This is a genomic window from Rouxiella silvae (assembly GCF_002093625.1).
In the GTDB taxonomy this organism is placed as follows: Bacteria; Pseudomonadota; Gammaproteobacteria; order Enterobacterales; family Enterobacteriaceae; genus Rouxiella; species Rouxiella silvae.
Window position 1 is genome coordinate 1 of the sequence record NZ_MRWD01000052.1, and the last position, 41,642, is coordinate 41,642.

Annotated in this window: 37 protein-coding genes; 21 read left to right on the forward strand and 16 right to left on the reverse strand. The window is 48.5% G+C overall.

Features of this window, described 5'->3' with window-relative positions; genetic code table 11:
- Window positions 1–968 precede the first annotated feature (968 nt).
- A complete protein-coding gene (locus BS639_RS18835; RefSeq protein ID WP_084984033.1) occupies window positions 969–1,907 on the reverse strand; it encodes a LysR family transcriptional regulator in 939 nt (312 codons plus the stop codon).
- Window positions 1,908–2,015: 108 nt separating this feature from the next.
- Between BS639_RS18835 and BS639_RS18840 the strand changes: the two genes are divergently transcribed.
- Together BS639_RS18840 and msrA are read left to right on the forward strand one after the other, a co-directional pair.
- A complete protein-coding gene (locus BS639_RS18840; protein ID WP_055780392.1) occupies window positions 2,016–3,227 on the forward strand; it encodes an MFS transporter in 1,212 nt (403 codons plus the stop codon).
- 166 nt (window positions 3,228–3,393) lie between these two features.
- The gene (gene msrA, locus BS639_RS18845) at window positions 3,394–3,939 is read left to right on the forward strand and encodes a peptide-methionine (S)-S-oxide reductase MsrA (protein ID WP_055780389.1); all 546 of its coding nucleotides are present in this window, start codon (window positions 3,394–3,396) and stop codon (window positions 3,937–3,939) included.
- A gap of 10 nt (window positions 3,940–3,949) precedes the next feature.
- Here msrA and BS639_RS18850 read toward each other — a convergent pair whose 3' ends face one another.
- Complete coding sequence (locus BS639_RS18850; RefSeq protein ID WP_082457419.1) at window positions 3,950–4,399, reverse strand: winged helix-turn-helix transcriptional regulator; 450 nt, start codon at window positions 4,397–4,399, stop codon at window positions 3,950–3,952.
- Window positions 4,400–4,562: 163 nt separating this feature from the next.
- Between BS639_RS18850 and BS639_RS18855 the strand changes: the two genes are divergently transcribed.
- On the forward strand, window positions 4,563–5,420 hold the full coding sequence (locus tag BS639_RS18855) for an SDR family oxidoreductase (protein ID WP_055780385.1): 858 nt from the start codon (window positions 4,563–4,565) through the stop codon (window positions 5,418–5,420).
- A gap of 370 nt (window positions 5,421–5,790) precedes the next feature.
- Window positions 5,791–7,260, forward strand: coding sequence for an L-asparagine permease (gene ansP, locus BS639_RS18860; RefSeq protein WP_055780381.1), 1,470 nt, complete (start codon window positions 5,791–5,793; stop codon window positions 7,258–7,260).
- 93 nt (window positions 7,261–7,353) lie between these two features.
- Here ansP and BS639_RS18865 read toward each other — a convergent pair whose 3' ends face one another.
- Both BS639_RS18865 and BS639_RS18870 read right to left on the reverse strand, forming a co-directional pair.
- Window positions 7,354–8,052, reverse strand: coding sequence for a fumarylacetoacetate hydrolase family protein (locus BS639_RS18865; RefSeq protein ID WP_055780377.1), 699 nt, complete (start codon window positions 8,050–8,052; stop codon window positions 7,354–7,356).
- A gap of 168 nt (window positions 8,053–8,220) precedes the next feature.
- Window positions 8,221–9,012, reverse strand: coding sequence for an SDR family NAD(P)-dependent oxidoreductase (locus tag BS639_RS18870; RefSeq protein WP_055780373.1), 792 nt, complete (start codon window positions 9,010–9,012; stop codon window positions 8,221–8,223).
- Between the two features lie 129 nt (window positions 9,013–9,141).
- On the opposite strand from BS639_RS18870, the gene BS639_RS18875 reads away from it, so the two are divergent.
- On the forward strand, window positions 9,142–9,600 hold the full coding sequence (locus BS639_RS18875) for a winged helix-turn-helix transcriptional regulator (protein ID WP_084984034.1): 459 nt from the start codon (window positions 9,142–9,144) through the stop codon (window positions 9,598–9,600).
- A gap of 68 nt (window positions 9,601–9,668) precedes the next feature.
- On the opposite strand, the gene BS639_RS18880 is transcribed toward BS639_RS18875, so the two are convergent.
- The gene (locus tag BS639_RS18880) at window positions 9,669–11,087 is read right to left on the reverse strand and encodes an aminotransferase-like domain-containing protein (protein WP_055780367.1); all 1,419 of its coding nucleotides are present in this window, start codon (window positions 11,085–11,087) and stop codon (window positions 9,669–9,671) included.
- 152 nt (window positions 11,088–11,239) lie between these two features.
- Here BS639_RS18880 and BS639_RS18885 point away from each other — a divergent pair, with 152 nt between their 5' ends.
- Window positions 11,240–11,557 carry a DUF1127 domain-containing protein gene (locus tag BS639_RS18885; protein ID WP_055780364.1) on the forward strand — a complete coding sequence of 106 codons (318 nt, stop codon included), beginning with the start codon at window positions 11,240–11,242 and terminating at the stop codon, window positions 11,555–11,557.
- A gap of 95 nt (window positions 11,558–11,652) precedes the next feature.
- On the opposite strand, the gene BS639_RS18890 is transcribed toward BS639_RS18885, so the two are convergent.
- The 6 genes from BS639_RS18890 to BS639_RS18915 form a co-directional block, all read right to left on the reverse strand.
- Entirely contained in the window at window positions 11,653–12,891 is a 1,239-nt protein-coding gene (locus BS639_RS18890) for an amino acid deaminase (protein ID WP_084984035.1), read from the reverse strand.
- Between the two features lie 42 nt (window positions 12,892–12,933).
- Complete coding sequence (locus tag BS639_RS18895; RefSeq protein ID WP_084984036.1) at window positions 12,934–13,674, reverse strand: amino acid ABC transporter ATP-binding protein; 741 nt, start codon at window positions 13,672–13,674, stop codon at window positions 12,934–12,936.
- Window positions 13,671–14,318, reverse strand: a complete 648-nt coding sequence (locus tag BS639_RS18900; protein WP_055780354.1) for an amino acid ABC transporter permease — start codon at window positions 14,316–14,318, stop codon at window positions 13,671–13,673. The genes BS639_RS18895 and BS639_RS18900 overlap by 4 nt, the downstream gene beginning before the upstream one ends.
- Window positions 14,315–15,079 carry an amino acid ABC transporter permease gene (locus BS639_RS18905; RefSeq protein WP_055780352.1) on the reverse strand — a complete coding sequence of 255 codons (765 nt, stop codon included), beginning with the start codon at window positions 15,077–15,079 and terminating at the stop codon, window positions 14,315–14,317. The genes BS639_RS18900 and BS639_RS18905 overlap by 4 nt, the downstream gene beginning before the upstream one ends.
- Before the next feature lie 24 nt (window positions 15,080–15,103).
- Window positions 15,104–15,943 (reverse strand): ABC transporter substrate-binding protein, encoded by an 840-nt coding sequence (locus tag BS639_RS18910; RefSeq protein ID WP_055780349.1) that lies wholly within the window; start codon window positions 15,941–15,943, stop codon window positions 15,104–15,106.
- A 116-nt stretch (window positions 15,944–16,059) separates the two neighbouring features.
- Window positions 16,060–16,452: a RidA family protein gene (locus BS639_RS18915; RefSeq protein WP_055780346.1), complete on the reverse strand. Its 393-nt coding sequence runs from the start codon at window positions 16,450–16,452 to the stop codon at window positions 16,060–16,062.
- 448 nt (window positions 16,453–16,900) lie between these two features.
- Between BS639_RS18915 and BS639_RS18920 the strand changes: the two genes are divergently transcribed.
- The gene (locus tag BS639_RS18920) at window positions 16,901–17,653 is read left to right on the forward strand and encodes an IclR family transcriptional regulator (RefSeq protein ID WP_055780343.1); all 753 of its coding nucleotides are present in this window, start codon (window positions 16,901–16,903) and stop codon (window positions 17,651–17,653) included.
- A gap of 54 nt (window positions 17,654–17,707) precedes the next feature.
- On the opposite strand, the gene BS639_RS18925 is transcribed toward BS639_RS18920, so the two are convergent.
- The 3 genes from BS639_RS18925 to metG form a co-directional block, all read right to left on the reverse strand.
- Window positions 17,708–18,862, reverse strand: a complete 1,155-nt coding sequence (locus BS639_RS18925; RefSeq protein WP_084984037.1) for an iron-containing alcohol dehydrogenase — start codon at window positions 18,860–18,862, stop codon at window positions 17,708–17,710.
- 1,165 nt (window positions 18,863–20,027) lie between these two features.
- The gene (locus BS639_RS18930) at window positions 20,028–20,372 is read right to left on the reverse strand and encodes an endonuclease domain-containing protein (protein ID WP_072156495.1); all 345 of its coding nucleotides are present in this window, start codon (window positions 20,370–20,372) and stop codon (window positions 20,028–20,030) included.
- Window positions 20,373–20,554: 182 nt separating this feature from the next.
- Complete coding sequence (gene metG / locus BS639_RS18935; RefSeq protein WP_084984038.1) at window positions 20,555–22,585, reverse strand: methionine--tRNA ligase; 2,031 nt, start codon at window positions 22,583–22,585, stop codon at window positions 20,555–20,557.
- Between the two features lie 177 nt (window positions 22,586–22,762).
- Here metG and apbC point away from each other — a divergent pair, with 177 nt between their 5' ends.
- The 4 genes from apbC to asmA all read left to right on the forward strand — a co-directional run bounded on the left by apbC (window position 22,763) and on the right by asmA (window position 27,198).
- Window positions 22,763–23,875, forward strand: coding sequence for an iron-sulfur cluster carrier protein ApbC (apbC, locus tag BS639_RS18940; protein WP_055780334.1), 1,113 nt, complete (start codon window positions 22,763–22,765; stop codon window positions 23,873–23,875).
- Window positions 23,876–24,043: 168 nt separating this feature from the next.
- A complete protein-coding gene (udk, locus tag BS639_RS18945) occupies window positions 24,044–24,685 on the forward strand; it encodes a uridine kinase (RefSeq protein WP_055780331.1) in 642 nt (213 codons plus the stop codon).
- Between the two features lie 37 nt (window positions 24,686–24,722).
- On the forward strand, window positions 24,723–25,304 hold the full coding sequence (dcd, locus tag BS639_RS18950) for a dCTP deaminase (protein ID WP_055780328.1): 582 nt from the start codon (window positions 24,723–24,725) through the stop codon (window positions 25,302–25,304).
- Between the two features lie 46 nt (window positions 25,305–25,350).
- Window positions 25,351–27,198: an outer membrane assembly protein AsmA gene (asmA, locus tag BS639_RS18955; protein ID WP_084984039.1), complete on the forward strand. Its 1,848-nt coding sequence runs from the start codon at window positions 25,351–25,353 to the stop codon at window positions 27,196–27,198.
- 78 nt (window positions 27,199–27,276) lie between these two features.
- Here the strand turns inward: asmA and BS639_RS18960 are convergent, their stop codons facing one another.
- Complete coding sequence (locus tag BS639_RS18960) at window positions 27,277–28,863, reverse strand: TerC family protein (protein ID WP_084984040.1); 1,587 nt, start codon at window positions 28,861–28,863, stop codon at window positions 27,277–27,279.
- 521 nt (window positions 28,864–29,384) lie between these two features.
- Here BS639_RS18960 and galU point away from each other — a divergent pair.
- The 8 genes from galU to BS639_RS18995 all read left to right on the forward strand — a co-directional run bounded on the left by galU (window position 29,385) and on the right by BS639_RS18995 (window position 37,508).
- Complete coding sequence (gene galU / locus BS639_RS18965; RefSeq protein WP_084984041.1) at window positions 29,385–30,272, forward strand: UTP--glucose-1-phosphate uridylyltransferase GalU; 888 nt, start codon at window positions 29,385–29,387, stop codon at window positions 30,270–30,272.
- A gap of 421 nt (window positions 30,273–30,693) precedes the next feature.
- Window positions 30,694–30,816 (forward strand): hypothetical protein, encoded by a 123-nt coding sequence (locus BS639_RS25200; RefSeq protein ID WP_267893484.1) that lies wholly within the window; start codon window positions 30,694–30,696, stop codon window positions 30,814–30,816.
- Window positions 30,817–30,863: 47 nt separating this feature from the next.
- Complete coding sequence (locus BS639_RS18970; protein ID WP_084984042.1) at window positions 30,864–31,631, forward strand: ABC transporter permease; 768 nt, start codon at window positions 30,864–30,866, stop codon at window positions 31,629–31,631.
- The gene (locus BS639_RS18975; RefSeq protein ID WP_084984043.1) at window positions 31,631–32,371 is read left to right on the forward strand and encodes an ABC transporter ATP-binding protein; all 741 of its coding nucleotides are present in this window, start codon (window positions 31,631–31,633) and stop codon (window positions 32,369–32,371) included. Before BS639_RS18970 ends, BS639_RS18975 begins: the two co-directional genes overlap by 1 nt.
- A gap of 40 nt (window positions 32,372–32,411) precedes the next feature.
- On the forward strand, window positions 32,412–34,304 hold the full coding sequence (locus tag BS639_RS18980) for a DUF4422 domain-containing protein (RefSeq protein ID WP_084984044.1): 1,893 nt from the start codon (window positions 32,412–32,414) through the stop codon (window positions 34,302–34,304).
- Window positions 34,305–34,319: 15 nt separating this feature from the next.
- On the forward strand, window positions 34,320–35,474 hold the full coding sequence (glf, locus tag BS639_RS18985) for a UDP-galactopyranose mutase (protein WP_084984045.1): 1,155 nt from the start codon (window positions 34,320–34,322) through the stop codon (window positions 35,472–35,474).
- The gene (locus tag BS639_RS18990) at window positions 35,471–36,364 is read left to right on the forward strand and encodes a glycosyltransferase (protein WP_084984046.1); all 894 of its coding nucleotides are present in this window, start codon (window positions 35,471–35,473) and stop codon (window positions 36,362–36,364) included. Before glf ends, BS639_RS18990 begins: the two co-directional genes overlap by 4 nt.
- A 13-nt stretch (window positions 36,365–36,377) precedes the next feature.
- The gene (locus BS639_RS18995) at window positions 36,378–37,508 is read left to right on the forward strand and encodes a glycosyltransferase family 4 protein (RefSeq protein ID WP_084984047.1); all 1,131 of its coding nucleotides are present in this window, start codon (window positions 36,378–36,380) and stop codon (window positions 37,506–37,508) included.
- 83 nt (window positions 37,509–37,591) lie between these two features.
- On the opposite strand, the gene BS639_RS19000 is transcribed toward BS639_RS18995, so the two are convergent.
- The gene (locus BS639_RS19000; RefSeq protein WP_084984048.1) at window positions 37,592–38,680 is read right to left on the reverse strand and encodes an acyltransferase family protein; all 1,089 of its coding nucleotides are present in this window, start codon (window positions 38,678–38,680) and stop codon (window positions 37,592–37,594) included.
- Between the two features lie 464 nt (window positions 38,681–39,144).
- On the opposite strand from BS639_RS19000, the gene gndA reads away from it, so the two are divergent.
- Both gndA and BS639_RS19010 read left to right on the forward strand, forming a co-directional pair.
- Window positions 39,145–40,554: an NADP-dependent phosphogluconate dehydrogenase gene (gene gndA / locus BS639_RS19005; RefSeq protein WP_055780298.1), complete on the forward strand. Its 1,410-nt coding sequence runs from the start codon at window positions 39,145–39,147 to the stop codon at window positions 40,552–40,554.
- Window positions 40,555–40,732: 178 nt separating this feature from the next.
- A partial coding sequence (locus tag BS639_RS19010) for a glycosyltransferase (RefSeq protein WP_084984049.1) occupies window positions 40,733–41,642 on the forward strand: 910 nt, incomplete at its 3' end.

A 41,642-nucleotide genomic window follows, 5' to 3' on the forward strand; every position in this document is an offset into this window, starting at 1 on the left:
CCTGAAATCTACATTTTCATATTTATATAAGGAGCATTATATAAATGATAGGTACTTCAAAATATCTTGCTTGCGTGAGTCGTTATTTTTTTTCGACGCAAAGAAAGAATATTGATTATGTGCTTATGAAGGTTCTTTTCAGTATTTTCACGCATGGAGAGGGCCGTTTCTGAGGGTTTTCAACTTAAGAGTCCCTTAACAACAGCTTTCAGCGCTAAACGACTCCTCACATTGTCGGCTAAATGTACAACTAGGAAGAATCCTAATTCGCGCATCATATCAATTTGAGAGTGACTCAGCTAGCGTATTTTTTAACTAAAACGCTATGTTTTTCAAGGTTTTTTAATCGCATCTTTTTGAGACCTGTCCATGGCACAAAGTTTAGGTATATATATAACGATTGTTGTGAATTCGCAACACCTTAATGAGTTTTAAACTAAGGTTTTTCTCTAAGATAACCATGCATTTGCCGTAAAAAAGGCATTTTATGGCTAAAATTAATGGCCCGCAATCAGCGTTTCTTATGGATAAATTGGCTAAGCAGCCTTGGCAGATGGGGCGGTAAGGGAAGTTGAGAGATTTCTTAGATAATCACACCCGTCATTTTATTACGCGTTAGGTAATTCAGAACGCAGCAGCGGAAGTTTTTTGTACTTTATCCCGCTCTTATCGCTTTTCGCAGTATAAATTAATTTCTTCTCTAAACTAATAGTCACGTATGTCGCAATTAAATTTCTACGTAGTCAAAAATAATAAGAGTATTAATGATTCATTAAGATTACGTTTAATTTTCGTCTAGGTGGCATGGTGACACTATTTACGTGTTTACGTTTCGAACAAAAATAGCGGGGGGATGGAGTGCGCTGCGCGTGGGAGAACGGCAAATGAATAAGCAAAGCAGAATAAGCAATAATGCGGATCCCAACTATTTCGCTATCGTGCGTTATAATATAACATTTCAATGGTTTTCATTTACCTGCGGGTTGAGTTCCACTGAGTACCGGCATGACTTTACGAATTAGCGCCAAAAACGTTAACAGCCGTGCAGGATAGTAACTGGCATAGGGGTAAACCAGATAAACTGGCAACGGCTTGGCCCGCCACTGCGGCAATATATTCACCAGACTGCCATCAGCAATATTTTCCTTAACAATCCACGCCGAGATAATGGCTGCGCCTAATCCTGCTTCTGCCGCTTTGCGTGCGGCATAAAGACTGTCGGTGCTCATTTTGGGTACGATATTAAAGTGGACGTTTTCATTAGTGGCTTCATGGCGCAGGGTGACCTCATTGCGGTAATAGGTGCTGAGCGCAATCCAAGGTAGCCCGGTAAGATCGCTGATTTTTTCAATCTCAGGAAAGCGAGTCAGCAGGGCGGGTGAGGCAATGACAATACGCGGCACTTCGGCAAGCAGCACGGCCACCATTGACGGGTCAGTGATTTCACCTACCTGAATTGCACAGTCAATGTGCTCGGCGATAAAATCTGGTGAGCGGTCGTTCAGCATCCAGTCAACCGACATGTTGGGGTAGCGCTGTAGGTACTCGGTCAACGGCGTAATGAGCTGGTCCTGACCAAACGCATGTGGTGCACGCACGCGCAGCACACCCTCAGGCTCGTCACTTGCACCTCGCAGTTCATCTTCAAGCGCATTCCAGCGTTCAATCAGCAGTTTTGCATGACGAAAACAGCGTTGGCCGTCGTCGGTGAGCTTCATGGCGTGGGTGGTACGCAGGATAAGTTTTGCGCCCAGCATTCGCTCCAACGCCTGCAATCTTCGACTGACGGTAGGTTGGCTGGTCTGCATTTGCTGTGCGGCGGCCGAAAGACTGCCGCTTTCCACGATGCGTATAAAGGTGTGCATCAGGTCTATGCGGTCAATGCCGCTTTGGAATGTTTTATTCATACGTCATACGTATAACAGTTTTACCTTTCCGGTGGCTACCACAGAATGTCGTCCCGGCTACTATAGCCGCAGTTTCCAGACCTATAAATATGACCTCAAGGATCCAGCATGTCTGAATTGCAAAACACCCAAAATTTGGATTTAGCGGACACAGCCGCACTTCCCGGAAAAATGGTTTTTACCCTGGCGGTGGGAGCTGGCCTGAGTGTGGCTTCTCTCTATTACAGCCAGCCGATGCTGGGCATTATGGGACCGAGTCTTAATGCCACCGTCAGTGAAACCGGTATGGTGCCGACGCTCACCCAAATAGGCTACGCGCTGGGTATTTTGTTTCTTATCCCGCTCGGTGACCGTTTTGACCGACGTAGCATCATTTTATTGAAAAGCTTTCTGTTGACCGTAGCGCTATTAATGTGCGGATTTGCGCCGGGGATCCACAGTCTACTGTTGACCAGCCTGCTGATTGGCGTGGCGGCAACCCTGGCGCAGGACATTGTGCCTGCCTCGGCCGCACTCGCGCCTGCCGCTCAGAGGGGCAAAACCGTCGGTACGGTCATGACCGGTTTACTGGTGGGAATATTGCTCTCACGCGTGGTCAGCGGCGTGGTGGCAGAATGTTTTGGCTGGCGGGCGATGTACCAATTGGCGGCGGTTAGCGTTGCGCTGGTAGGATTCGCGCTGTGGCGGGTGTTGCCGCGCTTTACGCCTGGCACCGACATGAGCTATACGGCGCTGCTGCTGTCGATGCGTCATTTATGGTTACGTTATAAAACACTGCGTCGGGCAGCGCTGTCGCAGGGGCTGCTTTCCGTAGGATTTAGCGCATTTTGGTCAACATTGGCAATCATGCTTAATGAAACCTACCACTTGGGCAGTGGCGTGGCGGGGGCGTTCGGACTGGCGGGTGCCGCCGGTGCGCTGGCCGCGCCGCTGGCAGGCAAGTTGGCCGACCGACAGGGGCCAGCGAAGGTCACGCAGTTAGGCTCTGCGTTGGTTATGGTATCGTTTGCCGCGATGTTTTTACTGCCGTTGCTTTCACCCCATGCTCAACTGGTTTTGATCGTGCTTAGCGCCGTGGGTTTCGACCTTGGCGTACAGGCTACGCTGGTTTCTCATCAGACGCTGGTTTATGGGTTAGAACCTGCCGCGCGCGGCCGTCTTAACGCGCTGCTGTTTACCGTGGTGTTTATCGGTATGGCCGTCGGATCTGCCTTGGGCAGTAAAGCGCTAGAGTTAGCAGGATGGCAGGGCGTCGTGGCATTGGCCACGCTGGCAGGCGCGGGCAGTCTGCTGGTGAGGGTGATGAGTCGAAGAGTCTAAGCTTGATTTCTTCCAACGGGCCAAAATCTTCTTAGGCTTAAGGTTAATGAAGCTCGATTTTAATAAAGCACACACTGCTCACCGAGCTACTGGTTCAAATTACTTTAAAAGTGTAGCCTGTGGGCAAGGTGGCATCACCACAGTGCTTTAGAAGAGGAAGAAAACAATGACTATCGAATACGCAATCGTGGCAGGCGGCTGTTTCTGGTGTACGGAAGCAGTCTTTAAAGACGTTATCGGCGTTGAAACGGTTGAGAGCGGCTACATCGGCGGTTTAACCGAGAACCCGACCTATGAGCAAGTGTGTTCAGGAGAAACCGGTCATGCAGAAGCTATCCGTATCGGCTTTGACGCCGATAAACTCAACTATGGCGATCTGCTGGACATCAGCTTTGCCACTCATGATCCTACGCAGTTAAACCGCCAGGGTAATGACATCGGCACCCAGTATCGTTCAGCTATTTTTCCGCTAAACGAACAGCAGAAAGTGCAAGCCGAAGCTGCCATTGTGCGCGCGCAGGAAGACAACGTCCAACCGGTGGTCACCACCATCGAGCCGCTGGCAACCTGGTATCCTGCCGAGAACTATCATCAGGATTATTGGGACGGAGCAGGGCAGCGCAACGGTTACTGCATGGCAGTGATCCCGCCGAAATTGCAGAAATTGCGTAAAAGCTTTGCCAACCGCACTAAATCTTTGCAGGCGCAGTAAGCCTAAGCCATTATTCTTGCAGCGCGGCCTCACGGGGTTTGCGCTGCTTCAGAATACGATGCAGGTTGCTCTCAAGCCACTCGGCTAAGCCAGTAACCTGCTCTTTCACTTCAATGCCTAACGGCGTCAGGCTGTACTCCACGTGTGGCGGAACTACCGGATAAGACACGCGGTCGATAAAGCCGTCATCCTCCAGCGACTGTAGCGTTTGAGCCAGCATTTTTTCGCTCACGCCGCCAATTCTCCTACGCAACTCACTGAATCGCAAAGTTTCTTCGCTTAATGAAATAAGTACCAACAGCCCCCAACGACTGGTGATATGGCGCAAAACTTCGCGCGAAGGGCAGTTTGCACTCATCAACTCACCGCGTCGTACCTGCTCTACAAAAGAGAGTTCTGACGTAGGTTGCTCAATTGGCGCATTATTTCCGTTGGTTATATCGATAGACGTTTTATTCATCATTTTTTTCCATACTAACTAAAGGGTGCGTACTTACATAAAGTTAGTATAACGCATAGCATGGGGTCAAGCGAAGCCGAGTGAGCACCATTATCGGCTGTTCCTTAACTACTTATTAACTCACTGCTGTTCATTCGCTACAACCACACATTGGAGAATAACTATGTACGCAATTACCGGTGCTACCGGCCAACTTGGCCGTTTGGTGATTAACGCTCTGCTGAGAACCGTGCCTGCCGACCAAATTATTGCAGCCGTTCGCAGTCCAGAAAAAGCCCAAGACTTGGCTGACCTCGGCGTAGTGGTGCGTAAAGCGGACTATGCCCAGCCAGATACGCTTGATGCCGCGTTTAATGGCGTGGATAAGGTCCTGCTTATTTCCTCAAACGAGATGGGCCAGCGTCAGGTACAACATCAGGTCGTCATTGATGCGGCCCAAAGAGCGGGCGTTAAACTGCTGGCTTACACTAGCCTGCTGCACGCCGACAGCAGCCCGCTTGGCCTTGGCGCGGATCATCGGGCGACCGAAGCGGCGCTCGCGGGATCTGGCCTGCCGGTAGTGGTACTGCGCAACGGCTGGTATACCGAGAACTATGCTGCCAGCATTGCTCCGGCGCTGGCGCATAACGCGTTTATTGGCTCAGCCGGCGAGGGCCGCATTGCCTCGGCGGCGCGTATTGACTACGCCGAGGCCGCCGCCGCCGCGCTGGTGCTCGACGAGCAGGCCGGTAAAATTTACGAGTTGGCGGGGGACACCTCCTACTCCTTGGCCGAGTTTGTCGCGGAAATTGCACGCCAGTCGGGTAAAAGCGTGGACTATGTCAATCTCCCGGAAAGTGATTTTGCTCAGGCGCTGATAGCTGCCGGTCTGCCTGAGGTGCTGTCGCTGATGTTGGCTGATTCCGACGTGGGTGTCAGCAAAGGTGGGCTGTTTGACGACAGTCATACCCTCAGCAAACTGATTGGTCGCCCGACAACTGACTATAAAGTGGTGATTGCCGACACTTTGGCTTCACTCTGATTCAAGAATGAGAGATAGATAACGCCTTGGTGAAAATTACAGCGTATTTTTAGTCGCTTATTTTTGGAAATTTGAAACAGATCACAAGCATCCTCAGGATGTTTGTGGTCGTTTTGTTTAATAAATGCGCGAGAAGGCAAAATATTGTACTGATTACGCGAATTATAACGATTTAAAATGAGGTTTTTTTTGCCACGCTCCAAGAGAATAGGGTAGCATCTTCCGCCGTTGCCGGTTTTAACTCCTCGTTAACCTCGGCAGGTCAAGAATAATACAGTGGCGAAAAGCCACGAAAGGCGTCAGCAATTGCAATCGTTTGCTCATGTTGAAGGCTGGGCGTGGAAGAATTCTTTTGGAGAACAGGTAAGAAATGAAACGACATAAAAAAACTGCGGAAGAAAAACACGCAGCCAAAAGGCGTTGGCTGGATTCTCACGAGGAAGGTTATCACAAGAGTATGGGCAATCGTCAGGTTCAGATGATTGCTATCGGGGGCTCTATTGGTACCGGTCTGTTTTTGGGCGCCGGTGCGCGTCTGCAAATGGCCGGTCCTGCGCTGGCGCTGGTTTATCTGGTCTGCGGTATATTCTCATTCTTTATTCTGCGCGCGCTGGGCGAACTGGTTTTACACCGCCCAACCAGCGGCAGCTTCGTTTCCTACGCCCGTGAGTTTTTGGGTGAAAAGGCTTCTTATGTCGCCGGTTGGATGTATTTCCTTAACTGGGCAATGACGGGCATTGTCGATATCACCGCCGTGGCGCTGTATATGCACTATTGGGGCACTTTTGGCGACGTACCACAGTGGATGTTTGCACTTGCAGCGTTGGCGATAGTGGCGACCATGAACATGATTGGCGTGAAGTGGTTCGCCGAAATGGAGTTCTGGTTTGCGCTTATTAAAGTGGCGGCGATTGCTATCTTCCTGATTGTCGGCGTGGTGTTCCTCGGCACCGGTAAAGAGCTGGCAGGTCAGCCGACCGGTCTGCATCTGATAACCGACAACGGCGGGATTTTCCCACACGGTCTGCTGCCTGCGCTGGTGTTGGTGCAGGGTGTGGTCTTCGCCTTTGCAGCCATCGAGCTGGTGGGGACCGCCGCCGGTGAAACCAAAGAGCCTGAAAAGATCCTGCCGAAGGCGATTAACAGCGTTATTTGGCGTATCGCCCTGTTCTACGTTGGCTCAGTGGTGCTGTTGGTGCTGCTGCTGCCGTGGAATGCTTATCAGGCAGGTCAGAGTCCGTTTGTGACCTTCTTTAGCAAGTTGGGTGTGCCTTACATCGGCACCATCATGAATATCGTGGTGCTGTCCGCGGCGCTGTCAAGCCTGAACTCGGGTCTGTATTCCACCGGCCGCATTCTGCGCTCGCTGTCGATGGGCGGTTCTGCTCCTAAGTTCATGTCAAAAATGAGCAAGCAGCAGGTGCCGTACGCCGGTATTTTGGTGACCGTGGCGATTTACATCATTGGCGTGGTGCTGAACTACTACGTGCCGTCACAGGTGTTTGAAATCGTTCTGAATATCGCATCTTTGGGTATTCTGAGCTCGTGGGGCTTTATCGTGGTTTGCCAGATGAAACTGCGCAAGGCAATAAAAGAAGGCAAGGCGAAAGAGGTCTCCTTCAAGATGCCGGGCGCACCGTTCACCTCGTGGCTGACACTGTTGTTCTTGGGCAGCGTACTGGTGCTGATGGCGTTTGACTATCCAAACGGCACCTACACCGTGGCGACGATCCCCCTGCTGGTTATTCTGCTGGTGTTTGGTTGGTTTGGCCTGCGCAACCGCGCTAAAGAAGTTAAAGCGCTGGAGCAGGAACACGCCGAGAGTTTTGATACCAAATAAGTACGGTCGGTGTTTTCAAAAACGGCCGCCTTTTGAGGTGGCCGTTTTTGTCTCTCACAATATTATGTCTAATCTTATGTCTACCCAGTAAAACTAAGGTTTAGCGCCCAGCGTAAAGCTAAACTCACCGACGCCTTCGATGCCGCCGGTCACCGTGTCGCCTGGGTTGATCGCGCCCACTCCTGCTGGCGTGCCGGTATAAATCAAGTCACCCGCTTTGAGCTCGACGGCCTGCGAAAGAGAGCTAATGACGTCGGCTACCGGCCAAATCTGATCGTTCAGATCGCCAGCTTGACGGGGCTCACCGTTAACGTTGAGCCAAATTTTACCCTGTGCGGGATGACCCACCTTACTGACCGGCAGTAGCGCAATCGTCGGCGCAGAGGCATCAAAGCCTTTGGCAAAGTCCCACGGGCGACCCATCTTTTTGGCGACGGCCTGTAGGTCACGGCGTGTTAAATCCACACCCACCGCATAACCCCAAACGTGATCAAGCGCCTGCTCGGCGGCAATGTTTTTGCCGCCTTTGCCAATGGCAACCACCAGCTCAACTTCATGGTGCAGGTCAGAGGTCAGGGTGGGATAAGGCACTTCGCCCTGTGCAGGAATTACCGCGTCGGCCGGTTTAGCGAAAAAGAACGGCGGCTCGCGGTCGGGGTCGTGGCCCATTTCACGGGCGTGTTCGGAATAATTGCGGCCAACGCAGTATACGCGGCGAAGGGGGAATCGGGCATCTTGACCACTAACAGCCAATGAAGCGGGTTGTGGTGCGGGGATAACGAATTCAGTCATTTTCACTCTGCCATTTGTTGATTGATAATAAACGGACGGTCAAAAAGTGCTGCGAATAAGTTTATCCAATGTACTCAGAGTGCTAATCACATGCAACGGGACCCGATGCATGCATCGAGCCCCGTGATTGATTATTCAGGGATACGCCCACACTTCATCCGCTATTTGTTAACGGTAGCGCGGTGCTGCGTGGCTTTGTAAAAACTCAGGCAACAGCGCTTTACGGGCGTTATCCAGCGCCAGCCATTTGTTTTCATCCTGTAGCGGCGGAATAGTGACCCGTTCTTTTTTATCGAAGCCTGCCAGCGCGGCGTCAACAAGCTCGCCGACTTCCATCACGCCTTGAATATCATCAACATTTTTGCCGCCCTTTTCCCAGATGTCCGTGCGCGTTGCCGCGGGTAAGACTGCCTGGAAATAAACGCCGCTGTCGGCCAACTCCACCTGTAGCGACTGGGTAAACGCTAACACAAAGGCTTTGCTGGCGGCATAAACCGGACCGCTGATTTCAGGGGCCAAGGCCAGCACTGAGGCAATGTTGATGATTGCGCCTTGTGGGTGTTTTTGCAGGCCATCAAGCGCCACACGTGACAGTCGGGCCAGTGAATTAACGTTCAGGCGGATTAACCCGTCGATGGCATCGGCGTCTGAGTCATTAAATTTACCCGGCAGCGTGGAGCCTGCGTTGTTGACGAGCAGCGAAATCGCTGGGGTATCACGGATCAGCTGTTCAAGGCTTTTCAAGCTGGCGGAATCGGTCAGGTCGGCAGGGAACACGCGAACGTCAACCCCGGTTTTGACACTGAGTTCGGCAGCAAGTTTTTCCATTTTAGCGCCGTCGCGAGCGACTAAAATGAGGTCATAACCGCGATCGGCGAGTCTTGCTGCGTAGGTGGCCCCTATTCCAGTTGATGCGCCGGTGACTAATGCTAAGGGTTTGGCTGCGGTTGTCTGGCTCATGTTGCAATCCTCTTTAAAATGTAGACAGGGAATGTGGTTTCATTATTAAACTGAATGATTTTTATCATTAGAGGTTTTATAATGCAACCAGATTGCACTTTTAGCCCTTTTAGCAGCACGGAGTGATAAATGAAACGCACCAGTTTTAACGACAACGTTTGTCCGGTAGCGCGTTCACTTGATTTGATTGGCGATTGGTGGACGTTGCTTATCGTGCGCGACGCGCTCGGCGGTATCAGGCGCTTCAGCGAATTTCAGCGCAGTTTGGGTGCGGCTAAAAATATACTGAGTACGCGGCTAAAAGCGCTGGTGGCTGAGGGGATTTTGGATATAGGACCGGCTTCCGACGGTTCGGCGTATCAGGAATATAGGCTTACCCAAAAGGGCAAAGACCTCTACCCGATACTGATTGCGCTGGGGCAGTGGGGCAATCACTATCTTTTTGCTGAAAATGAGGCCTGCAGCCGCGCAGTGGACACACTGCATCAGCAGCCTATCGCGACCATAAAACTGCATGCGCAGGACGGCCGCACGCTGACTGCCGAAGATATTCAGGTCATTCCTGGAAAATCTGTGAGTAAAAACTGAATCCGTCTTAAAATCCTGATATCAGTTTTTACTCAGCTTTTATTGTTTCCCTAGAGCGGGGGAAATGGCTAACCGTTTTCCATGAGTTGGTGAACCCTCTCTCCGACGCGTTTAATGGCCTGTTGGTCAATGTTTTCATCGAGTCGCGCATAGTTGATGCGCATACAGTTGCGGTACTTGCCCGAGGCTGAAAAAATTGATCCGACGGCAATTTGAATCTTTTCGGGTTCAAGTATCCGATTGAGTCTTTGGGTATCAATTTTCTCGTCAAGCTCTATCCACAGTAAAAAACCGCCCTGCGGTCGGCTGACCCGCACGCCCTGTGGAAAATACTGCATGACCCAGTTGGTCATCACGCACAGATTTTGCTGATACTGATTACGGACCCGGCGCAGATGTGCCTGATAATGTCCTTCCTCGATAAAGTCGACCATCGCTAGCTGCGGCTGCGTGGCAGTATTGCCGGTGCTGATATATTTCATGTGAATAGCGCGGTCGCGATACCGGCCCGGCGCTATCCAACCGACCCGCAGACCAGGAGCCACCGTTTTCGAAAACGAGCTACACAGCAGCACGCGGCCGTCGTCATCGAAGGAGTAGATGGTAGCGGGGCGTGGGTATTGGTAGGCCAAATCACCGTAAACGTCGTCTTCAATGATAGCGATGTCGTAGCACTGTGCCAGACGCAGCAGCGCTTTTTTACGATCGTCGGGCATGTTGTAACCCAAGGGATTATTACAGGTCGGCGTGAGCTGTATTGCCTTAATCGGCCACTGTTCGAGTGCCAGCTCCAGCGCTTCAATGCTAATGCCGGTAATCGGATCGGTTGGTATCTCCAGCGCTTTCATGCCGAAACCTTTTAAGGTTTGCATCGCGCCGTGAAAACTCGGCGAGTCCACCGCCACAATGTCTCCGACTTCACAGACAGAACGAATGGCAATAGAGAGCGCTTCGTGACAGCCGGTGGTAATGACCAGGTTTTCGGCGTCGATATGGCTACCGCTGTCAATCATCAGGCGCGCAATTTGGTCACGCAGCTCTTTCGAACCCTCAATAATGTCGTAATACAGCATGCTGTTGTCGGTGCGCTGCGCCACGCGTGCCATCGCCCGGTTTAGCGGCCTTAGGCTGGTGAGTGTGAGGTCTGGCGTTCCACCGCCCAATGCCACCATGCCGGGGATCACACGGCTGGTAATTTGACCCATCACTAAGTCCCACTGCGAGATATCCACCGGACGCTGCGGCGTGCGGCACACGGCGGGCAGGGCAGCGAGATGCTTGCGGGTAGAAACGAAATAGCCGGATTTGGGACGAGCCTCGACCAGATAACGGTCCTCCAGCGATCGGTAGGCCTGCTGCACGGTGCTGACACTCACGCCGTGCTCTGTGCTTAAGGTTCTTACCGAAGGCAGGCGCTGCCCGGCAGGATATAAACCTTGCTCAATTCGTTCACCTAATACCTGGGCTAAATGTTCGTAGCGATTCATGGTTACACCTAATTGCAGTACAGATGACGTTAATCTACGCCTAAATCTGTGTCTATGGCTAGAACTGTACGGTTAAATTAATTAAAAACTGAGTCTGTATTGTTTGTTGGCGTTGTTAGATCCTATGTTCAGGGTTAACAGGAGGCGTCAAAATGAAAAGAATCTATGAGAGTGACCAATTTACGGGCCAACGTGTAGCGCCCGCAGCGGTAGAAGTTAATATTCATTCGGGTGGTGAAGACGGCGCGGATAACACGGGCAATACGATTGATATAAAAGAGAAGCAAGGCGTTTGGACAATGTTTTTCAGAGCGTTGAATAACTGGCATGAACGTCGCCAGACAGTGAAGATCCTGCGCGGGCTAAACAGCAGTCAGTTGAAAGACATTGGCCTGTCGTGCGTCGACGTCGATAAACTGTACGGTAATCGGGATGATAACCGTAAAGTATGGCCCAACTGGCCGAAGTGACAGTGTGCTCTCGCATTTTAGCCCTTCCCGCGCAGAAAAAAGCGGGGAAGGGATTAAAACTGAAGCCGGAGGAATAGGCGTTTCAAATCTTTCATCTAAAAGAAAGTCGTCACCTCTCCTACACAGCGATAATCATCGTCAATCAGCGGCAGATAACGCCACTTGTCAAAAGCCGTGCACGGATGCGAAATTCCACAGCCGACCCAGTCTCCCACCGCTAAAGGCAGCGCCGCAGGAATACGCAGATAGGCGTGTTGATCGTTAACCGCAGTAATCACACCTTCAGAGGCCGAGCGCGGATTTGACCCATCGCGGTCGCGGAAAAAATGCGGCAGCGGCAGGTCCTGATCGAACGGCACATCGCGGCGGCCGAAGTCTAAAATCGCTAACTCCGGCTCAGGACGAGACAGTACGCGGCCCCAAATTTCCAGCGTCGATTGAAAGCTGTAGTCGGCGTTAGGCTGGGCAAAGGGGGCAATGCGCGCATAAAGGCCGTCGTCGTGGGCCATATACGCACCTGAGCGGATCAGTGTCACGCTCGGCTGACTAAGTTGTACACCCGAAAATGATTCAACCACGATATCAAAGAAAGTACCGCCGCCGGCGCTTAATAATACTTCTCCGGCGGGAAAAAGCTGTTCGGCGTCAATCGCTTCCGCCGCGGCAATCATTGTGGCACAGTAATGCCTTACCGCCGCAAGTGACGCCTCGCTGCGATCGCCTGCAATCGCGCCCTCATAGCCCGCAACGCCCGTAAGGTGCAAATACGGGCTGTCATTGACTGCTTTGGCAATAGCCACCGCCTCACTCAGGCTGCGGCAACCGGTGCGACCACCAGGCACAGAAATCTCGACCAGTACGCAAAGACGGCTCCCCACCTCAGCAATCACTTCATCAAGCAGTGCCACCCCAGCCAGTGAATCGACGTAGCAAATAAACTCGCTTCCGGGATTATCGCGTTGGTATTCTGCTATCCAGCGAATACCGGCAGTATCGACCAACTCGTTGGCCAAAAAAACCTTTTCAATACCAAATGTGCGCAACGCGCGTACCTGCGCTGGCGTGGCCGCACAAATACCCCAAGCTCCGGCTGCTACGGCGGCGCGTAAGATTTGTGGTGACATCGACGTTTTGCCGTGCGCGGCATGACGAACGCCGTGTTGTCGACAATATGCGGTCATGCTGGCTAGGTTATGTCGCATGGCGCTTTGTTTCATCACCATCAGCGGCGAAAAAACCTCGTGGGAGGCCAGTACTGACGTCCCCATCGGCAGCGGGGCAGTGCCGTCACCGGCAACGGACTTATAGAGCATCGGCAAAATGTCTTTGTGCATAGTTATTTCCAAATAGCGAGGATGCAATGAGTCTGGAGTGAATCAGTGTTCCAGCACGCGTGATAAAAACTGCTGCGTGCGTGGGTTCTGCGGATCCACAAAGATTTGCTCCGGCGCACCCTGTTCAGCAATCACGCCTTTGTCCATAAACACCACGCGGTCGGCGGTTTTGCGAGCAAAGCCCATTTCATGGGTAACCACCACCATAGTCATGCCGTCGCGCGCCAATCCGCGCATAACTTCAGTCACTTCACCCACTAGCTCAGGGTCGAGGGCCGAGGTCGCTTCGTCAAAGAACATGATTTTGGGTTCCACCGCGAGCGCACGTGCAATCGCCACGCGCTGCTGCTGTCCGCCCGAAAGCTGTGAGGGATAGTGGTTGGCGCGCTCTGCCAGACCTACGCGTTCTAATGCCTCCATACCGCGCCTGTTGGCTTCTGAAACAGACATTTTGCGTGCCTTAATCAGGGCCAGAGTGACATTTCCCAGCGCAGTTTTATGTGGGAACAGGTTGAACTGCTGAAACACCATGCCGACGTGGCCGCGTATCTCTTTGGCGCGTTTGGCGTCGTGCAGCGGGACTTGATTGACCCAGACTTCACCGCCGTCGGCAATTTCCAGACCGCTCATGATGCGCAGCACAGTACTTTTACCTGAGCCGGATGCACCGATCAGCACCAACACTTCGCCCGCTTTTACGTCGAGGCTAATCTCTTTCAAAACCTGGGTACTGCCGAATGATTTAGTGATCCCGTTTAGGCTAATGACAGCGTTGTTGTTCATGACAGCTGACTCCTGGTGTGATTATGGTGTTGAACCCAGCGCGAAAGCGGGTAGCAAATAGCGAAATAAAGTGCGGCAACCAGCAGGTAAATCACCACCGGCTGGCCAATGCGGTCAACGATCGCCTGCCCTTGGTGCATAAGTTCCGACATGCCAATCATGCTGACAATCGAGGTGTCTTTAATCAGTGAAAGGTATTGTCCAGCTAGCGGAGGCAGTACGATTTTGCGCGTTTGTGGCAATATCACCGAAAAGAACGCCTGTCGTTTATCCAGTCCAAGAATTTGAGAGACTTCCCACTGGCCCTTCGGCACGGCTTCTATTCCTGCGCGAAATACCTCGGAGATATAGGCGCCCTGATAAATACTCAGGCCCAAAATACCCGCCGCAAACAGGTTTATTTCATAGCCGAAATAGGCCACGCCGAAGTAGATAAACATCAGGGTGATCAGCACCGGTGTGCCGCGAAACAGTTCGGTATAGACGCGGGCAATCTGTGCCCCCACAGGAACATTGCTGGTACGCAATACCGCAGCCAGCAGGCCGAGCAGCGTACTGCCGATAATCGATGCCACCGAAAGCAGCAGGGTGACCAGCAATCCTTTAAACAGCAGCGGCAGGCTGGAAAGAATTAAATCGCTCATAGCAGGTCTCCAGATTTGAGATTATTTGCGGGTAAAGATTTTCCACGACCGCCTGCCCGCCAAGTTTTTATCGCCGACCCTGAAGACTTTTTTACCGGCGTCACCAGCGGAGGATTAAACATGCGGCGTCCCAACAGATTGCCTATTAATGAGAACGCATTGCTGAGCAACAAATAAATGACCAGCGTCACGCTGAAGGTCTGTATATAGAGCAACGTGCGGGAGTTAATCACCGTCGCCACGCCGGTCAACTCGGGAAGTGCAATGGCCGAAAGCAGCGAAGTGCCCAGCAAAAGCTGAATCAGATTATTAATAATCGCCGGATACACGGCGCGCGCAGCCTGCGGCATAATAACGTTGATAAAAACCTGTCGACGGCTAATGCCCAATATCGTTGCAGCCTCAATTTGTCCTTTGGGAACCGACTGTATACCGGCGCGAAATACCTCTGCCAGATAGGCGCCGACGTTCACGCCAAGCGCTATCACACCGGCGGTATAGGCGTTTAATACAATGCCCAATGACGGCAAACCGAAAAAAACGATAAATATTTGTAGCAAAACCGGGGTGTTTCTTATCACTTCGATGTAGCAGTGACTGACCAGACGAAGGACAGACCAGCCGGATTCTTTAGCCAACGCCGCCAGCAGGCCCAATATCATCGCCAGCAAAAATGCCAGCAGGGTAACTTGCAGCGTTACCCATGCCGCCTCAATAAAGGTATTGAAATAGCCCGCGAGGGTTAACCATTGGTAGCTCATTGTCTGTCTCCGTCTTTAGGAACTTTAGTACTGAGGGTTCAGCGGATAATGCGGCGTCGTACCAAACCATTTTTGATACAGCTCGGCATTTTTCTTCGACGCATTAATTTCAAACAGGAATTCATTGAGATAGTTAAGCCATACCTGGTCGCCGGCTTTAACACCAAAGGCGTTATATTCCAGAGGTACCAGCGCTTCATCGGTAACCATTAAGGTAGGGTCGAGCTTGGCCTGATATGCCAGGAAGTTATTATCTTCGATCATTGCATCGGCCTGACCCTGTTTCACCGCCAGAATTGCCGCCTGTGAGGAGTCATATTCCTGAATATTGACCTTAATGTTCATTGAACGGACTTCATCGCCGTTGGTGGAACCTTTCACCGTGGCAATGGTTTTACCGTTCATGTCATGCGCAGACTTGATACCGCTGGATTTTTTGACCAACAGGGCCTCACTGGCCACCACGTAAGGTTGGGTGAAGCCAATTTCTTTGGCACGGTCCAGATTGCGGGTGAAGTTACAGAACACCACATCAACCTTGTCGGTTTGCAAGTTCGGAATACGGTTGGCGCTGGTGGTGTTGACCATTTCGAGCTTAACGCCCATATCTTTAGCCAGCTCTTTGGCTAAATCGACATCGTAACCGTCTGGGTTACCGGCTTTATCGTAGAAGCCAAAGGGGGCAAAACTCAGGCAATCGCCAACGCGCAAGGTGCCACGCTGTAAAACGGTTTGCAGTGTGGAGGTTGGCGCGGCACCGGCTTTTCCCTCTTTAGAATCTGTCGGTGTGCAACCTATTAAAGCAAATAAACTTACCGCGCTAAAAATACAGGCGGTTTGCGCTTTATATTTAATATGATTCATTTCAATACCCTCGTTGTAATAATAATTTGTCTGCGGCTGGTGAATTTAAATATCAATAGACCAAAGATAAATCGTGTTGCTAATCAAGAGAAAAGAAAGCGGGTGTTGCGATGTTATTATTTTCTGTCGGCTCTAAAACATTTCATGTCGACTTCAACTTTACAGTCCACCACCAAGTCTTGAACGCTGCAAATTCTCGCTGGAGGATGTCCGTCAAAAACTTCACTAAAAACTTTGTTAAAAGAACTGAAGTAGCGTGCGTCGGTCAAAACCGCCGTAACGTGAACAACGTCTTTAACCTCGTAGCCGGCTTCACGCATAATCTGTAGACAGTTATCAAAGGCCAATCTGGTTTGATCGACAATGCCACCCTCCACCACTTCACCCGCTGTCATAGGCGTCTGACCGGAAATATACAACCAGCCGTCGGCTTCAACCGCGCGTGCAAAGGGCAAGCGCTGCCCGCCGGTGCCTACGCCACCTTCGGTGCCATAGCGTTTAATTGACATGTGTTTCTCCTGAGTTACGTTTTTCTCTTAGCCTGAGCTACGGTTATTTTTAGTCTTATAATTTTTATTTAATCAAAAAAACAGTTTTCCCTGGTGTTGCTGTTGTCCGGTATATCAGATGACTGTCTGCGATACTGGATGTTTTTAGATTTGCATAAAGAAATTTATTTTGCAATATAGGTCATGCGCTTTATTTATTAATGAAGCTGGGATGTGGATAAGTTTTTGTTGTGGGGATGGATTAAAATAACGCTTCTGTGATCTTTATCTATATTTTACTTTTAGTAATACTTATCCTTACGCCCTAAATAAGGGCTTTATTATGGTGCAAATTTGTATGTGCTAATTATGTAGGCTGTCAAAGGTATTCGCTTTCCGACGGCATTAAACAATGTGTATGATGTGGTTCATTACGAAAGAGACAGGCTTTATAAATAAGGGAGTAAGTATGCCGGTAGAAAACGCACCCCGCGCGAGGGGAGTGGACCGCGTGATTGATATCTTTCGTCAGTTGCATCAGGCGCGTCAGCCGATGAGCATGCGTGAACTCATTGACGCCACGGGCGCGCCGCGTTCGAGCATTTACGAACTGGTGAGTATTTTGTCAGAAGCTGGATGGCTTGAGTCGAATGCGGAAGGTAACGTATTTTTCGGCCGCGAGATGCACTATTACGGTGCGGACTATATGACCCATAACGATTTGATCCGCCGTTCACATCAACTGATGGTTGAGCTGGTGGCGAAACACGGCGAAACGGTGCAGCTTTGCATGCTTGAAGGTAACAAATACACGGTAGTGCTCTCTGAAAGCAACGCCCAGCCTTTCAAGATAACGTCGGATATCGGTGTTAAAGTTCCCATTCCGTGGACTGCGTCGGGCAGGCTTCTGCTCGGCGATTGGTCGGCAGAAGATATTCTAGCCCTAATCCCGGATGAAGATTTTGTGCTCGCCAACGGGCGCCATATCGATAAGCAGGAGTTTCTTGACGATATTCATCGCGCGGGGGCGCAGGGGTATTATTTGACCGAAGGGCTTTCCGACAGCTTTACCTGCTGCATGGCGGCGCCAATCCGCACCCGTGCGGGACAGGCGGTGGCGGCATTTTGCTTTATGGTGAGTCGTGATACGCCCATGGAAAGAAGGCAGATGTTGTTACAGGAGTTGATTGTATCCGCGCAGCGCCTTTCCGAGTTGTCATAAATAACAGCAATAATTAGGGCGGGGCCGAAACTGTGGCCCCGCCCGGTTAATCAGTTAGTAGCTAAGCGTAAGGATCTCTTTTGCACGTGCCAAGTCGATATCCTGCTGCTCACCCATCGGCAACATGTTGAAACGCTTCAGGTTTTCGAGGATTTCATCAATTGCAGTTTTAGGGTGTCCATGCGCGCTGAGCTGCGTTTTCAATCCCATTAACTCAAAGAATTCACGCGTTTTTGCAATGGCGGCGTCAATGCGGGTATCGTCGTCTCCAGCAGTAATATTCCACACACGCTCCGCATACTGCAGCAGTTTCTGCTTTTTGCTGTCACGCTGCACTTGCAGCAGGGCGGGCAGCAAAATAGTCAGCGTTTGAGCGTGGTCGATACCGTAGAGTGCCGTTAATTGGTGACCAATGCGGTGGGTGGCCCAGTCCTGCGGCACGCCCACGCCGATCAGGCCATTTAGCGCCAGCGTTGCCGACCAAGTGATGGCGGACCGCACGTCATAGTTCTGCGGGTCACTTAACGCTTTCGGACCTTCCTCTATTAAGGTGAGCAGCAGACCCTCGGCAAAACGGTCCTGCACTTTTCCGTAGACTGGATAAGTCAAATACTGTTCAACAACGTGAATGAAAGCATCAACCACGCCGTTGGCAACCTGAGTTATCGGCAGGGTGTAAGTTTTAGTCGGGTCCAATACGGCAAATTTAGGGAACAGCAGCGGGTGGCTATAGCCGGATTTCTGCCCCAGTGCGGTGTTGGTGACCACCGCAACGTCATTCGTTTCAGAGCCAGTGGCTGGCAAAGTCATCACGCAGCCCAATGGCAGCGCATCGGTCAGCGGCTGACGCGCGGCCCACAGTGGCCAAATGTCACCCTCATAGCACGCCGCAGCAGCAATAAACTTGGTGCCGTCGACCACTGAACCGCCGCCCACGGCCAGCAGAAAATCAATGTTGTTTTCTTTAATAATATCGACCGCTTTCATCAGCGTATCTAAATGCGGGTTAACTTCGATACCGCCAAATTCAAACGTGACGCGGTCACCTAATGCAGCCTGTACTTCATCCAGTGTGCCATATTTTTTAGCACTGCCGCCGCCGTAGGTGATCAGCACGCGGGCATTTTCAGGGATATTTTTACCGATATCCGCGATTCGGTCGACGCCGAACAGCACGCGCGTAGGGTTGTAAAAATCGAAATTAAACATGGTTTGCCCTTATGGAAGAGTACACAGCAGTTGAATGCAATAATGACGTAATGATTACCATGATACGACAATCAAGGGTATGAATTGTCACCGTTTGACGGTGGGTGCCGCACAATCTGCTTATCTGAAAGAGTAATGTTAGGGTCTATACCGGACGTCGCGATATCCCCATCCTAGCCTTCCCCAAATATGGGGAAGGGATAACACCGAGAGATTGGGCGGATGGAAGGGTGTGAGTGAAAACATCGCGATATCCCCATCCTAGCCTTCCCCAAAAATGGGGAAGGGATAAAACCGAGAGGTTGAGTGGGTGGAAGAGGTGAGTGAAAACATTGCGGTATCCCCATCCTAGCCTTCCCCAAAAATGGGGAAGGGATAACACCGAGAGATTGGGTGGATGGAAGGGTGTGAGTGAAAACGCTGCGGTATCCCCATCCTAGCCTTCCCCAGAAATGGGGAAGGGATAAAACCGATAGATTTAGTGGGTGGAAGAGGTGAGTGAAAACATCGCGGTATCCCCATCCTAGCCTTCCCCAAAAATGGGGAAGGGATAACACCGAGAGATTGGGTGGATGGAAGGGTGTGAGTGAAAACGCTGCGGTATCCCCATCCTAGCCTTCCCCAGAAATGGGGAAGGGATAAAACCGATAGATTTAGTGGGTGGAAGAGGTGAGTGAAAACATCGCGGTATCCCCATCCTAGCCTTCCCCAAAAATGGGGAAGGGATAACACCGATAGATTGGGTGGATGGAAGGGTGTGAGTGAAAACGCTGCGGTATCCCCATCCTAGCCTTCCCCAAAAATGGGGAAGGGATAAAACCGATAGATTTAGTGGGTGGAAGAGGTGAGTGAAAATGCCGCGGCATCCCCATCCTAGCCTTCCCCAAATATGGGGAAGGGATAAAACCGAGACCCAGCCTTCCCTAAATATGGGGAAGGGGTAAAACCTAGAGGTTGAGTGGATGGAAGGGTGTGAGTGAAACGCTGCGGTATCCCCATCCTAGCCTTCCCTAAATATGGGGAAGGGATAGAACCGAGACCCAGCGTTCCCCAAAAATGGGGAAGGGATAAAACCGAGAGATTGAGTGGATGGAAGAGGGTAAGTGAAAACATCGCTGTTTTCCCATCTTGGCGAATTATAATCCCTTCCCCCTTTGGGGGAAGGTTAGGATGGGGGTGCCAGCAACGAAGAAATAGCATCAAGAACGCCCGACATATTTTCAAAAACCTCGAAATTCCAAAAACGAACTACTCGCCAGCCCAGATTGGATAAATACTTTGTCCTCAAAGCATCACGATAAGACCTTTCATCATGCTGCCCGCCGTCCAATTCAATAATGAGGCTATGTTCTATGCAGGCAAAATCCACAATGTAGGGCGCAATAATGTGCTGCCTTCTGAATTTGGCACGCATTATCTGACGTTTTCGTACCCTATTCCAAAGCTTACGTTCGGCATCACTCATTGAGGTGCGTAGCTGACGACTTCGGTAAAGAGTTGCAGTGGGCATGAGCAGGTCCAAAAGTCTAAGCCTGCCGGGTATTTGTGAAGATGAGAAGAGAAGTGAGGTGCTTGTGGAATGTGTCGCCCACAATGATTTGCTTATGTAATAAATTTAAACGGGTTATGCAGCACATAAAAAAGCCCGCCCTCAACCGGGGCAGGCTTAAACATGATTTGTTGTATAAGCCTTTACTTCACCTGCATACCAGGCTGAGCACCGCTGTCAGGACTGAGCAGGAAAATCTCTTTCCCGCCAGGACCGGCAGCCATCACCATACCTTCAGAAATGCCGAAACGCATTTTACGCGGTGCCAGGTTGGCAACCATGATAGTTAAACGGCCTTCAAGCAGTTTTGGATCTGGATAGGCCGAGCGAATGCCGGAGAAAATCTGACGTTTCTCGCCGCCTAAATCCAGCTGTAGGCGCAGCAGTTTGTCGGAGCCTTCCACAAAGTCAGCGCTTTCAATCAGCGCAATGCGCATATCAACTTTGGCAAATTCGTCAAAGTTGATGGTTTCCTGAATCGGCGCATCGGCCAATGGGCCGGTCACTGGGGCCTTGGCCGCGGCGATGTCTTCTTTAGAGGCATCAACCATTGCGGTAACCTTATCCAGCTCGATGCGGTTGAACAGCGCCTTGAACGGGTTAACTTTATGGCTCAGCAGCGGCTGGGCGATAGCATCCCAAGTCAGTTCAGTATTGAGAAATGCCTCGGTACGCTCGGTCAAAGAAGGCAGAACCGGCTTGAGGTAAGTCATCAGAACACGGAACAGGTTAATGCCCATTGAACAGATTGCCTGCAGGTCAGCATCGCGGCCTTCCTGTTTTGCCACCACCCACGGAGCCTGCTCGTCAACATAGCGGTTGGCAAGGTCTGCCAGTGCCATGATTTCACGAATGGCACGACCTGATTCACGGCTGCTGTAGGCCTCGGCGATGCTGGTTGCGGCATCGGTAAAGGTTTTGTACAACGCTTCGTCAGCCAATTTGTCGGCCAAAACGCCGTCAAAACGCTTGTTGATGAAACCGGCATTACGCGAGGCCAGGTTGACCACTTTGTTAACGATGTCGGCGTTTACGCGCTGCACGAAGTCTTCAAGATTTAGGTCGATGTCGTCGATGCGTGAAGACAGCTTAGCGGCGTAGTAGTAACGCAGACAGTCGGCATCAAGGTGCTGCAAATACGTGCTGGCCTTGATAAAGGTGCCGCGCGATTTAGACATCTTCGCGCCGTTGACCGTCACGTAGCCGTGTACGAACAGGTTGGTAGGCTTGCGGAAGTTGCTGCCTTCGAGCATTGCTGGCCAGAACAGGCTGTGGAAATAGACGATGTCCTTGCCAATAAAGTGATACAGCTCGGTGGTGGAGTCTTTTTTCCAGAACTCGTCGAAGTTCAAATCAGGGCGACGGTCGCACAGGTTTTTAAAGGAACCCATGTAGCCGATCGGCGCGTCGAGCCAGACGTAGAAATATTTACCCGGCGCATCAGGAATTTCGAAGCCGAAGTATGGCGCATCGCGGCTGATGTCCCACTGCTGCAGGCCTGATTCAAACCACTCCTGCATTTTATTGGCAACCTGCTCCTGCAACGCGCCCGAGCGGGTCCACGCCTGAAGCATGGCGCTGAATTCCGGCAGATCGAAGAAGTAGTGTTCTGAATCACGCATGATCGGCGTAGCGCCGGAAACGGCAGATTTAGGGTCAATAAGCTCGGTTGGGCTGTAGGTTGCGCCACACACTTCACAGTTATCGCCGTATTGGTCCGGTGATTTACATTTCGGACAGGTGCCTTTCACAAAGCGATCGGGCAGGAACATGCCTTTCTCAGGATCGTAAAGTTGAGAAATAGTACGATTCTTGATGAAGCCATTTTCTTTCAGACGGCTATAAATCAGCGTAGACAGTTCGCGGTTCTCGTCGCTGTGCGTTGAGTGATAGTTATCGTAGCTGATACCAAAACCGGCAAAGTCTTTCTGATGTTCCTGGCTCATCTCCTCAATCATTTGCTCCGGCGCAATGCCCATCTGCTGCGCTTTAAGCATGATCGGGGTGCCGTGCGCGTCGTCGGCGCAGATGAAGTGAGTTTGGTGGCCGCGCATTCGCTGATAACGGACCCAGATATCTGCCTGGATGTGCTCGAGCATGTGTCCGAGATGAATTGAACCGTTAGCATAAGGAAGTGCACAGGTTACCAAAATTTTTTTCGCGACTTGAGCCATAGTAAGAGCTTGCTTTCTTTTTTGAGAATGGGGTATCGATGTTAACTCACAGAACGACCCTACGTAAACAAACGGGGATTCTGTTATGCTATTTTTATAACAGTAAGATAGCGGAGCATTTTCAGAAACTGCTTCGTTACTGAATTCCATAATAAATCCGTATTTCAAGGAGCCGGGATGAAATCACAATCCCCTGAGAACGCTACTCCCGCTGAGCTTCATGCCGCCGTTAATGTGGTATTAGCCACTTTTACCCATCCTACGCTACAAAAAAGTCTCACCGCCATTAAAGCCCTCCATCAGTGTGTGCTGCTCGACAATGTGCTACACATCGAGCTGGTGCTGCCGTTTGCCTGGAAGTCAGGTTTTGAGCAGCTCAAACTGTTGACTACCTCCGAACTGCTGCGAGCAACCGGTGCGAGGAGCGTTGACTGGCGTCTTTCACACGATATTGCCACGCTGCGCCGTGCTAACGATAAACCCGGTATTAAGGGAGTGCGCAATATTTTAGCCATCAGTTCGGGCAAGGGCGGGGTTGGCAAGTCGACGACGGCAGTTAATCTGGCTCTGGCGCTCGCCGCAGAAGGGGCAAAGGTGGGTCTGCTGGACGCCGATATTTATGGTCCGTCGATTCCCAATATGCTGGGTACGGAAGATGAGCGCCCGACCTCACCGGACGGTCAGCACATGTCGCCAATATTAGCACACGGGCTGGCGACCAACTCCATCGGTTACCTTGTCACCGATGAAAACGCCATGGTATGGCGCGGACCGATGGCCAGCAAGGCGCTGTTGCAGATGCTTCAGGATACGCTTTGGCCCGATTTAGATTACCTGATCCTCGATATGCCGCCGGGAACCGGTGACATTCAGCTTACGCTGGCGCAAAGCGTGCCGGTAACCGGTGCGCTGGTGGTGACTACGCCGCAGGACATCGCGCTGCTCGATGCCATGAAGGGCATTGTGATGTTTGAAAAGGTTAATGTTCCAGTGTTAGGCATCGTCGAGAACATGAGCATGCACATTTGCAGCCAGTGCGGGCATCATGAGGCTATTTTCGGCACCGGTGGCGCGCAAAAGCTGGCCGAAAAGTACCGCTGTGAGCTGCTGGCGCAAATGCCGCTGCATATTTCACTGCGTGAAGACCTCGACCGCGGCGAGCCTACGGTCATTGCCAATCCAGACAGCGAATTCACGGCGATTTACCGTCAACTGGCGTCAAAAGTAGCGTCGCAGCTTTACTGGCGAGGTGACGCTATTCCGACCGAGATTGCATTCCGCGCACTTTGAGTGCGCAATAGCTGGATAAATTGCGCTCACTTGCAGATTAATTTAACCAAGCCAGCCGCTTAGTGGCTTTAAGGCTGGCTTCATCACCGCGTTGTACCTATAATTGGCGCGATCAAAGCGCCATCAGGCTGCTTGCCCTTCAAACCTCCAAATCAGGTCGTTAATTTTATGTCTGACAAGTTCCATCAGTGTGTCATCGTGGGTATCGCTGGCGCATCTGCCTCTGGAAAAAGCCTTATTGCCAGCACCTTGTATCGCGAATTGCGCGACCAGGTCGGTGACGAACATATCGGTGTTATCCCGGAAGATTGCTACTACCGCGATCAGAGCCATTTGACTATGGAAGAGCGGGTTAAAACCAACTACGACCATCCAAGCGCAATGGACCACAATCTGCTTTTCCAGCACCTGCAGGCCATGAAATCAGGAAACGCCATCGAGCTGCCGAGCTACAGCTTTATTGAGCATACCCGTCTGAGTGAAACTGTGACGCTGGCTCCAAAGAAAGTGATCATCCTTGAAGGGATCCTGCTGTTGACCGACGTGCGTCTACGTCAGGAAATGAACTTCTCTATTTTCGTCGATACGCCATTAGACATCTGCCTGATGCGCCGCATGAAGCGTGACGTTAACGAACGTGGACGCTCGATGGACTCCGTGATGGCGCAGTACCAAAAAACGGTGCGCCCAATGTTCCTGCAGTTCATTGAACCTTCAAAGCAGTATGCTGATATCATCGTGCCTCGCGGCGGCAAAAACCGTATCGCTATCGATATTCTCAAGGCAAAAATCAGCCAGTTTTTTGAATAATCATCTTACCCAGTATGTGCCAATGGAGTTTTAAAGCATGAGATTATGCGATCGTGATATTGAAGCCTGGATGGACAACGGTAAATTGTCTATTGAACCGCGTCCCCCTATTGAGCGTATCAATGGTGCAACAGTAGACGTGCGTCTGGGAAACGGTTTTCGCGTATTCAATGGACATAATGCAGGCTTTATCGACCTCAGTGGCCCGAAAGATGAAGTGGGTGCCGCGCTCGACCGCGTGATGAGCAATGAAATTGTTCTGCGCGAGGGCGAGGCCTTCTTCTTGCATCCCGGCGAACTGGCGCTGGCGGTTACGCTAGAGTCCGTTACACTGCCTAATGACCTGGTTGGCTGGCTCGATGGCCGCTCCTCATTGGCGCGCCTTGGCCTTATGGTGCATGTTACTGCGCACCGCATTGACCCAGGTTGGCAGGGGCGCATTGTTTTAGAGTTCTATAATTCAGGTAAACTGCCTTTGGCGCTGCGCCCAGGTATGCTGATAGGTGCGTTAAGCTTTGAGCCACTTTCCGGTCCCGCTGCGCGCCCTTACAATAGTCGAACTGACGCCAAATATCGGGACCAGCAGAGTGCGGTTGCCAGCCGCATTGATAAAGACTGATACGACCTGGCAGGATGCGAGGGCAGGCAATAGATAAGAGGAAGGCATGAGAAGATTAGTGACAACGTTGGTTATTTTACTGGTGGTTATTATTGCCGGTATGACCTCGCTGGTTTTTTTGATTAACCCGAATGACTTCCGTGATTACATGGTCAATCGGGTTGAGCAAAAAAGCGGTTATAGACTGGCAATTGATGGTGAACTTCGCTGGCACGTCTGGCCGCAGCTCAGTATTTTGGCAGGTCAAACCTCTCTTACTGCACCGGGTGCCAAAGAGCCGGTTGTCAGCGCCGAGAACATGCGTCTTGACGTTCGTCTCCTGCCATTGCTCTCGCATCAGCTTTCAATTAAACAGGTCATGCTCAAAAGCGCCGTTATCCGCCTTACGCCTGACAGCGAGGCCAATGAGCCGGACGCGCCTATTGCGCCGGCCATAAATTCAGGCAACGAAGGCATTGTTGATACGCAAAGCGGTTGGAAGTTTGACATCGGCCGTCTGAACGTAGCCGACAGTCTGCTTATCTGGCAGCGCGCCAAAAGCGATCAGGTCAACGTGCGCGACATTAACCTGCAAATGGACCAAAACGACCAACGTCAGGCGAATATCAAACTCTCGAGCCGCATCAATCGTGACCAGCGTGACCTCACATTGAACGTTGAGGCGACGCTCAATATGCAAAATTATCCTCGCCAGTACTCTGCCGACATTACTAACCTGACTTACAAACTCAGCGGTGCGGATATTCCAGCCAACGGCATTGCCGGGCAGGCCAGCCTGAATGCCAGCTATCAGCAAAGCAACAACACGGTTACGCTGAATAAACTTGCGGTATCCGCCAACGATAACCAGTTAACCGGCAGCGGTCAGGCTGTGTTGACCGACTTACCTGACTACCAGTTGAATTTACAGTCCGATAAAATGGACCTAGACGCCATTTCCGGCTGGCAACCCAACGGCAGCGACAGTGCTCAGCAAAAGGCGCAGGCGGTGACATCGGCGCCGGTGATTGCACGTGACATTGACGCACAGCAGGACAGCCTGTCGGTATTGACCGGTTTTAATGCGTTACTCAGTCTCAAGGCCGTGGATGTGACCTATCGCGGACTAAAAATTCACAATCTTGATCTTCAGGCGCAGAATCGCGTCGGCCATGTACAGCTTTCTACACTCAGCGGCAGCATGGGTAACGGTACCTTCTCACTGCCGGGTACGCTTGATGCAACCGGCCCACGTCTGATGGCCAATCTGTCGCCTGACCTGAAAAATATCGAGATTAGCGACCTGCTGCGTGCCTATAATTTGCCTCAGGTGATGACCGGCAACTTCAGCATGCAGGGCGAAATGGGCGGCAGAGGGCTTTCAATAGAAGATTTTAACAGTAATTGGCAGGGTAACGCGCAAATGGCGATGACCAATGCCCACCTCAACGGCTTGAACATTCAGCAGTTGGTGCAGCAGGGGATAAGTCGCAGCAACAATCGCGTGCAGGGCCAGCAGCGCTATGAATACTACAGTGAGTTCCAGCAAATGCAGGCGCAGGGTGCGCTGAAAAACGGCGTGCTTAATCTAAATGACATCAGCGCTGATGCCAGCATGATGGGCATTAAGGGCAGTGGAACGGTTAATTTCCCTGGCAAAATGGCGGACATGAATCTGCTGGTGAGAGTCTCCGGCGGCTGGCAGGGCGACAACGCCTTGATCAACATGCTGCAAAAAACGGATATTCCTTTCCGCGTGTATGGCCCGTGGGATCAACTGAACTATGAGCTGAAAGCCGATCAGATTCTACGCCAGCAAATGCAGCAGGAAGCCCGCAATGCGATTCAGAGTTGGATTGACAAGAACTCAGACAATAAAGAGATTCAGGACAATAAGTCGTTGTTGAAAAAATAGCGATTCAATCGTCTCGTTAAGCCGTTATCAGTGATTCGGCGCGGTATACCTCTACCGCGCCGAACGTTTCATCTCCCCTTAAACTTCATAATCGTTTTCGACCGGCTTCAACGGCGTTATCTTCACTTTGAGAATTCGGTGGCTGCTGACTTCGAGAGGCTCAAACAGATAGTTATCAATGTGTAACTGCGCCCCTTGCTGCGGAATATTTTGCGCATACTCCATCAGCAAACCGGCAATAGTGTGGTATTCGCGTTTTTCATCTATTGGCAGCGGCAGGTACATCACCAGGTCATCCAGCGGCATGTAACCGTTGGCTATCCAACTTCCGTCCGCCAACTGCACAATATCGTGACGCGCATCCAACGTGGCCGAAGATTCAGGCAGGCTACCGGCGATGGTTTCCATTACATCGGTCAATGTAACGACGCCTTCAACCGAACCAAACTCGTCAACCACAAAAGCGAAATGGGTCTTAGCTTGCCTAAACTGCTCAAGCGCGGCCAACAATGACAGCTGTTCCGGAAAGATAAGCGGCTGCTTGATAAGGGCTTTTAAGTCTAGCGCGTTGTGCAGCAACTGCTGTTTCAGTAAATCAACCACGTGAACCACGCCGAGCGGGGCATCGGTTGAGCTGTCTTCGGTAACAAGAATGCGCGTGTGCTGATTGTTGGCAATTTGCTGAGTCAATATATCCGGCGGGTCATTAAGCTCGAGATTATCGACGTCGTGACGCGAAGTCATGACGCTGCTAACCGAACGCTGAGCTAATCCCAGCACCCGTTCGATCATATGCCGTTCCTGCTGATTAAAAATCGCATGCTCTTCACGATCGATGTCGGCAATCATACTTGAGGAGTGCGAGTCTAATTCTGCCTCTTCGTGTTTGCCGCGCAGCACCCGCAATACTGTCTCTGCGGTGCGCTCGCGCAGCGAACGGCTGGAAGAGAGAAAGCGTCGACGGTTAAACTGTGCAAGCTGATTGAGCATTTCAATCATTACCGAGAAGCCAATCGCCGCATAGAGATAACCTTTCGGAATGTAATAGCCGAAGCCCTCTGCCACCAGGCTAAAGCCAATCATCAGCAGGAAACTCAAACACAGAATAACAATAGTGGGATGGTCGTTAACGAAACGCGTTAATGGGCGACTGGCCAGCAACATTAGCGCAATAGCAATACAGACTGCGGCCATCATCACAGGAAGATGTTCAACCATGCCCACGGCGGTAATGACCGAGTCGAGTGAGAACACCGCATCCAGTACGACGATTTGCGCGACAACGGGCCAAAATTTCGCTCGACTACCTTGTTGGGTGTTTTCCTCGTCTTTACCTTCTAAACGTTCATTAAGTTCGGTCGTCGCTTTAAACAGCAGGAATAGACCCCCGGCAAGCATGATCAGGTCACGCGCGCTGAAGGCGTGAGACAAAACGGTGATAAGCGGTCGGGTGAGGGTAGAGAGCCATGAAATGGATGCCAGCAGTAGCAGGCGCATAACCAAGGCCAATAAAAGGCCGGTTACGCGTGCGCGTTCACGTTGCTGCCGGGGGAGTTTGTCGGCAAGAATAGCGATAAAGATCAGATTGTCGATGCCCAAAACAATCTCGAGGATCACCAGGGTTGCCAGCCCTACCCAAATCGACGGATCGGCTACCCATTCCATATCGCCATTTAACCTTACTCGACGCGGTGAAGCCCGCATGATGAATAATGGTCGCTGAAAAGGTAAATTTCAAATTTAAATCAGATAGCTAACCTTAATTCATCTCATTGTCATGTTGCGCATGATGTCCTGATTGATAGAAAAAGCAGCAACTGACAACATAACCCCTTTATTTAGCCTATTTTTCATAAAAAAAAGTCAATCTTGGGTAACAATCTTATTTTTTTATGGTTGACTTACAGTCATACTTAACCTGCTGTTATGGTGTTATTTGTGAAACGCATTAAGAAAAAAATCGCGTGGGCATGAATGATTTCGTAGTGATAAGACAACATCTTATTCAGGCAAAGGACTGTCGGTCGAACCTGCAAAAGCAAGGCTAGGGTCTATACTTTGCTTAAGTGATTTATTGGGTAGTAGAAGCAATTGCTTAAGTATCTTCAGTTAGTAAAGCGGTGAACAAGCCATGGCAAACCGCTGGCTGAATTTTAATCTTATGGTGTTGAGGAGTATCTCTTACAATGTTAAAAGCTGTTATCCCAGTTGCCGGACTTGGCACACGTATGTTGCCAGCAACAAAGGCTATTCCAAAAGAAATGTTGCCTATTGTTGATAAGCCACTGATTCAGTACATCGTTAACGAATGTGCTGCCGCCGGCATTAAAGAAATCATCCTGGTGACTCACTCGTCTAAAAATGCGATTGAAAACCATTTCGACACATCTTTTGAACTTGAAAGCATGCTGGAATCCCGCGTGAAGCGCCAGTTGCTGGAAGAGATTCAATCTATCTGCCCGAAAGGCGTGACCATCATGAACGTGCGCCAGGGCCAGTCCAAAGGTCTGGGTCATGCTGTTCTGTGCGCGCGCCCTTTGATTGGCGATGCACCTTTTGCCGTATTGCTTCCAGACGTTCTGATGGATGAAGTCTCGTGCGACCTGCGCAAAGACAATCTGGCAGCAATGTTGAAGCGTTTCGACGAAACGGGCAACAGCCAGGTTATGGTTGAAGAAGTACCCGAAGAAGACGTGTCCAAGTACGGCGTGGTTGACTGCAATGGCGTTGAAGGCGAACAAGGCAAAAGTACGCCAATGAAAGCCATCGTTGAGAAGCCAGACCGTAAAGATGCGCCATCTAACCTGGCGGTAGTCGGGCGCTATGTCTTCAACAAGGATATCTGGCCACTGCTGGAAATCACCCCTTACGGTGCCGGTAACGAAATTCAGCTGACAGATGCTATCGCGCTGTTGATGAAAAAAGAGACGGTTGAAGCCTTCACCATGACCGGTCGTTCACACGACTGTGGCGACAAGCTGGGCTACATGAAAGCCTTCGTTGAATATGGCCTGCGTCATAAAGCAACGGGCGAACAGTTCAAAACTTGGCTGAACGAGTTAATCGCTAAGTAAGATTTGTTGATCTCGTCAGTAAAAAATGAAAGCACCGTAGCGATGTATGCGGTGCTTTTTTTATGCACTAGAATCAATGTGTACTTTTTATCTTCAGGTATTACTTGTGCATAATTGTGTGTAACGCATCGTGTTTTTCAACTATTTTTTTAATCTTTATTTAAAATTGTTTAGCGTCTCCATAAATCCCCCTCTATGTTATATAATAGCCGCGCAAAAAAGCGCTATTTTTAAGCTGATTACTCTACGTTTAGCGAAAACGTTGCAGATGTGTAGCATACTTGGGTAGGCAATGGGATAAGTCAGGTGATTCTTAGAGATAGGGATCGCTAATATAGGTAGATTGACTGATTAATATTGCTGGTTTGAATGAACGCAAAATGCATTCACCGCGACGGGTAAAATTTCAAGCAGCCGTTGGATGAGCTCGAAAGACCTCATTTTGCCGCGTACTCTGGTTGCCGCACCGCCAGGGGCGGTAGCATGGTTAACTGAAAATAATGAGTCCTGGCGCATTGATTTGGGTGATAGCGCTGTTTGCTAAATTATGCCCAAGCGCTGGTGTAAATTTCAATAAAAACAGAGAGTTATATGAAGTATAGTCTAGGGTATCTTCTCGATTTGGCTACGGTCATCACTGAGAAAGAATTAAAAGTTAGATATAAGAGCAGTTTCTTTGGATACTTGTGGTCAATTGCCAATCCATTACTTTTTGCCATGATCTATTACTTTATCTTTAAACTGATCATGCGTGTACAGATTCCAAACTATACCGTATTTATCATTTCAGGTTTGTTCCCGTGGCAGTGGTTTGCTAGCTCAACGTCGAACTCTCTATTTTCATTCATTGCCAATGCGCAGATCATCAAGAAAACGGTCTTTCCTCGCTCAATTATCCCGTTCAGTAACGTACTCATGGAATGTCTACATTTCCTGTGTACCATACCGGTAATTATTGTTTTCCTTTACATTTATGGAATGAGTCCCTCTTGGGATTGGATTTGGGGCGTGCCGCTGATTGGTATTGCGCAAATGGCCTTCACGCTGGGAATAGCGCTAACTCTCTCAACGTTGAATCTGTTTTTCAGGGATCTCGAAAGATTTATCACCCTTGGCATCATGCTGCTGTTCTACTGCACGCCAATTCTATACGCGGGAGATATGATACCTCAACAGTATCACTGGCTGATTGACTATAATCCATTGGCTAATATGATCTTGAGCTGGAGAGACTTGTTCATGAATGGCGTGATTAATTATCATGAAGTTTTCATGCTCTATGGTTATGCAGTCATATCACTTCTGATCGGCTCCTTCGTATTTAATAAGTTAAAATACAGATTTGCAGAGATACTATAATGAGTGCTGTTATTGAGTTTGTGAACGTCACGAAAAGATATCCCCTTTATCATCATATTGGTTCTGGGATAAAAGAGCTTATTTTTAATCCAAAACGAGCACTCAGCTTACTCACAGGCAGAAGCTACCTCGCTATAGAAGATATTAATTTTCAAGTGATGAAGGGTGAGTCTGTAGCCTTAATTGGACGTAACGGTGCCGGTAAAAGTACGTCTTTAGGACTCGTTGCGGGCGTAATGAGGCCGTCATCAGGTCAAGTCAAAGTGAGTGGCCGCGTTGCCTCGATGCTTGAGTTGGGCGGTGGATTTCACCCTGAGCTTACGGGTCGTGAAAACATCCGTCTTAATGCAGTTCTCCTCGGATTACGTAGAAAAGAGCTGAACCAAAGATTAGATAAAATAATAGAGTTTTCAGAGCTTGGTGAGTTTATCGACGAGCCGATCCGTGTTTATTCCAGCGGCATGTTAGCTAAACTAGGCTTCTCGGTAATTAGCCAGGTAGACCCTGATATTTTAATCATCGATGAAGTGTTGGCCGTAGGTGATATTGCATTTCAGCGAAAGTGCTTAAATACAATTGAAGATTTTAAAAGAAAAGGCGTAACTATCCTGTTCGTGAGTCATAACTTGTCTGATGTTGAGAAAGTGTGCGACAAAGTGATATGGATTGAAAATCATCGACTTAAGCAAATGGGCCCGGCCCATGAAGTGATTGCCAGCTACAAAGAAGCTATGTCTTAATTATTTTGTTAATCCTAATTTGATCTTGACGGATTTTTGAATGAAAAATATTAATATTTACACCTGCCACCATAAGCCGAGTGCTTTTTTATCAAGCGATTTGATTACGCCTATTCACGTTGGCAAGGCCAACAGTTTTAATGAAATAGGTTGTGCTGGTGATGAGACCGGTGAAAATATATCTTTTAAAAACCCCTTTTACTGCGAATTGACCGCGCAGTATTGGGTATGGAAAAATGCGGCTCCAAGCGACTATGTCGGATTTATGCACTATCGTCGCCATCTGAATTTTTCTGCTGATCAAGGTAAACCAGAAGATAACTGGGGGGTAGTGAACTATCCTGAGATTACGTCAGAATACGAAAAAATCTTTGGTTTAGACAGTGAGTCTATAGCATCTTGTATTGGTGATTACGACATTATCCTGCCTAAAAAATGGAGCGTTAAAGCGGCGGGCAGTAGCAATAATTACCAGCACTATAAAATATCCAACTACCTGCATATCAAAGATTACCAAGCTGCGATCGACGTATTGCTAAAACGCCATCCGGAATATTATCAGGCAGTAAAAGAGTTTAACGCTGCTTCCGATGGTTATTATACCAATATGTATGTTATGACTCAGGCATTATTTACCGAGTATTCTGCGTGGCTGTTCGGCATCTTCGACGATCTTGAAAATGAAATTTCATTTGATAATTATAATGCTCAAGAAAAAAGAGTTATTGGGCATATCTCTGAAAGATTGTTCAATATCTTTGTTATCTATAAATCATCCGTAACACCCCTCAAAGTTAAAGAGGTTCAGCGTACTTTTATCTCGCAGGAAACGTTTAACGGGGTTATTGAGCCATTTTACAAGACTCACTCTGTACCCTTGGTCATCTGTTTTGACGACAACTATGCGATGAGCGGCGGCGCTCTGATTAACTCCATTGTTAAAAATAGTTCTTCCGATAAAAATTATGACATCGTCATTCTCGAAAATGGCGTTTCACAAAGAAATAAAGGCCGGCTGAAAGAATTAGTCAAAGAGCATTCAAATATAAACGTTCGTTTCTTTGACGTTAATGCCTTCAGCGAACTTAAAGGGGTATACACGCGAGCCCACTTTAGTGCGGCTACCTATGCGCGACTGTTTATCCCACAACTTTTCAAAAAATTTCCACGCGTACTGTTTATTGATGCCGATACTGTCGTCGAAAGCGATGTTGCAGAAATCTTAGATTTAGATATCGGTAACAACCTTGTTGCTGCTGTAAAAGATATCGTGATGGAAGGGTTTGTTAAGTTTAATGCCATTGCTCAGTCCGACAGTGGTGTTCAAACCGCGGCTCAGTATTTAAAAACCAGTTTGCTGATGGAAGATCCAGATAAGTATTTCCAAGCGGGTATTATCTTGTTCAATGTCGAAGTGATGAACCAAGAGAATACTTTTTCCAAGTTAATGGAAAGCATGAAAGAGAAAAACTACTGGTTCCTCGATCAAGACATAATGAATAAAGTCTTCTATAACAGAGTGCATTATTTGCCGCTGTGCTGGAATGTTTATCACGGTAACGGAAATACTGACGACTTCTTCCCTAATCTGAAGTTTTCAACGTATATGAGTTTCCTTGATGCGCGTAGAAACCCAAAAATGATCCACTACGCGGGCGAAAACAAACCGTGGAATACCTCAAACGTGGACTTTTTCGATAATTTCTTGAAGAACATCCACAATACTCCATGGGAAAAAGATGTCTATGAGCGTCTGCTTTCTCACGGTACAAAAAGCACGGACCCGGCGATGCCATTGCCGAGCGTATTACTGCAAACCAAAATTAAACGTAAGTTGATGCCACATTTTAACAAGTTTGCGCCTATTGGTTCTCGCCGTAGAAGCTCAGTCAGCAAATTTTACTATAAAATTAGACGCATCGTTTTAGGCTAAGTGAGAGATATTAAAATGACTCAAAAAAATATATTGATAGTGGGCGCAGGTTTTTCCGGTGTTGTCATCGGCCGTAAATTGGCTGAACAAGGTCATAAAATCCGCATTATCGATAAGCGTTCTCACATTGCCGGCAACTGCTTTGACGCGAGAGACGAACAGAGCCAGGTAATGGTGCATACCTATGGCCCGCATATATTCCACACCGATAATGAAGTGGTTTGGAATTTCATCAATGAATTCTCCACCATGATGCCTTATGTCAATCGCGTTAAGGCAACTTACGGTGGTAAAGTGTTCTCTTTACCTATTAACCTGCATACGATTAATCAGTTCTTCAATAAAACCTGTTCACCTACCGAAGCTAAAAAGCTGATTGAAGAAAAGGGTGATAGTAGTATTGTCGATCCGCAGACTTTTGAAGAGCAGGCTCTACGCTTTGTGGGTAAAGAGCTGTATGAGGCCTTCTTCAAGGGTTATACGATTAAACAGTGGGGCATGTCACCTGCCGAGCTGCCAGCTTCAATCCTCAAGCGTTTACCCGTTCGTTTTAATTACGATGATAACTATTTCAACCATAAATTCCAGGGAATGCCGAAAGATGGCTACACGGATATGGTGCAGAAAATAGCTTCCCATGCAAATATTACTGTTGAATTGGAAACCGAATTTGATATCGCAGAACGTGAAAACTACGACCATGTATTCTACAGTGGTCCATTAGACTCATTCTATGATTACGAATATGGCCGTTTAGGTTATCGCACTCTGGACTTTGAAAAATTCACCGTTGACGGTGATTATCAAGGTTGTGCAGTAATGAATTACTGTGAGCAAAATGTTCCGTACACCCGAATTACTGAGCACAAATACTTCTCGCCGTGGGAAAGTCATGATAAATCAGTATGCTACAAAGAGTTTAGCCGTAGCTGCGAAGAGAATGATATTCCTTATTATCCAATCCGCCAAGTAGGGGAAATTGCGCTGCTTGATAAATACCTCAAGCTGGCAATGGAAGAGAAGAACATTACTTTTGTAGGCCGCCTAGGCACATACCGTTATTTAGATATGGATGTGACCATTGCTGAAGCATTAAAAACCGCTGAAACTTACCTTGCTTCCGCGTCCGCCGATACAGAAATGCCAGTATTTACGGTTGACGTAAAATGAAATTGGCTGCACTCATAGTCACGTTTAACCGACTAGATAAGCTAAAAAAAACTTGGGCAGCGTCAGCTGCCCTTAATTTTACCGACATTATCATTGTTAATAATGCCTCTACTGATGACACGGCACAGTGGCTCGCCAGTATTAATGATACTCGTCTTAAGATTATCACATTAGATGAGAACATTGGCGGAGCAGGGGGCTTCAAAGCGGGTATTGAATATATCGATAGTCAGGTTAAGGCCGACTGGTTGGTTCTTTATGACGATGATGCCTATCCCCCAGCGAACTTAATAGAAAATTTTGAAAAGATTAAAAATGATGAGTATTTAGCTTATTGCTGTCGGGTGGAAGATCTCGAGGGAAATATCTGCAAGATGAATATTCCTTATCTGACTTTCCCTTCAGGTTTAGTGGATACCTTCAGCTATTTTTTATCGCCGCAAAAATTCATTCCTGACGAAAATATAAGTCAGCGCGTATCGACCTTTTCTTTTGTAGGGCTGATTATCGCAAGAGATATCCTTATTAATTATAAAAGCAGCCTTTTTGCTGAGCTTTTTATTTACTATGATGATCTCTACTTTTCAAAAGCATTATCCGATAGCGGAATTAAAATAAGATATTCTACTGAGATTGTATTTAAACATGACATACCGGTTGGCGTAAAAACAATTACTCCAAACTGGAAGGTTTACTATTTAGTCCGCAATCTTTTTTTGGCTAGACACTTATCAGCAAGCCTTAAAGCCTATTCTTTACCCGCAATCTTTATTAGAGTGTTGAAATATATAGCCCTCACTGTAAAACAAAAAGAAAAAGCAAACTATCTTCGATATGTACTGAAAGGGATCACTGACGGCATGTCCAACACAAGCGGTAAAAAACATTAGCTGGTGGTTTCAGATGAAGAAAGTATGTTACATCATAAATTCAGATTGGTACTTTGAGCTGCATTGGATAGAAAGAGCATTGGCAGCCAAGATGGCAGGGTATGAAGTTCATGTTATTTGCCACTTCGAAGGAGAGGACGTTAAGTCCCGTCTCGAGGGACAAGGTTTTATATGCCATAACTCTGAGGTTGCCGCTCAATCTTACAATCCTTTAGGGTTTATCGTCACCTTTACTAAAATTTGGGCCATGCTCAAAAAACTAAACCCGGAAATTTTGCACTGTATTACGATTAAATCAACGGTAACTGGGGGTATTTATGCCAAAGTACGTTCTAGGCCCGTTGTGTTGAGTTTTGCCGGTTTGGGGCGTGTATTTGATCACTCAAAAGGCATACATAATCTATTACGGTTCTGCACTTTAGCTGTGTACAGGTATATTGCCAAAAATAAAAAAGCCACATTAGTTTTTGAACATGAATTTGACAGAGATACGTTACTTTCATTAACCGGTATTGATATTAATCAGACGCTGGTGATTGATGGGGCGGGTATTAACACAGAAGAATATCCCTATTCTACAGAGCCAGGTACTACTCTGCCGGTTGTACTTTTTGCCAGCCGAATGCTGTGGAGTAAAGGGTTAGGTGATTTAATTACTGTTAAAAAATCGCTTGAAAAGTCTGACATACACTTCCAATTAAACGTTGCCGGTATCATTTCCAGCGCTGACGCCGATGCCATACCCCTAAGCACCATCGAACAATGGCATCAGGAAGGCTCTATAAACTGGCTAGGCAGAAGTAATAATGTCAGCCAACTGATTAAAGAGGCCAATATTGTTGCTTTACCCTCAACGTATTCGGAGGGCGTACCGCGAATATTGCTAGAGGCGGCCTCTATTGGGAGAGCATCGCTGACTTATGATGTTGGGGGGTGTAAAAGTATTGTTCACAATGGTGAAAATGGGTTTCTTATCGAAAAGAAAAATTTGATTGAGCTCGAAAATAAAATGAAGATTCTACTATTGCAACCCGACGTTCGCCATCGAATGGGACTTGTGGGGCGCAGTCTGGCGCTAAATAAGTTCTCATCTTCTAGGGTGATTTTAAAAACCTTAGATCTGTACCATAGGACTGAGGCTTAGTTTTCTTGCCTGATAGAGCTTTACATAATTTTGCAAAAAAAGGCCTCTAAGTCTTACGATTTAGGGGCCTTTTTTAAAGGGGCTTACAGGGCAGGGGTTAACGGAACTGTTTTTTTTAATCGTTTAGGAAAGTTATTGTCGATGCTCTTTTTCAATAGTTTATAAAGTTCTCGTTCAAACACAACATGCAAGATATATGAGACTGCAAAGGTGATTGAGAGGAATATTGTCATCCGCAAAGCAATCGGCAGGTTGTTATAGCTTCCTGAACGACCCAGCAGCAAGATAATGGGCGTATGAATCAGATAGAGAGAGAAGCTGATTTTCCCTAAAAAATTTAGGGGGGCTGTTTCAATTAGATTTCTCATCCACGAGGGTCTGACCTGCAATCGATAGATTAAGAAAGCAAAACAGACCACCATCAAGCTGTCTATTTTCGGCATACTCACGTTAATGCAGGTAAATACCATAATTATCGCAAACAGTGCTAAGTCGATGAGTCCTGAAAAACGTGTCGAGTTCGGTTCCGCTACGGATGTTTCACTGGATAGTTTGAACAGTAAAATCCCTAGCGCCATGCCGCCAATACATTTAAGAAAGCCTGATGACAGGTAGAAATAACTAAAATCAAATGCCGCCATCAATGAATCATGTTTATTGATGACGAGGCTATAGCAGACAAAAGAAAAGATAAAGAGTGAGGTATTGTTGAATTTTCGCGCTAAAACTTGAAATACTAGCACTGAGGCCCAAAGTTCGACCGAGATGGACCAGCTTGGATCGTTCCAACTCCAGTCAGAGGTCATTCCCATACCCTGCAATGCGAGCAGGTTTGCAACGCCTGAGTATGTGGGGTCAGAAAATGGAAAGTCGTTATATAGAAAATAATAAATTAGGAAAGTGATTATTAGCGTTGCCAAATGCAGCGGATACATCCTGGCCAAGCGATGGAGAGAAAATTGGGTATTGCCTATTTTTGAAGAATTAAATGCATTGATGTAGACATAGCTCAGAACAAATCCTGAAAGTATAAAAAAGAAATCAACTGCAATATAGGCATTGATGAATGGGTAATGGTTCCATCCCATTGCGCCACCCAAGAAATGGCTTAGCGCGATAGACAAAGCAAATATGCCACGGAGGCCGTCTAAATATTTAAGTCTATTTTTCATCGCTAATTATAACTTTTAAATGTAAGCATATAGTTATCGTACATTACACTACGCTTACATTTATGTCGGTAAGTATCGACTTTTTCTTATTGAAAAATTTTATTTATGTGATCTCTATAACTTGTGTTTAAGGTTTAATCACCGATTCAGCCCAAATTTTACACGCCTCTCACAGCAAGGACCCGCTGGAAATACGGCTAAAGCCAAAGTTAAAAAATTCGCTCTTTTTGAACTGCAATTGGCCGCTGTTACCGGTAAAGTGTTGTGTGCTCGGCATAGTGGCTGAGGCTGTACTGCACCGACCACTTGATTGGTTGCGCGAGTTATAGCTGTGATAGGTACACCCTCAGTCATTCTGATGTACAATGCTTGGGTTCATTTGTATGGCGCGGTGAAGATAAACCTACTAAGAACAGGGGTTTGAGATTCACCGAGCTATCGACTATTTCAGACAGGAGTTGCTAATGTCCAAACAACAGATCGGCGTCGTCGGTATGGCAGTAATGGGTCGTAACCTGGCGTTAAACATCGAGAGCCGTGGTTATTCCGTTGCTATTTTTAACCGTTCTGGCGACAAGACTGATGAAGTCGTTGCCGAGAATCCGGGTAAAAATCTGGTTCCATACTACACAGTGGAAGAGTTCGTAGCGTCACTGGAAAAACCACGCCGTATTTTGCTGATGGTGAAAGCTGGTGAAGCGACAGATAAAACTATCGCCTCCCTCACACCGCACCTTGATAAAGGTGACATCCTCATTGATGGCGGCAACACCTTCTATAAAGATACCATCCGTCGTAACAAAGAACTTTCAGACCAAGGCTTCAACTTTATCGGTACCGGCGTTTCCGGTGGTGAAGAAGGCGCATTGAAAGGCCCTTCAATCATGCCTGGTGGTCAGAAAGAAGCTTACGAACTGGTTGCTCCCATTCTCGAGCAAATCGCTGCTCGTGCTGACGATGGCGATGCATGCGTTGCTTACATCGGCGCAGACGGCGCAGGCCATTACGTTAAAATGGTACATAACGGTATCGAATACGGCGACATGCAGCTGATTGCTGAAGCCTATTCTCTGCTGAAACAGTCCCTGAATCTGAGCAATGAAGAGCTGGCAAGCACCTTCGTTGAGTGGAACAAGGGCGAGCTGAGCAGCTACCTGATCGACATCACCAAGGACATCTTCACCAAGAAAGACGAAGACGGTAAATACTTAGTTGACGTTATTCTTGACGAAGCTGCCAACAAAGGCACCGGGAAATGGACCAGCCAGAGCTCTCTGGATCTGGGCGAACCGCTGTCGCTTATCACCGAATCTGTATTTGCTCGTTACTTGTCTTCTCTGAAAGACCAGCGTGTAGCCGCTTCTAAAGTGCTGACCGGTCCTACCGTGAAAGCGTTCGATGGCGAAAAAGCTGAGTTCATCGAGAAAGTACGTCGCGCACTGTACCTGGGTAAAATCGTTTCTTACGCTCAGGGCTTCTCACAGCTGAAAGCGGCATCAGACGAAAACAACTGGGACCTTCACTACGGTGAAATTGCCAAGATTTTCCGCGCTGGCTGCATCATCCGTGCACAGTTCCTGCAGAAAATCACCGATGCTTACGCTGAAAATGCTTCAATCGCAAACTTGCTGTTGGCGCCTTACTTCAAAAACATCGCTGACGAATATCAGCAAGCGCTGCGTGACGTGGTGTCTTATGCCGTTCAGAACGGTATCCCTACGCCAACGTTCTCTGCTGCGATCAACTACTACGACAGCTACCGCAGTGCGGTTCTGCCAGCTAACCTGATCCAGGCACAGCGTGACTACTTCGGTGCACATACTTACAAACGCACTGATAAAGAAGGCGTCTTCCACACCGAATGGTTGGACTAAGTTTTCGCAATATAAAAAGGGGCCAGGAAACTGGCCTTTTTTTTTGCCTTGTAACAACTTGAATATTATCTGGGTCACGTAAACAGAACTCTCCTATCCTACAATTTCTTTAAAGGCGTATAATTACCTTAAATTAGCTATTGGTATTATCCATCCCTGGATGATTTAAGGATGAAATGTGAGCAATAAACCCAAGGTTTCGGTCATACTTGCCGTCTATAATGCCGCACAGTTTTTAAATAAATGTATCGATTCAATAATCAATCAGACGCTAAATAATATTGAAATAATTTGTGTGGATGATTGTTCAAGCGATGATTCTCTTGCGATTCTTCACGCCTATGCTGAAAAAGATAGCCGAATAAAGGTTATTCAACAAAAAAGTAACCGTGGGGCGGGCGCGGCAAGAAACGCTGGCCTAGAAATTGCCAATGGCGAATATCTGTCATTCCTTGATGCTGATGACTATTTTTCTTCGGATATGTTAAAAGTCTCCGTTGAAAAAGCCGATGCTTTATCGTTGGACGTCTTCGTCTTTGGTTCTAAGGCTTTCAATGACGCGACCGGCGTAGAGTCAGACATGTCGTGGAGCATTAAAGAGACACTGTTGCCTGAAACCGAGGTGTTTTCCGCACAGCAGATAAAAGAAGACTTCTTCCAAGCCTTTATTTGGTGGGCTTGGGATAAAATTTTCCGCAAAGAGTACATTGACAAACATGGCTTCAAGTTTCAGGAAATTAGAACCAGTAACGATCTGTTATTTACCGTTTCTGCTGTACTTATGGCCGACAAAATTTCTTATACCAAAGAGGCCTTTGCCGTCCAGAGACAAAAAGTTGAAAGTTCTCTTTCAAATACCCGCCATCTTTCCTATGACTGCTGCTTAAAGGCGACGATAGCGCTAAAAGATTTCATGGAAAGCGCCGATCTCTACTCACGGTATGAACGAGATTTTAAAAATTATGCGCTAAATTTTTTAATCTGGAATATTAATACTATCAGGCAGACTGCCTACGTTGATCTCTATAATGCCGTAAAACAATTTTACACGACACTCAACGTGAGCAGGGATGACGTCTATTATAAAC

Excerpts from the sequence above, each read along its gene's own strand:
- BS639_RS18885 (WP_055780364.1), top strand. The coding sequence starts at position 11,240 with ATGAAAAGAATCTATGAGAGTGACCAATTTACGGGCCAACGTGTAGCG.
- BS639_RS18870 (WP_055780373.1), bottom strand. The coding sequence starts at position 9,012 with ATGAGCCAGACAACCGCAGCCAAACCCTTAGCATTAGTCACCGGCGCA.
- BS639_RS18970 (WP_084984042.1), top strand. The coding sequence starts at position 30,864 with ATGAAGTATAGTCTAGGGTATCTTCTCGATTTGGCTACGGTCATCACT.
- BS639_RS18990 (WP_084984046.1), top strand. The coding sequence starts at position 35,471 with ATGAAATTGGCTGCACTCATAGTCACGTTTAACCGACTAGATAAGCTA.
- dcd (WP_055780328.1), top strand. The coding sequence starts at position 24,723 with ATGAGATTATGCGATCGTGATATTGAAGCCTGGATGGACAACGGTAAA.
- BS639_RS18975 (WP_084984043.1), top strand. The coding sequence starts at position 31,631 with ATGAGTGCTGTTATTGAGTTTGTGAACGTCACGAAAAGATATCCCCTT.
- BS639_RS19000 (WP_084984048.1), bottom strand. The coding sequence starts at position 38,680 with ATGAAAAATAGACTTAAATATTTAGACGGCCTCCGTGGCATATTTGCT.
- apbC (WP_055780334.1), top strand. The coding sequence starts at position 22,763 with ATGAAATCACAATCCCCTGAGAACGCTACTCCCGCTGAGCTTCATGCC.
- asmA (WP_084984039.1), top strand. The coding sequence starts at position 25,351 with ATGAGAAGATTAGTGACAACGTTGGTTATTTTACTGGTGGTTATTATT.
- BS639_RS18995 (WP_084984047.1), top strand. The coding sequence starts at position 36,378 with ATGAAGAAAGTATGTTACATCATAAATTCAGATTGGTACTTTGAGCTG.
- BS639_RS18910 (WP_055780349.1), bottom strand. The coding sequence starts at position 15,943 with ATGAATCATATTAAATATAAAGCGCAAACCGCCTGTATTTTTAGCGCG.
- BS639_RS18960 (WP_084984040.1), bottom strand. The coding sequence starts at position 28,863 with ATGGAATGGGTAGCCGATCCGTCGATTTGGGTAGGGCTGGCAACCCTG.
- BS639_RS18920 (WP_055780343.1), top strand. The coding sequence starts at position 16,901 with ATGCCGGTAGAAAACGCACCCCGCGCGAGGGGAGTGGACCGCGTGATT.
- ansP (WP_055780381.1), top strand. The coding sequence starts at position 5,791 with ATGAAACGACATAAAAAAACTGCGGAAGAAAAACACGCAGCCAAAAGG.
- BS639_RS25200 (WP_267893484.1), top strand. The coding sequence starts at position 30,694 with ATGAGCTCGAAAGACCTCATTTTGCCGCGTACTCTGGTTGCCGCACCG.
- BS639_RS18865 (WP_055780377.1), bottom strand. The coding sequence starts at position 8,052 with ATGACTGAATTCGTTATCCCCGCACCACAACCCGCTTCATTGGCTGTT.
- BS639_RS18930 (WP_072156495.1), bottom strand. The coding sequence starts at position 20,372 with ATGCCCACTGCAACTCTTTACCGAAGTCGTCAGCTACGCACCTCAATG.
- BS639_RS18835 (WP_084984033.1), bottom strand. The coding sequence starts at position 1,907 with ATGAATAAAACATTCCAAAGCGGCATTGACCGCATAGACCTGATGCAC.
- BS639_RS18925 (WP_084984037.1), bottom strand. The coding sequence starts at position 18,862 with ATGTTTAATTTCGATTTTTACAACCCTACGCGCGTGCTGTTCGGCGTC.
- BS639_RS18905 (WP_055780352.1), bottom strand. The coding sequence starts at position 15,079 with ATGAGCTACCAATGGTTAACCCTCGCGGGCTATTTCAATACCTTTATT.
- BS639_RS18980 (WP_084984044.1), top strand. The coding sequence starts at position 32,412 with ATGAAAAATATTAATATTTACACCTGCCACCATAAGCCGAGTGCTTTT.
- BS639_RS18850 (WP_082457419.1), bottom strand. The coding sequence starts at position 4,399 with ATGAATAAAACGTCTATCGATATAACCAACGGAAATAATGCGCCAATT.
- BS639_RS18895 (WP_084984036.1), bottom strand. The coding sequence starts at position 13,674 with ATGAACAACAACGCTGTCATTAGCCTAAACGGGATCACTAAATCATTC.
- galU (WP_084984041.1), top strand. The coding sequence starts at position 29,385 with ATGTTAAAAGCTGTTATCCCAGTTGCCGGACTTGGCACACGTATGTTG.
- BS639_RS18900 (WP_055780354.1), bottom strand. The coding sequence starts at position 14,318 with ATGAGCGATTTAATTCTTTCCAGCCTGCCGCTGCTGTTTAAAGGATTG.
- BS639_RS18840 (WP_055780392.1), top strand. The coding sequence starts at position 2,016 with ATGTCTGAATTGCAAAACACCCAAAATTTGGATTTAGCGGACACAGCC.
- BS639_RS18890 (WP_084984035.1), bottom strand. The coding sequence starts at position 12,891 with ATGCACAAAGACATTTTGCCGATGCTCTATAAGTCCGTTGCCGGTGAC.
- metG (WP_084984038.1), bottom strand. The coding sequence starts at position 22,585 with ATGGCTCAAGTCGCGAAAAAAATTTTGGTAACCTGTGCACTTCCTTAT.
- gndA (WP_055780298.1), top strand. The coding sequence starts at position 39,145 with ATGTCCAAACAACAGATCGGCGTCGTCGGTATGGCAGTAATGGGTCGT.
- BS639_RS18880 (WP_055780367.1), bottom strand. The coding sequence starts at position 11,087 with ATGAATCGCTACGAACATTTAGCCCAGGTATTAGGTGAACGAATTGAG.
- msrA (WP_055780389.1), top strand. The coding sequence starts at position 3,394 with ATGACTATCGAATACGCAATCGTGGCAGGCGGCTGTTTCTGGTGTACG.
- glf (WP_084984045.1), top strand. The coding sequence starts at position 34,320 with ATGACTCAAAAAAATATATTGATAGTGGGCGCAGGTTTTTCCGGTGTT.
- udk (WP_055780331.1), top strand. The coding sequence starts at position 24,044 with ATGTCTGACAAGTTCCATCAGTGTGTCATCGTGGGTATCGCTGGCGCA.
- BS639_RS18875 (WP_084984034.1), top strand. The coding sequence starts at position 9,142 with ATGAAACGCACCAGTTTTAACGACAACGTTTGTCCGGTAGCGCGTTCA.
- BS639_RS18915 (WP_055780346.1), bottom strand. The coding sequence starts at position 16,452 with ATGTCAATTAAACGCTATGGCACCGAAGGTGGCGTAGGCACCGGCGGG.
- BS639_RS18855 (WP_055780385.1), top strand. The coding sequence starts at position 4,563 with ATGTACGCAATTACCGGTGCTACCGGCCAACTTGGCCGTTTGGTGATT.